The following is a 56998-nucleotide window of genomic DNA, read 5'->3' as shown; positions in this document are numbered from 1 at the left end:
AGTTGCAGAGGATCCCCTTCATAAACAGGGTCAGCGCCGGGGCCTGGGTCTTGGCCAGCGCCACCTTGTGGGCCAGACTGCCTGCGTCCGGCAGCAGGCTGCCGCCGTAGGAGTAGATGAGCGCCACCACGATGGAGCCAATCAGGTTGCCGACCCAGGTCTGCGGCAGGATGCGCAGCAGGTCGGCCATGGTGATCTTGCCCGTCTTCACCCCGAAGGTGAGGAACATGGTGTGGCCGGTAAACAGCTCGGAGCCGGCGATGATCACCAGCGTCAGGGCGATGCCGAAGGTGGCACCCATCACCAGCGGTCGGATGCTCGGATCCACCAGATTGCCGAGGGTGAAGATGAGGATGATGCCGAGGCCCACATAGGCCCCCGCCATGGCGGAGCTGAGCCAGAAGCCGAGCTTGTCGCTGCGCTCGAAGCGGTTGATGCGGGCCGCGTTGGCGGCGCACTTGTTGATGGTTTCCGTGTACATCTTGTGAGTCCTTGAAAGGGCTGCCCTCTGGCAGCCCGAAAGAGAGTGAAATCGGTTTTAGACGGCGACCCAGACCTGCTGGTCGCGCACTTCAACGGGATAGCTTTGAACCGACATCGCAGGGTTGTCGAAACAGTGGCCATCGCTCAGGCGAAAGCGCTGCTTCTTGAGCGGGCTGGCGACCCAGATCTCGCCGTCGTGTTCGCAGATCAGGCCCCGCGACAGCACGTTGGCGGCGAAGAAGGGATCCCGGTTGTCTATGGCGAACACCTCGGCCGCCGCGCTCGGGCGGAACAGGGCGATTTGACGCCCCTCGATCAGAGCGCAGACGCCGGTTCCCGGCAGGATATCGTTGAGTTGGCAGGCGAATTTCATCATTTGGTTTCCACCTCGATCTGGTAGACGGGGATGCGCTCGGCCGGGGTCGCCGGTCGGTGCTGGTCGCGCTCGGCAACGAACTGAACGTCTGGGTCGCGCTTGTCGCTGTTGATGAAGTGGCTGAAGCGCTTGAGCGCCTCCTCTTCATTGAGGGTGCGCGACCATTCGCACTCGTAGCTGTCGATGAGAGTCTGGATATCGCGCTCGAGCGTCTCGGCCAGTCCCAGCTTGTCGTCGACGATCACCTCGCGCAGGTAGTCGACGCCCCCTTCCAGATTGCCGAGCCAGACCGAGGTGCGCTGCAGTTTGTCGGCGCTGGTGACGTAGAACATCATAAAGCGGTCGATCAGCTTGATGAGGGTTTCGCGGTCGAGGTCAGACGCCAGCAGATCGGCATGGCGCGGCTTCATGCCGCCGTTGCCGCCCACATAGAGGTTCCAACCCGCATCGGTGGCGATGATGCCGACATCCTTGCCCTGCGCTTCCGCACATTCGCGGGTACAGCCGGAGACGCCGAACTTCATCTTGTGCGGGGTGCGAATACCCTTGTAGCGGTTCTCGAGGAAGACCCCGAGGCCGACGCTGTCCTGCACGCCGAAGCGGCACCAGGTGCTGCCGACGCAGGTTTTGGCCATGCGCAGTGCCTTGGCGTAGGCCTGACCTGTCTCGAAACCGGCTGCCAGCAGCTTGCGCCAGATGGCGGGCAGATCATCCTTCTGGGCCCCGAACAGGCCGATGCGCTGGGCGCCGGTGATCTTGGTGTAGAGCTTGTAGTCGCGGGCCACTTCGGCCACCGCCAGCAGCCCTGCCGGGGTCACTTCGCCACCGGCCATGCGCGGGATGACGGAGTAGCTGCCGTCCTTCTGCATGTTGCCGAGGAAGATGTCGTTGGTATCCTGCAGCGGGATGTTGCGCGGGCTCAGCACATGCTCGTTCCAGCAGGAGGCGAGAATGGAGCCGACGGTCGGCTTGCACACCTCGCAGCCATAGCCCTGACCGTGCTTGGCCAGCAGCTCGTCGAAGCTCTTGATCCCCTCCACCTTGACCAGATGGAACAGCTCCTGACGGGAGTGGGGGAAGTGGGCGCAGAGGTGGTTGTTGACCTCGATGCCCTGCTTCACCAGCTCGGCGTTGAGCACCTGGCTGATGAGGGGCACACAGCCGCCACAGCCGGTACCGGCCTTGGTGTGCTGCTTGATGGCGGCCAGCGTGATGTGACCCTCGGCCACCGCCTTGGCGATGTCGCCCTTGGAGACGTCGAAGCAGGAGCAGATCTGGGCGCTTTCCGGCAGGGCATCCACCCCCAGCGTCGGCTTGGCACCGGCGTAGGCGGGCAGGATCAGGGTATCCGGGTGGCTCGGTAGCGGCAGGGCGTTGAGCATCATCTGCAGCAGGTTGCCGTAATCCTCCACGTCACCCACCAGCACGGCGCCGAGCAATCGGCTGTTGTCTTCGCTCACCACGATCTTCTTGTAGACGCCGGCCTGATCGTCCTGAAACACATAGCTGTGGCTGCCCGGGGTGCGGCCATGGGCATCACCGATGGAGCCGACGGAGACGCCGAGCAGCTTGAGCTTGGCGCTCATGTCCGCCCCCTCGAAGCGGCTGTCGCCGCCGAGCAGATGGTCGACGGTGATCTGGGCCATCTTGTAGCCCGGCGCTACCAGCCCGAAGAAGCGGCCCTGCCAGGCGGCGCACTCGCCGATGGCGTAGATGTCGGGATCGGAGGTGAGGCAGTGATCGTCGATGACGATGCCGCCGCGCTCGGCGATAGCTAGATCACCGTAACGGCCCAGAGTATCTTGCGGGCGAATGCCGGTGGAGAAGACCACCACATCCACTTCCAGCTGGCTGCCATCGGCAAAGGCGAGGCGGTGTTTCGCCTGCTCGCCGCCATGCATCAGGATCTCGCTGGTGCTCTTGCTGGTGTGTACCTGCACGCCCATGGATTCAATCTTGCGGCGCAGCAGCTGGCCGCCCTGACCGTCGAGCTGCTCGGCCATCAGCACAGGAGCAAACTCCACCACGTGGGTCTCGAGACCCAGCGCCTTGAGGGCACCGGCCGCTTCGAGGCCAAGCAGACCGCCCCCGATCACCACCCCGCTCTTGCCACTCTTGGCGGCGCTGCGAATGGCTTTCAGATCCTCGATGGTGCGATAGACGAAGCACTCGTGGTGCTGACTGCCCGCAATGGGCGGCACCCAGGGGTAGGAGCCGGTGGCCAGCACCAGCTTGTCGTATCCGACCACAGTGCCCTTGTTGGAGTGCACTTCGCGGTTGGCCCTGTCGATTTTTTTCACTGCTTCGCCGAGCAGTAGGCGGATGCCGTGCTTGTCGTAGAAACCGGGTTTGACGAGGGAGAGATCTTCGCTGGTGTGATGGGAGAAGTAGGAGGAGAGATGGACGCGATCGTAGGCGGGACGGGGTTCTGCACCGAAGACGGTGATCTCGTAGCGGCCCGGGTCGGCCCGCTCGATCAACTCTTCGATGAAGCGGTGCCCCACCATGCCGTTGCCCACAACGACCAGTCTGACTTTGCTCATAGTTGCCTCAAGTTTGGAGTAATAAAACATCATTCTGGGACTAGGCTACCCAGTCAGTCGGGGCGGGCAATTGATGCAAATCAAGTGTCTATTTATATATCTCGTCAGGGGTAATTCGATAGAATTCAAAGATATACAAAAATAGGTATACCAGTTGAGTGTTTTGGTGCTGGGTGCGAGTGGGACATAGAGAGAAGGGGGCTGGGGCTTAAAATGCAAAACGCCCCCATTGCTGGAGGCGTTTTTTTACAAACAGAACTGCGCTTACAGAATAAAGCGGCTCAGATCCTCATCCTCGACAAGCGCACCGAGGTGGGCGTCGACGTAGTCGGTGTCGATGACAAAGGTCTCGCCGGACTTCTCGGAGGCGTCGTAGGAGATATCTTCCATCAGGCGCTCCATCACGGTGTGCAGACGACGGGCACCGATGTTCTCGGTACGCTCGTTGACCTGCCAGGCCGCTTCGGCCAGACGGCGGATGCCATCCTTGGTGAACTCAATGTTGACCCCTTCGGTGGCCATCAGCGCCTTGTACTGATCGGTCAGGGAGGCGTTTGGTTCGGTCAGGATACGCTCGAAGTCATCTGTGGTCAGGGCGGTCAGCTCGACCCGGATCGGCAGACGGCCCTGCAGCTCGGGGATGAGGTCGGACGGCTTGGCGATCTGGAAGGCGCCGGAGGCGACAAACAGGATGTGGTCGGTCTTGACCATGCCGTGCTTGGTGTTGACGGTGCAACCTTCAACCAGCGGCAGCAGGTCGCGCTGTACCCCTTCACGGGAGACATCGGGGCCGGAGCTTTCGCCGCGCTTGCAGATCTTGTCGATCTCGTCGAGGAAGACGATGCCGTTGTTCTCGACCGCAGCAATGGCTTTCTGCTTCAGCTCTTCCGGATTGACCAGACGGGCCGCTTCCTCTTCGATCAGCGCCTTCATGGCCTCTTTGACCTTGATCTTGCGCTTCTTCTTCTGGTTCTGACCCAGGTTCTGGAACAGTCCCTGCAGCTGGTTGGCCATCTCTTCCATGCCCGGTGGGGTCATGATTTCGACACCCATCGGGGAGGCGGAGAGCTCCAGCTCGATCTCCTTGTCATCCAGCTGACCTTCCCGCAGTTTCTTGCGGAAGATCTGGCGGGTGTTGGAGTTGTCGGCTTTCTCTTCTTCACCCCAGGTGTTGCGCGGGTTGGGCAGCAGGGCGTCGAGGATGCGCTCTTCGGCGGCTTCCTCGGCGCGGTATTTCATCTTCTCCATCTCGGTCTCGCGCACCAGCTTGATGGCGGCATCGGTCAGATCGCGGATGATGCTGTCCACTTCCTTGCCGACATAGCCCACTTCGGTGAACTTGGTCGCTTCCACCTTGATGAAGGGGGCGTTGGCCAGTTTGGCCAGACGACGGGCGATCTCGGTCTTGCCGACACCGGTCGGGCCGATCATCAGGATGTTTTTCGGGGTCACTTCATGGCGCATCTCTTCGTTGAGTTGCATCCGGCGCCAGCGGTTGCGCAGGGCAACGGCAACGGCGCGCTTGGCATCGGCCTGACCAATGATGTGTCTGTCCAGCTCGTGGACGATTTCTCTCGGGGTCATCTCGGACATGATGGTGTTCCTGTATCCGGGGCGGGTAGTGCCCGCCCCTTGGGAAATTGGGTTTGGCTAGCGGCCTTATTTGGCTGCGTAGTCCAGCACTTCGATGGTGTGGTTGCCGTTGGTGAAGACGCAGATGTCGCCCGCAATCTTGAGGGACTTCTCGACAATGGTCCTGGCATCCAGCTCGGTGTTTTCCAGCAGCGCGATGGCGGCGGACTGGGCAAAGTTGCCGCCGCTGCCGATGGCGATGAGATCGTGCTCCGGCTGCACCACGTCACCGTTGCCGGTGATGATGAAGGATTTGTGTTCGTCGGCCACGGCCAGCAGAGCTTCGAGGCGGCGCAGGGCGCGATCGGTGCGCCAATCTTTGGCCAGCGCCACGGCGGCGCGCTCCAGATTACCCTGATGGGCCTGCAGTTTTGCTTCGAAACGTTCGAGCAGGGTGAAGGCGTCGGCGGTACCGCCAGCGAAACCGGCCAGCACCTTGCCGTTATAGAGACGATGAACCTTGCGGGCGTTTCCCTTCATGACGGTGTTGCCAAGAGAGACCTGGCCATCGCCACCGATGACGACCTGACCGTTGCGGCGAACTGAAACTATGGTAGTCACTTTACTTACCTCGCTTGAGCCGAATGACGGCCTGACTGTGCATGGCAAGAAAGATGGGGATGGCAAACGGGCTTTTCAACCCTGCCTTTGGTCGGGATAAACGGGGTAGCAATCAGGGTGGGGGGCGAGTGACACCAAAAGAACAGGGCCGGGTGTTGCCACCCGGCCCTGCGTCATCGGTAAGCGGATTACCCTTTCTTGGGAATGCAGCCGCTGATGCCGGAGCTCTGCAGCTTGCTGTTGGCCGCGTCGGCGGCCGCCTTGCCGTTGAAGGGGCCGACCATCACCTTGTAGACGGTGCCGTTGGCGCCATTGATCACCTGCAGGCTGGAGGAGAGGCCGGCGGTGAAGGCGATACGCGCCTTGAGCGACTCTGCGGAATCCTGCGAGCGCAGGGCGGCGCACTGCATCATGTAGCGACCGCTGTCGGCGGCTGCGGTCTGGGCTGGCGGGGTCGCCGCTTTGGCTTTGGCCTTGGCCGCTTCGGCCCGCTCCCGTTCCAGCTCGGCACGGATCTCTCGCTCCATCCGTTCCCGTTCTGCCTTGCGGTCGATCACCTGCTCTTGCGCGCTGGCAACCGGTGCACCCGAGGTGGAAGGGGTGGTCGCCGGATTGGGCTGATAGGGCTTGGGCTGGCCGATGGGCGTTCCCGGTTGGGGAATGTCGGTCGGCACCGGCTGTGGCAGTTTTTCCGGTTGCAGGGTCATGGTATCTGCCGGTGGTGGCGGCAGCACACCCGGCTGGGTCGGCGGCTCTATGATATCGACCTGCTTGTTCTCAAGCCGTTCGATGTAGCTCCACTTCTCCTGAGGCAGCCCGTTATTCTGCGCTTTTGGCTTGTTGGCCTTTACCTGCTCCTCAATGGTGGGGGCATCGTTGCCCTTGCCATTGATCATGTAAAGGAAGCCACCAAAGCCTGCCAGCAGTGCCACGACCAGCAGCACTGGAATAACAGGAAAGCGGCGAGGGGCCGCTTTCTTGGTATTGCGGCCACCCGCCCGACGTCGCGGGCGGCTGCCGACATAATCCCGGGTTGCCATCTATTACATGCGCTCCAGGGTATGGATGCCCAGTACGCCGAGGCCCAGTTTCAGTACCTTGGCGGTGGCGGCGCACAGCAGCAGACGGCTCTGACGGGTTGCCTCGTCCACGCCATCCTTGTTGATCGGGCAGGCTTCATAGAAGGTCATGAAGTTGCCGGACAACTCGTACAGGTAGGTACAGAGCAGGTGCGGCATGCCTTTGTCGGCCACGCCGTTGACCGCGTCGGAGAACTGGATCAGCTTCTGGGCCAGCACCTCTTCGGCCTCTTCGTTCAGGGTCACGTTGCCGGTCAGCGTTTCGGCATCGATGTTGGCCTTGCGGAAGATGGACTGGATACGGGTGTAGGCGTACTGCAGGTAAGGGGCAGTGTTGCCTTCAAAGGAGAGCATCAGATCCCAGTCGAAGATGTAGTCGGTAGTACGGTTCTTGGAGAGATCCGCATACTTGACCGCGCCCATGGCGATGGCGTTGACCACATTGGCCTTCTCTTCGGCAGAGAGGTCGCTGTTGCGGCTCTCCAGCAGGGCGGCGGCGCGCTCTTCGGCCTCGTTCAGCAGGTCAACCAGCTTGACGGTGCCACCGGAACGGGTCTTGTAGGGACGACCATCCTTGCCCAGCATCATGCCGAAGGCGTGGTGCTCAAGCGGTACGGATTCCGGCACATAGCCCGCCTTGCGGGTGATGGTCCAGGCCTGCATCAGGTGCTGGTGCTGACGGGAGTCGATGAAGTACATGACACGGTCGGCGCCCAGGGTTTCATAACGGTATTTGGCACAGGCGATGTCGGTGGTGGTGTAGAGGAAACCGCCATCGCTCTTCTGGATGATGACGCCCATGGCCTCGCCATCCTTGTTCTTGAACTCGTCCAGGAAGACAACGGTAGCGCCTTCGCTCTCGACCGCCAGCCCCTTGGCTTTCAGGTCGGCCACGATCTCCGGCAGCATGTCGTTGTACATGGACTCGCCCATGATGTCCTTGTTGGTCAGGGAGACATTCAGGCGGTCATAGTTGATCTGGTTCTGTTCCATGGTCATGTCGACCAGCTTCTTCCACATGGTACGGCAGTACTCGTCGCCGCCCTGCAGCTTGACCACGTAGTTACGGGCACGCTCGGCGAAGGCTTCGTCTTCGTCGTAGCAACGCTTGGCCTGGGTATAGAAGGCTTCCAGATCCTTGAGTGCCATGTCGCTGGCGTGTTCGTTGGACATCTTCTCCAGATAGGCGATCAGCATGCCGAACTGGGTGCCCCAGTCGCCGATGTGGTTGGCGCGGATCACTTTGTGGCCGAGGAACTCCAGCGCGCGTGCAGCCACGTCACCGAGTACGGTGGAGCGGATGTGGTGCACCGCCATCTCTTTGGCCACGTTGGGGGCGGAGTAGTCCACCACCACGGTTTGTGGCGCGGGCAACCGTACGTTGGCGTTGGCAGAGGTCACCATGGCCTCGACCTGACCGGCCAGCCAGCGCTGGTCGAAGAAGAAGTTGATGAAGCCGGGGCCGGCGATCTCGACCTTGGCGATCAGGTCGGAGGCAGGCAGGTGCTCGATGATGGCAGCCGCCAGCTCACGGGGATTCTTGCGGGCTGGTTTGGCCAGCAGCATGGCCAGGTTGGTAGCCAGGTCGCCGTGAGCTTTTTCCTTGCATCGGTCTACTTGCACGCGGGCTTCCAGGTCCGCCGGCAGGACGCCTGCTGACTTGAGATTGGCTACCGTTTGTTCAAGTAGATGATGAATATGCTCTTTCATAACTGACCACCAAGGTTGCGCGTCGAAAAATGACTGATATATAAGGGCGTGAATTTTACCCGCATCGGCCCGAGAAAACTATAGGGATGACCCGCCGCTCGCTGTCGGGCGGATATTTCACTGCGTTTGGCGCCATATTCCAGAATATTGGGCGGAAATTACGGTGCTTATCCATTTCTACTGCATATCGAAGCGGCTTGTCTAGGCTATTTTCCCCTGATTGTTAAGGGTTTTTCCTTTCCGATGACGGGAATGATCTCCTCCCTCTGGCCCGGCGTATCAACAGAGGTTCCCAACCGAGGAGTTTGCGATGCGACTGGCGCTGTTTCCCCTATCTGCCCACCTGCTGCCCGGCGGCGTCATGCCGCTGAGGATCTTCGAACCGAGATACCAGCGGATGATCGCCGAGGCGGGGGAGTCCGGCTTTGCCCTCTGCATGGTGGACCCTCGCCAGCCCGACGCCCTGCGCAACATGCTGCCCATCGCCACCCGGGTCACTATCATCGATTTCGACCGGCTGCCGGACGGAATGCTGGGAATCACGGTGCAGGGGATGGAGCGGGTGCAGATAGAGGATCTGTGGCAGGAGCCCGATGGCCTGCGTATCGGCGAGGTGACGCCGCTGACGGCCTGGCCGCCCCGCCGGCTCCATCCCGATCAGCAACCGCTAGTCGAGGCATTGCGGGAGGTGTTTGCCGACTATCCCGACTATGCCACCCTCTATCCCGCCCCCTGCTGGGACGATGGCAACTGGGTGGCCCAGCGCTGGCTGGAGGTGCTGCCGATCCCCCCTGAACAGAAGCAGCTGCTGCTGGCCGCTGCCGACAATCAGCCCGCCATCGCCCTGCTCAAGGGGGTGCTGGTGGCCAGTCACTGATTTTTTCTGACCCGCTGATCTGCCAGCGCCGCGGGGCCGTACAAGTTATCACCACAGCATGTTCGACAGCACACCAAAGGGATGGCGCAATGGCATATACTGGCCAACCACACTCGACCATACGCAGGACTTCGCCCGTGATGGATAACCCGGATGGCGACCTCAAATCTCTGCTGATCAGGGTGGCAGAGCAGGCCGACAAGGCTGCTTTTGCCCGCCTGTTCCAACACTTTGCGCCGCGTATTCGCAGCTACGGCTTGCGCCACCTCGGCAGCGAGGCCAACGCCATGGAGCTGGTGCAGGAGACCATGCTGCTGGTGTGGCAGAAGGCGCGCCTCTACCACCCCGAGAAGGGGGCGCCGACCACCTGGATCTATACCGTGATGCGCAACCAGTGCTTCGACATGCTGCGCCGTCGTCGCGCCAGCAAGGAGGATCTCTGTGCCGAGGAGCTGTGGCCGGTGCTGGAGTTTCAGGCCGAAGAGGAGCACCTGAGCGGCGGGGAGGATGCGGTGCTGACTCGTCAGATGGCCCACTATCTGGGCACCCTGCCGGAGCCGCAACAGCAGGTGGTGCGCGGCATCTATCTGCAGGAGTTCTCCCAGCAGGAGCTGGCGGAGAGACTCGGCGTGCCGCTCGGTACCATCAAGTCCCGCCTCAGACTGGCGTTACAGAAACTGAAAGAGCAAGTGGAGCAAGGCCATGATTAAAGCCCATCCGACCGACCCTATGCTGCGCGCCTTCGCCGCCGACGAGCTACCTCTGCCGCTGGCGGTGGGACTCTCCGCTCACTGTGAACTCTGCCCCGATTGTGCTGCCCGACTGAAGACATTCGAAGAGGAGCTGGCGCAGCAATATCTTGCCTCGCCAGCAGAGCCCGAGCTGGCCTCCCGTGATGAAGTGGGACTGGACGCCGGATTCGACGCCATGTTGGCGGATATTCTGGCGCAGCCGCTGGCAGAGCCCCCCTCCGAGCCAACACATGACCAGCCCCGAACGCAGCCCGGCGAGCTGGAGGTAGCCGGTCACGCCTACCATTTGCCACGGGTGCTGGCCCGCTACCGTTCGCCCAAGTGGCGGCATATCGGGGCCATTCGTCAGCAGAGTCTGCCGCTGGACGAGATGGGCGCGCGCGCCAGCCTGCTCCATATCGAAGCGGGCGGCCGCATCCCAGAGCACACCCATCAGGGCTATGAGCTGACCTTGCTGCTGGCTGGCAATATTCAGGATGGCGATACCCTTTACAAGGCGGGAGATTTCATCTGGCGCGATGCCAGCCACTCCCACAGTCCGCATACGCCGGACGGTTGCCTCTGCTACACGGTGCAGGATGCGCCGGTGCAGTTCACCAAAGGGCTGTCGCGGCTGCTGAACGGCATCAGCCAGCACCTCTATTGAGCACCATGACGCCATAGAAAAAGGGACCAAGTTGGTCCCTTTTCTCATTTCATTGCAGGCTGCCGGTCAGGCGACAAACACCAGATAGACGGCGAACGCCACGATAAAGCGGTAGATGGCGAACGGGATAAAGTCGATGCGGCGGATCAATGTCAGGAAGGTCTTGATCGCAAACATCGCCACCACGAAGGCGGTGATAAAGCCCACAGCAAACATCGGGAAGTCGGCCATCGAGAGGAAATCGCGGCTCTTGTAGAGATCAAGCCCACTGGCCGCCACCATCATGGGCACCGCCATGATGAAAGAGAACTCGGCGGCGGCGTGACGGCTGATCCCCATCAGCATGCCACCACTGATGGTGGCGCCGGAGCGGGAGAAGCCGGGCCACAGGGCCAGACACTGGAACAGACCGATGCCGAACGCCTGCTTGTAGCTGATGTCATCCAGGGTTTCAGCTGTGACGGCCGGGCGGAACTTCTCGGCGATGATCAGCAGGATGCCCCCCGCGACCAGCGCGTACATCACGGTCTGTGGGCCAAACAGGTTGGCCTTGATCCAGCTGTGGATGGCCAGACCGACCACGATGGCGGGCAGCATGCCGAGGATGACGTGGATCAGCGACAGGGTGGCATGATCCTGAGAGGGCTTCTGGCCAAAGTGGATGCCAATCAGGCCAAACAGGCGGCGCCAGAAGACGGCGACCACGGCGAGGATGGAGCCAAGCTGGATCACCACTTCGAAGGTGGCAGCCTTGGGCCCTTCAAAGCCCAGCAGATGGCCGACGATAATCATGTGGCCGGTGGAGGAGACGGGGAGGAACTCGGTCAGCCCCTCGACGACGCCCAGAATAAAGGCGACCAGCAGGCTATAAGTGTCAGTCATCGAACAAACAATCCTTAACTTCGTTGATGTAAAAACGCCCCGAAAGGGTCTCGGGGCGGCATATCTTGCTCGATTGTGACTGCTGAGGCTATGTAAAAATCATGAATTCTTTAAGTTAGTCGCGGATAAAGCGGTAGCGGGTCTGGTGATGATAACGCTCGCCAGGCAGCAGCCAGGGGTTGCCCAGCTCGGGGCGATTGGGGCTGTCCGGTAGCTGTTGCGCCTCAAGACAGAAGCCGTCGTGATCCCGGTGCGACAGGCCGCTACGGTTCGGGGTATTGGCCAGCCAGTTGCCGGTATAGAACTGTAGCGAGGGTTGGTTGGTATAGACCTCCATCGCCAGCTGTCTGTCACCCGATACCACGTGAGCAGCCCACTCCTGCGCCGGGCCGTTGAGCACAAAGGCGTGATCGTACCCCTTGGCCTGTTGCTGTTGGGGATGGCTCAGCCAATCCAGTCCGACAAGGCGCTCGCGGCGCAGATCGAATGGCCCCTCCACCGGAGTGATGGTGATCGGCAAACCGTTCGGGTCGGTCGGCAGGAAGTGGTCGGCATTGATGCTGATGAGGTGGTCACGGATATCGCCGCCATCGGTTTGCCCATCGAGATTGAAGTAAGCGTGGCTGGTGAGGCTGACCGGAGTTGTGGCATCCGTGCTGGCGATGAAATCCACCACCAGATCGTTCTGCTCCAGCCGGTACTCCAGGGTGACCCGAAGATTGCCGGGAAAGCCCTGATCCCCCGCTCGGGAGAGCAGCGCCAGCTTGACCCGATCTGCTTCCAGTTCCTTGATCTGCCAGCGCTGGCGATGAAAGCCTGCCTGCCCGCCGTGCAGACAGTTGGGGGCCTGATTGGCATTCAGCGGCCAGCGCTGGCCATCACGTACCAGCTCGGCACCGCCGATGCGGTTGGCAAAGCGTCCTGCCACCGCGCCCAGCCACACCTGTTGGGTGGGATAGGCGTTGTCGGCACAACCCAGCAGCACTTCGCGCCGTTTGCCCGCCACCGGCAGGGTGAGGGAGGTGAGGGTTGCGCCGAAGTCGAGGCCGCGCAGCCGCAGCCCCTCTTCATTTTCCAGCTCGAACGGGGTCATGGCGCTGCTCATAGCTTGCCTGCACCGGCGCTGGCAGAGCAGACGTAGCAGTCGGCCTTGAGGCCCGAGATGGCCGGATACTCCGCCTCGACGGCGGCAATCACCTCGGCCACTTTCTCCGGGCGCAGCAGGGCGACCACGCAGCCGCCGAAGCCGCCGCCAGTCATCCGCACGCCGCCATCGGTGCCGATTTTAGCCTTGATGATCTCCACCAGCCCGTCGATGGCGGGCACTGTGATCTCGAAGTCATCGCGCATGGCGGCGTGCGATTCGGCCATCAGCTCGCTGAGGCGGGTCAGGTCGTGGCTCGCCAGCGCATCGGCGGCCGCCAGGGTGCGGGCGTTTTCACCGACGATGTGGCGGGCACGGCGATAGCAGGCCTCATCCAGCCCGGCTTTGCCCGCTTCCAGTCCGGCCAGATCGAGGTCGCGCAGCGCCTTGACCCCGTAGTGATGGGCGGCCGCTTCGCACTGCTGTCGGCGGGTGTTGTATTCGCTGTCCACCAGACCGCGACGCACGTTGGAGTTGACGATCAGCACCGCCAGATCCGCCGGCATGGGTATCAGACGGGTCTCCAGCGAGCGACAGTCGAGCAGCAGGGCGTGGTCTGTTTTGCCGCTGGCGGAGATCATCTGATCCATGATGCCGCAGTTGCAGCCGACGAACTTGTTCTCCGCCTGCTGGCCGTTGAGGGCGATCTCGGCCTGGCTGATGTCGAGCCCCAGCGCCTCTTTGAAGGCCTGACCGATGGCTACTTCCAGCGAGGCAGAGGAGGAGAGCCCCGCCCCCTGCGGCACGTTGCCGGAGACCACCAGATCGAGGCCGCGCAGGGCATAACCGCGCTCCTGCAGATACTTCACCACGCCGCGGATGTAGTCGCTCCAGCGTTGGTTGGAGTGGTGCTCGATGGGCTGGTCGAGGTCGAACTGGTCGCGCTGGTTGTCGTAGTCGGCGGCGATCACCTGCACTTGCCGGTCATCGCGCAGGCCGATTGCAACGCAGGTCTCGTAGTCGATGGCGCAGGGCAGCACGAAGCCGTCGTTGTAGTCGGTATGTTCACCGATGAGGTTGACGCGACCGGGGGCGCGCACCAGCAGATCGGGCGCTTTGGCAAATTGCTCGGCAAAAACGGTGCTGACGCGTTGGCTGGGGGTCATAGGGCCTCCTCATTGGTGTGGCTGGTCTGGTTGTAGTGAACGGGGCTCAGGGCACGCAGCCGCTCGGCAGCCTGCTCGGGGGTAAGGTCACGCTGGGTTTCGGCCAGCATCTCGAAGCCGACCATGAATTTACGCACGGTGGCGGAGCGCAGCAGGGGCGGATAGAAGTGGGCATGCAACTGCCACGCCTCGGGGCAATCCGATTTGGGCGGGGCAAAGTGCCAGCCCATGGAGTAGGGGAAGCTGCACTCGAACAGGTTGTCGTAACGGCTGGTGAGCTCCTTGAGCGCTACCGCCAGATCCTGTTGCTGGGCCTGGGTCATATTGAGCATGGAGGGGACGTGCGCCTTGGGCAGCAGCAGGGTTTCGAACGGCCAGGCGGCCCAGAAGGGGACCACGGCAAGCCAGTGTTCGGTATCTACCACGATGCGCGAGCGATCCGCCAGCTCCCGCTCCACATACTCCAGCAGCATGGGGCGGCCATGCTCGGCCAGCCAGTCACGCTGGTGCTGCTCTTCGCGGGCGATCTCGTTGGGCAGGAAATCGCTGCCCCAGATCTGGCCGTGGGGGTGCGGGTTGGAGCAGCCCATAACGGCCCCTTTGTTTTCAAATACCTGCACCCACTCCCACTGGGCCGACAATTCGGCGACCTGATCCCTCCAGGTGGTGATCACCCCTTCGATGGCGAGCAACGGCAGCTCGGGCAGGGTCTTGCCGTGATCCGGCGAGAAGCAGATGACCCGGCTGGTGCCGCGGGCGGCTTCCAGCTTCAGCAGGGGATCGCTGGCGCTATTGGCGGCCGGGGTATCCTGCATCAGGGCGGCGAAGTCGTTGGTAAAAACGAAGGTGCCCTTGTAGTCGGGGTTGATGTCGCCGGTGACCCGGGTGTTGCCCGCGCAGAGGAAACAGTCGGGATCGTGGGCCTGTTTGGGGGCCTGACTCACCTTCTCCACCTGTCCCTGCCAGGGGCGTTTGGCCCGATGGGGGGAGACCAGCACATACTGGCCGGTCAGCGGGTTGAAGCGGCGATGGGGATGATCGACGGGGTTGAACATCATCTCTCCTGAATAAGGTATTGAAAAATAGGGTCGTCTATTAACAGGGAGCAGGCAGGCCTACTCTTCGTAACCGTTTGGATTGGCGGATTGCCAGCGCCAGCTGTCGGCGCACATTGCGTCGATGTTGCGGGTCGCCCGCCAGCCCAGCTCGCGCTCGGCCTTGGCCGGATCGGCCCAGCAGGCGGCGATGTCGCCCGGGCGGCGCGGTTCGATGCGAAATGGCAGCGGCTTGCAACAGGCGGCGGAGAAGGCGGCGACCAGCTGCAACACGCTTTGGCCCTGACCGGTGCCCAGGTTATAGGTGTGCACGCCACCCTTGCCGGCACAGTGTTGCAGTGCCTTGACGTGCCCCTCGGCGAGATCCATCACGTGGATGTAGTCGCGCACACCGGTGCCGTCCGGGGTGGGGTAATCGTTTCCAAAGACAGACAGGCAGTCGCGACGGCCGATGGCGACCTGGGTGATATAGGGCATCAGATTGTTGGGGATCCCCTGCGGGTCTTCACCCATGGTGCCCGATTCGTGGGCGCCGACCGGATTGAAGTAGCGCAGCAGGGTCATGCTCCAGTGGGGCTCGGCCAGCTGCAGATCTTCGAGGATCTCCTCGATGATCAGCTTGGATCGTCCGTAGGGGTTGGTGGCGCTGCGGGGGAAATCCTCGCGGATCGGCAGATTGGCGGGATCGCCGTAGACGGTCGCCGAGGAGCTGAACACCAGATTGTGCACATTGGCCCGCTTCATCGCCTGCAGCAGGGTGAGGGTGCCGCCGAGGTTGTTCTCGTAGTAATCCAGTGGAATGCGAGTCGACTCACCGACCGCCTTGAGGGCGGCAAAGTGGATCACTGCGTCGATCTGCTGTTCGGCGAAGATCCGGTCCAGCAGGGTGGCATCGCGAATATCTCCTTGATAGAACACTGGTTGCTGGCCGCTGATAGCCGCGACTCGAGTCAATACGCTGCGCTTGCTGTTGCAGAGGTTGTCGACCACCACGGGATTCATACCTGCCGCTTGCAGGGCCAGACAGGTGTGGCTGCCGATATATCCGCAACCGCCGGTGACCAGAACATTCATCTTGCTCTCCACTGAAAAAGTGTCTGGAAGCAGTCTAGCCGAGGGTGTGGCGACCAAACTGTGAGCTTGCTTGCAAAACAGTGTAAACGATTACACTGTTTTTGTGATCATCCTGATGGCAGATATGCGTTTCACCTCTGTTTTCAAAGGGTTTGCTGGGTATGATGGCGCTCTATTGCACAGTGAAAGAAGTGAAAACAGCATGAGCACCATCAAGGATGTCGCCCGTTTGGCCAATGTGTCGGTGGCAACGGTTTCACGGGTGATGAACAACTCCCCCAAGGCCAGTGCCGCGTCTCGCGAAGTGGTGCAGAAGGCCATGGCCGAACTGGGCTACACCCCCAACGCCAACGCGCGGGCACTGGTCAGCCAGACCTGCGACACCATGGGGGTAGTGGTCGGTGACGTGGCGGATCCCTTCTTCGGTGCACTGGTGAAGGGGGTCTCCGGCATCGCCGTCGAGCAGAACCTTCACCTGCTGATGGGTAACGGTTTTCACAAGGCGCGTCAGGAGCGTGAGGCGATCGAGCTGCTGATCGGCAAGCGTTGCGAGGCGCTGGTGGTGCACAGCAAGGCGCTGAGCGACGAGGAACTTTACGATTACGCCATGCGAGTGCCCGGTATGGTGCTGATCAACCGCGATATTCCGGCCCTCAAGGGGCGCTGCATCGCCCTCAACAATCGGCTGGGGGCGGCTACGGCGACTCGCCACCTGATCGAGCTGGGCCACCGCCATATTGCCTTTATCAGCTCGGATCACGCCATCGAGGATGCCACCTTGCGTCTGCAGGGGTATCAGGATGGGCTGATGGAAGCCGGTCTGGCAGCCGATCCCGAGCTTATCGAGAGCGGCACGCCGAACGAGGAGGGGGGCGAGCGCGCCATGCTCAACCTGCTGGCCAAGGGGCTCAAGGTGACCGCCGTGGTGGCCTATAACGATGCCATGGCGGCGGGCGCCATCTCAGTGCTGGCCGACAACGGCCTGCGAGTGCCGGAGGAGGTTTCGGTAGTGGGCTTCGATGACATCATCTATGCCAGATATTTGCGCCCCAAGCTCTCCACCATGCGCTATCCCATTGAGCTGATGGCGGCCCAGGCGGCCAAGCTGGCCATTCAGCTGGCGGCGGGGGAGAGTGACGCGACCCAGAGCCGGATCTATACCCCCACCCTGATCAATCGCCACTCGGTGGCACCGGTTCGGGCCGGATAGCCCCCTTTTGCGGCCCTGTTCGGGGCCGTTTCTTGCACAGTTATTGTTTTACCTGTTTTTAATCATTTTTACTCCGCTTTACTTAACAAAATTAGTGTAATCGTTTACATCTGTGTAAGCGAGATCGCCGTTCCCTGCGTCATACTTCTCTAGACTGAATTCGTTTTTCAATCAGCAGGGAGAGAGTGAATGCTCAGGGAGATAGTGGCGCGTCAGGATTGGCAGACTCAGGCCATTACGTCGGTAAACCGTCTGGCTGCCCATACCCCCATGTTCAGCTGGCGCAGCGAAGCGGATGCCAGGGGTGATCTGGCCTCTTCCTCCCGTCTCTTGCTCGATGGCGAGTGGCGCTTCTCCTTCTTTGCCGCTCCCGAATTGGTGCCCGAGAGCTGGCTGGCGCAGGATCTGGTGGATGTTTGCCCCATTACAGTGCCGGGCAACTGGCAGCTGGATGCCGCCTATCCGGCCGCGCGGCCGCCCACCGATGGCCCCATCTATACCAATATCAAGTACCCCTTTCCTTGCGATCCGCCCCGAGTGCCAGCAGAGAACCCCACCGGTTGCTACTCACGCGAGTTCGAACTTCCTACCGACTGGCTGGCCAGTGGCCAGAGCCGGATCATCTTCGACGGGGTGAGCAGCGCCTTCCACCTCTTCTGCAACGGCCGCTGGGTCGGTTACTCCCAGGACAGCCGCCTGCCCGCCGAATTCGATCTGACTCCTTATCTGCAAGCCGGTCGCAACCGGCTGGCGGTGCTGGTGCTGCGCTGGTCCGATGGCTCCTATCTGGAAGATCAGGATATGTGGTGGCTGTCGGGGATCTTTCGCTCCGTCAGCCTGCTGCACAAACCGTCCCGCCATCTGATGGATATGCGGGTGACGCCTGAGCTGGATGCCTGCTATCGGGATGGCCGTCTCAAGATTGCCCTGCAGGTGGCCAATGCGGCCGCTCTGTCGGTTGAGGCCAATCTCTATGACGGCGGCGAGCGGGTCGCGACCCTGCACCAGCCGATTGGCACCCAAGTCTTTGACGAAAAAGGGGCTTATGACGATCGCGCCGAGCTGTGGCTCGATGTAGCTGCGCCGCACAAGTGGAGCGCCGAGACGCCCCATCTCTATCGCCTTACCCTGACGTTGCTGGACGAGCAGGGCCAGGCCATCGAGAGCGAGGCGTGCGATGTGGGCTTTCGGGTGGTGGAGATCCGTGGCGGTCTGCTGCGGGTCAATGGTCAGCCGCTGCTTGTTCGCGGTGCCAACCGTCATGAACACCATCCCGCCAAGGGTTATGCCATCGATCGTGCCACCATGGAGCAGGATCTGCTGCTGATGAAGCGGTACAACTTCAATGCAGTGCGCTGTTCCCACTATCCCAACCATCCCGATTTTTATCGCCTGTGCGACCGGCTCGGCCTCTATGTGGTGGACGAGGCGAATCTGGAGACCCACGGCATGACTCCGATGGGGCGGCTGGCGCGGGATCCCGCCTGGAGCAACGTCTTTCTGGAGCGGGCGACCCGCATGGTGGCGCGGGATTTCAATCACCCCTCCATCATCATCTGGTCGCTCGGCAACGAGTCGGGTTACGGCCCGGCCCACGATGCCATGTATGGCTGGATCAAGCGCAGCGATCCGAGCCGTCCGGTGCAGTATGAGGGGGGCGGGGCCGATACCCCGGCGACCGACATTATCTGTCCCATGTATGCCAGAACCCATCAGGATCAGCCTTTCCCGGCGGTGCCAAAGTGGGCGCTGGCCAAGTGGATCGGCCTGCCCGGCGAGCACCGGCCGTTGATCCTCTGCGAATATGCCCACGCCATGGGTAACAGTCTGGGGGGCTACGCCCACTACTGGCAGGCGTTTCGCGATCATCCACGCCTGCAAGGCGGGTTTGTCTGGGATTGGGTCGATCAGGGGCTCGACAAATACACCGCCGATGGTCGCCACTACTGGGGCTATGGCGGCGATTTTGGTGATGTGCAAAACGATCGCCAGTTCTGCTGCAACGGTCTGCTGTTCCCGGATCGCACCCCCCATCCCGCGCTGTTTGAGGCAAAGCGCGCCCAGCAGCCGTTCCGCTTCACTCTGCTTGAGCACACCCCGCTGCGGGTGCGGATCGAGAGCGAATATCTGTTTCGGGAAACCGACAACGAGCGGCTTTGCTGGCAGTTGTGCGAGAACGGCCATGTGCAGCAGCAGGGGGAGATCTCCCTTGAGCTGGCGCCACAGGGAGTGGTCGAGTTGACCCTGAGCGGGACGCTGCCTCCCTTTGCGGCAGGCTCACTGGCCTGGCTCGATCTGGCCATCGTTCAGCCCCAGGCCACCCTCTGGTCGCAGGCAGATCACAAGGTCGCCCGCCAGCAGTTCACCCTGCCGAGCCCCCTTGCCCTGCCAGCGCCAGTCGCTGCCGCCACCCTGAGCGAGCAGCCGGATGGCTGGCGGATCACCGCCACAAACAGCCAGTGGCGGCTCGACAAGCTGAGCGGCCGTATCACCAGCTGGCAAAAATCGGGGCAGGAGCAGTTGCTGGCGCCGATCATTGATCACTTCTATCGCGCACCGCTCGACAACGACATCGGCACCAGCGAAGCGGATCACGCCGACCCCAACTCCTGGATTGCCCGCTGGCAGGCGTGTGGTCTCGGTCAGTGGCAGCACCGCTGTCTGGGGATCGCGGTCGTCGGAGGGGATATCCGGGTCAGTCATGGCTACTTCCACCGCGATGAGCTGCTGCTGGTGAGTTACTGGCATCACCGCTTTACCGACGATGGCGCCATGAGCCTGGAGATAGAGACCGAGCTGGCGCAGGCGCTGCCTTCACTGCCGCGGATTGGCCTGTTGCTTCATCTGGCCGAGGTCCCGGCGCGAGCAGAATGGCTGGGGCGTGGCCCTCACGAGAACTATCCGGATCGCCTGCTGGGCGCCGATCTGGGGCGCTGGAGTTTGCCGCTGGAGGCGATGCATACACCTTATATCTTCCCGAGTGACAACGGCTTGCGCTGCGATACCCGCCAGTTGCAGCTGGGCAGCACGACGGTGAGCGGCAGCTTCCATTTCAGTGCCAGCCGCTTCAGTCAGCAGCAGTTGGCTGCCGCCCGTCACCAGAGCGATCTGGTGGCCGAAGAGGGGCTGTGGGTCTGCCTCGATGGCGCCCATATGGGGGTGGGCGGGGATGACTCCTGGAGCCAGAGCGTGCGTCCCGAGTATCAACTGCTCGAGCATCGTTACCGTTGGGGCTGCACTCTCCGTTAATCCAGCTATTGAAGCGACTGTCGAGCCAGTGCGCCATTTTGACAACAGACCAGTAACGACTAGCCTCAATGCTGTGGGAAAGATTGAGTCTCAAATCTGATTTTTATTTATATGTATTTGAAAAATAAATATAAAGTTTCAATGTAACAGAGTGTAAACGTTTTCATTTTGTCGTCATGATCACAGAAGAAATGACAACAAACTGATTACATTGATTGGCGCTTGCTCAATTGCTCGCCACCCTACAACACAGATAGACACATCGGAGCACACATAATGAAAAAACTGACCACAGTTGCCGCCCTGCTGATGGGCATGATGGCTGGAGCCAATGCCCAGGCTGACACCCGTATCGGGGTAACCGTCTACAAGTACGACGACAACTTCATGGCGGTCGTGCGCAAGGCCATCGAGAAGGAGGCGGCAGCCACTCCGGGGGTGGAACTGCTGATGAACGACTCCCAGAACGACCAGTCCAAGCAGAACGACCAGATCGATGTGCTGCTGGCCAAAGGGGTGAAGGCGCTGGCCATCAACCTGGTAGACCCGGCTGCGGCCCCGGTGGTGATTGAGAAAGCCCGTGGCGAAGATATCCCGGTAGTCTTCTACAACAAGGAGCCGAGCGCTACCGATCTGGCCAGCTACGACAAGGCCTACTACGTGGGCACTGACTCCAAGGAGTCAGGGATCATCCAGGGTCAACTGATTGCCAAACACTGGAAAGCCCATCCGGAGTGGGATCTGAACAAGGATGGCGTGATCCAGTTCGTGCTGCTGAAAGGGGAGCCGGGCCACCCGGATGCCGAAGCGCGCACCTCCTACGTGGTCAAGACCCTGAACGATGGTGGCGTCAAGACTGAACAACTGCACATGGATACCGGTATGTGGGATACCGCCATGGCGAAAGACAAGATGGATGCCTGGATCTCCGGCCCCAACGCCAACAAGATCGAAGTGGTCATCGCCAACAACGACGGCATGGCAATGGGTGCGGTCGAGTCACTGAAAGCCCAGGGCAAGACTGCCATTCCGGTATTCGGCGTCGATGCGCTGCCGGAAGCGCTGGCCATGGTCAAGAGCGGCGCCATGGCGGGTACCGTGCTGAACGATGCGGCCAACCAGGCCAAAGCCACCTTCGAGCTGACCAAGAACCTGGCTGAAGGCAAACCGGCCGGTGAAGGCACCAAGTGGAATATCGTCGACAAGGTAGTACGTGTTGCCTACGTCGGTGTGGATAAAGACAACCTGTCCCAATTCGAGTAATTCCCTCCTCCAGGGCAAGGGAGATCCCCTTGCCCTTTTTTCAACCAGATGTGATGGCTGATATGACAACACAGCAACAATCAGAATGGCTGTTGGAGATGATTGACGTCAGTAAGAGCTTTCCCGGCGTCAAGGCACTCGATAATGTCAATTTACGGGTCCGTCCTCATTCTGTGCATGCGTTGATGGGCGAGAACGGAGCGGGAAAATCCACACTGCTCAAGTGCCTGTTCGGCATTTACGAGAAGGATCAGGGCAAGATCTTCTTCAAGGGGCAGGAGATCAACTTCACCTCCTCGAAAGAGGCGCTGGAAAATGGCGTCTCCATGGTGCATCAGGAGCTCAACCTGGTGTTGCAGCGTACCGTGATGGACAACATGTGGCTCGGCCGCTACCCGACCAAGGGGGGGTTCATCGACCACGGCAAGATGTATGACGACACCAAGCGTATTTTCGATGAACTCGATATCGACATCGACCCCAGGGTCAAGGTCGCGACCCTGTCGGTCTCCCAGATGCAGATGATCGAGATCGCCAAGGCGTTCTCCTACGATGCCAAGATCGTCATCATGGACGAACCCACCTCCTCGCTGACCGAGAAAGAGGTGAACCACCTCTTCAAGATCATCAACAAGTTGAAGGAGAAGGGGTGCGGCATCGTCTACATCTCTCACAAGATGGAGGAGATCTTCCAGCTCTGTGACGAGATCACCATATTGCGGGATGGCCAGTGGGTGGCAACCCAGCCGCTCAAGGGGATGACCATGGATCAGATCATCGGCATGATGGTCGGCCGTGAACTGACCCAGCGTTTCCCGGAAAAGACCAACCAGCCGAAAGAGGTGATCCTCGAGATCGAACACCTGACGGCGAAGAACCAGCCCTCCATTCAGGATGTGACCTTCAACCTGCACAAGGGGGAGATCCTCGGCATCGCCGGACTGGTGGGGGCCAAGCGCACCGATATTGTCGAGACCCTGTTCGGTATTCGCGATCGCAGCCAGGGCAGCATCAAGCTGCACGGCAAAGAGGTGGCCAACCACAACGCCCACGAAGCGATCCGCAACGGCTTTGCGCTGGTGACGGAAGAGCGCCGTTCCACCGGTATCTACTCCCGGCTCGATATCGCCTTCAACTCCCTGATCGCCAACATGGACAGCTACAAGGGCTCCATGGGGCTGCTCAGCGACAACAAGATGAAGAGCGATACCCAGTGGGTGATCGACTCCATGCGGGTCAAGACGCCGACCCAGCAGACCCAGATCGGTTCCCTCTCCGGGGGCAACCAGCAGAAGGTGATCATCGGTCGCTGGCTGCTGACCCAGCCGGAGATCCTGATGCTCGACGAGCCAACCCGCGGCATCGACGTGGGGGCCAAGTTCGAGATCTACCAGCTCATCCTGGAGCTGGCGAAGAAGGACAAAGGGATCATCATCATCTCGTCGGAGATGCCGGAGTTGCTGGGGATCACTGACCGCATCATGGTGATGAGCAATGGCCGGGTCGCCGGGATCGTCAATACCAAAGAAACTGACCAGAGCGAGATACTGCGCCTGGCATCTCTGTACCTCTAGAGACAGGAAGACATTTATGGAGTCGGCTAAAAATTTCAATCTGATGCAGGCGCTCAAGGAAAACGCCATCTACTTGGTGCTGCTGGTGCTGCTCATGGTCATCGTGATCCAGGAGCCCTCCTTCCTGAGCCTCACCAACTTCAGCAACATCCTGACCCAGTCCTCGGTGCGGGTCATCATCGCGCTGGGGGTGGCGGGCATCATTATCACTCAGGGGACGGACCTCTCGGCCGGTCGTCAGGTCGGTCTGGCGGCGCTCATCGCGGCGACCATGCTGCAGGCGCTGACCAACGTCAACAAGGTGTTCCCGACGCTGGGGGAGGTGCCCATTCCTGCGGTGATCCTGCTGGTGTGCGTGGTGGGTGCCCTGATAGGTCTGGTCAACGGTCTTATCGTCGCCTATCTGAACGTGACCCCCTTTATCACCACCCTGGGGACCATGATCATCGTCTACGGTATCAACTCCCTCTACTTCGATTCGGTGGGCGCTTCGCCGGTGGCCGGTTTTGACCCCCGATTCTCCAGCTTCGCCCAGGGCTTTATCCGGATCGGCGGCTTCAAACTCTCGTACCTCACCTTCTACGCGGCCATCGCCAGCGTCTTTGTCTGGGTGCTGTGGAACAAGACCCGCTTTGGCAAGAACATCTTCGCCATCGGCGGCAACCCGGAAGCGGCCAAGGTCTCCGGCGTCAACGTGGCGGTCAATCTGGTCATGATCTATGCGCTGGCTGGGGTCTTCTACGCCTTCGGCGGCATGCTGGAAGCGGGCCGGATCGGCAGTGCCACCAACAACCTCGGCTTCATGTACGAGCTCGATGCCATCGCGGCGTGCGTGGTGGGCGGGGTGTCGTTTGCCGGCGGGGTGGGAACTGTCGCAGGTGTGATCACCGGCGTACTTATCTTCACCCTGATCAACTATGGTTTGACCTATATCGGCGTCAGCCCTTATTGGCAGTTCATCATCAAGGGCGGCATCATCATTCTGGCGGTGGCATTGGACTCCATGAAGTACGCCAAGAAGAAATAACGATTGGCAGGGAGGGTTGGCAGTGCCAGCCCTCTCTTCTGGAGGGATCCCATGCCATTCAAGGTCAAGATTTACGTCCTGTTGTTGCTGGCCATTTTGGTCACCATCGGTACCGCCTGGTTCAGCGTCAATCACTTCATCAGCGCCTACATCCGCACCCAGGCGACCAAGAACATCAACGAACAGATCACCCTGGTCAAAGAGAAGCTGGCCAGCGACATCAATCAGAAGATCCTGTTGGCCGCCAACCTCAACTTCGGGGTGACCAACGTCAAGAAGACCCTGCAAGAGACCGGCTTTCACAACATCGTCAAGGTGATCGGCGACATGGCCTTCGATGTGAACGGGGTCATCAATGACAACGCCAAAGTCGATGCCCTGCGCAAGCTGATCCCCGCCGCCAACAACCAGATCACCGTCAGCCCGCTGCAACAGGTGGATGGCAAGCCGGTCATCACCATTCTGGTGCCGCGCGGCGCCGATTCCGCCTATCTCTACTACCTCGACATGAGCGAGTTCAAAAGCCTGCTGGAGAAGATGAGTGGCGATGGCCGTTACTTCTCGCTGGCCGACAGTCAGGGCAACAACCTCTATGACAGCAAGCCGCAGGGGGAGAGTGAAGCACGCCCCAACCAGCTGGATATTCGTGGCAGTAGCTGGACCCTGACCGGCTACATCGATCTTGACTACATCCGGGCCATGACCCGGGCCCTCAACGGCCAGATCATCATGGCGCTGTGCGGCGTGGCGATCGTGGTGATGGTGCTGGCGATGCTGGCACTCAATGTGGCCTATCGCCCCATCCTCTCGCTGCGGGATCTGGTGCTGGAGCTCTCTCGCGGCAGCGGCGATCTCACCCGCCGACTGGCGGTGACCAGCAAGGATGACCTTGGCCAAATCTCGGCTGGCATCAACCGCTTTATCGAGCGACTGCAGGAGATGATGGGGGAGGTGCGACAGGCGAGCGGCCAGCTCAACAGCGGCATCGAGGGGTTGGCCAGCCAGACCGGCGCCGCCCAGTCCCTGCTGGCGGACCATGTACGCGAGACCGAGCAGGTGGTGACCGCCATCAACGAGATGAGCCGCACCGCGGTCTCCGTCTCCGAGAGTGCAGCCAGCACCGCCCAACTTACCGGTCAGAGCCAGCAGCTGGCGAGCCAGTCCCGTCAGGTGGTGGATCAGGCGATGGCCAGCGTGATGGCGCTGGTGGACGAAGTGGAAGCCACTGCCCGCTCCATCGAGGCGATGCAGCAGGATGTGCAGCAGATTGGCTCTGTATTGGGGGTGATCGGCAGCATTGCCGAACAGACCAACCTGCTGGCCCTCAATGCCGCCATCGAGGCGGCCCGCGCCGGTGAACAGGGGCGAGGTTTTGCGGTGGTGGCAGACGAGGTGCGTTCCCTCGCGGCCCGTACTCAGCAGAGCACAGCTGAGATCCAGACCATGCTGGCCAGTCTGCAGCGGGGCACCCGAACTGTGGTGGATGCCATGGGCAACACCAAGCAGAGCTGTCAGGGGGCGGCCGAGAACACTACCAGGGTCAACGAGTCGCTGGATCTGATGGCCGGAGAAGTGGTGGAGATCAACGATCTCATCAGCCATATCGCCACGGCGGCGGAGCAGCAGAGCGCGGTGGCCGAAGAGATCAACCGCAACATGAGCGCCATCGCCGAAGTGATCCGCCAGCTGACCCACAATGGCGAAGCGACGGTCGCCAGCTCCGTGGCGATGCAGCAGACCTACGACCGGCTGCGGGAGATCGTGGGTCACTTCCGGCTGGAGTGAGGCCGATGTTCAGCCAATAACAAAACAGGGCCATCCGGCCCTGTTGTTGTTTTCCTGTCTGCCTGAATCAACCGGCCTTGCGGCGCAGATAGACCCCGGCTTCCATGTGATGAGTCCAGGGGAACTGGTCAAACAGGGCGAAACGGGCGATTTCGTGGGTTTCGCCCAGCACGGCCATGTTGGCCTGCAGGGTATCTGGGTTGCAGGAGATGTAGAGGATGTTGTCGTACTCCTGCACCAGCTTGACGGTGGCATCGTCGAGACCGGCGCGGGGCGGGTCGACGAAGATGGTGTTGCACTGGTAGCTCTTGAGGTCGACCCCCTTGAGGCGGTTGAACTCCCGCTCGCCACGCATCGCCATGGTGAACTCCTCGGCCGACATGCGCAGGATGATCAGGTTGTCGACGCCGTTGGCGGCGATGTTGAACTGGGCGGAGTCGACGCTCGGCTTGGCGATCTCGGTGGCCAGCACCTTGCGGAAGTTCTGCGCCAGCGCGATGGAGAAGTTGCCATTGCCGCAATAGAGCTCCAGCAGGTCCCCTTCGCTCCCCTTGGTCACATCCAGCGCCCAGGCCAGCATCTGCTCGTTGATGGCGGCGTTGGGCTGGGTGAAGCTGTTCTCCACCTGCTTGTAGATGAGCTGGCGACCCGCCACGTTGAGCTGTTCGATGACGAAGTCATCCCCCAGACAGATCTTCTGCTTGTGGGCGCGGCCAATCAGCTGCAGCTCGAACCCCTTGGCGCGCAGATCGGCCTGCAGCACTTCGGCGGCTTGTTGCCATTCGGCCTCCAGCTTGCGGTGATAGAGCAGGCTGACAATGATCTGGCCGGACTGGGTGGAGAGGTAGTCGATCTGGAACAGCTTGCGGCGCAGCACCGGGTGTGGGCGCAGCCCCTCCAGCAGCAGAGGCATCAACTGGTTGATGAGGCGGCTGGCGGTGGGGAAGTGGCCTATCTTGATGATCTCTTTGGTCGCCGGGGCATACATGCAGTGGAAGAGGTCATCCCCTTCGTGCCAGATGCGAAATTCGGCGCGCATCCGGTAGTACTCCGCCGGCGAGCTGTGCACTTCCAGCGCCGGGAGGGTGAAACCGGCAAACAGCTCGGTGAGGCGAGCGCGCTTTTCGTCGAGTTGGGCCTGATAGTCGGCCGCGGTTCTAGGCGCCGGAGCGTTCGCGGAAGGCTGTTGGGACTGGGTCATAAATACCTCACATGCACACCGGCCGGGCCGGGTCGAAATCGGGGGAAGGCAACAGGCCACCCAAAGGGGCCCGATTTTAAAAGCCAGCCGCAGATTGTCCAGCATTTTGTGGTCAAGAAGTGTTCAGTCAGGCCGATAGCTGATCTACAGGCATGGTGGGAGGACACATTATGCAGATCGAAGGCGTGGGCGCAGCCCAACCCAAGGGAGTGGGTGTTTCTCCCAAATCGCCCCAACAGGCGGAGCAGAAACAGGTCAAGAGCGAGGAGGCGGTCTCCTTGCACAAGCCGCCCAAGTGGGCGCAGGTGCTGATCCAGCAGGCATTGCAGTTCTCGCTGGAGATCAACGGCCAGGGCTATCAGGCGCCGAAGGTGAAAGAACCTGAGGAGATCACCCCTGAGACCCTGTTTGACTTCCAGTCGGTGGCGGACAACGTGCTGCAGTTCGTGACCGGGCGGCTTGGTGCCGCGCGGGCCGATGGCAAATCCGACGACGACCTGACCGGGATGATGGAGCAGGCCCGCAAGGGGGTCGACAAGGGCTTTGACGAAGCGAAGAAGCAGCTCGGCAAGTGGGCGACCGACAACGACGATATCAAAACCGGTATCGATCAGAGCTACAAGCTGATCCAGAAAGGGCTCGAGGAGTTCGAGAAGGAGTTCTTCGGCAAGGTTTCTCCGACCGACATGGGACAGGCCGAGATGGCCAGTCGCCAGCAGGGGTATCTGGAGATCCAGACCAAGGATGGCGACAAGGTAGTGCTGCGCTTCAACGACAGCTGGCAGACCAAGTCCCAGAGCAGCGAGAGCGGTAGCCAGTTCAGCCTCAAATCGAGCCAGAGCTTCAGCTTCTCGCTGGAGGGGGATCTCAACAGTGACGAGATGGAGTCCATCGGCAAGCTGGTCAAGGGGATAGACGAGCTGGCGGGGAGCTTCTTCTCTGGCAACTTCGAGGATCTGCTGGACAAGGCGGGCGAACTGAAACTGGATGACAGCCAGCTGGCCTCCTACTCCCTCAAGCTCAAGCAGAGCGTCAAGCTGAGCCAGACCTATCAGGGGGCGCACTCCCTGCAGGATCTGATCAAGCCGTTTGCCGACTACCTGCCGAAGCTGGATCAGGTGCAGAAACAGGCGGATACCCTGCTGCCACCATCCCAGCAACAGGCGCTGACCCCGGCCGTGCTGGCCGCGAGAGGAGAAGAGGAACCGGCGCAGGTCGATCGCTTCACCAGCTTCAACCAGCGGATGCTGGAGGCGCTGCGGATGATCAACCAGTTCCAGCCCTCCACTGAGCCCACCAGTAAGAACGCCTGAGCCACAGCGCGTTACGCAAGTAATAACCTGCCGTTTGCCAGCCCTTCCCGGGGCTGGCAAACTGGCCTTTTCTCCAATCCGGTTGCCCCATGAACCCCAAGAAGCCAAGAGACAAGCGCGAGCTCTGCTACCCCTTTATCTTCGAAACCTCGTTCAAATGTGATTTTGAAATCGCCACAGACGAGCTCTGTTGTCAGGTCGGGGCTGTGCTGTCACACCTTGCGCCGGATGCCGATACCGAGCCCATGCTGGCGGATCTCGCGGCGTTGCAGCGGCTTATCTACAACCTCAACGGCTCGGTGCGCGGCAAGCTGGGGATCTTCGACGCAGATCTTGAGTGGCTCAAGGCCCGTTACGACCACTACAACGAGGCGAGTCGCGGCAGCGTCACCGGTTTTGTGCTGCCACAGGGGCCGCAGCCCATTCCAACCCTCCATCTGTGCCGCTGCGGCAGCAAGAAGGTGGTGCGGCTGCTGGTCCGGCTGGAAGAGAGCGGGGTGGCCTTCGATCCCATTCTCTATCGCTTCGCCAACCTGCTGGCCAACTTCTTCTTCGTGCTCACCGTCTACCTCAAGCAGCGCTGGCAGGTGCCGGAAGTGCCCTACGTCAGCATCAACTACTGATGGCGGCTGGTTAGGGGCCAGACGTCATGGTGGATTGAGCGGAATAAAAAACCGGAGCCTTGGGCTCCGGTTTTGTTTTTCAGCGCGTCAGTTGCCCGCTCAGCTGGAGATCAGCACCCGGGCCGAGTTGGCGGGGATGGTGAGCTGCACCTCGCCCTGCACCACTTCAAACTTCTCGCCGTTGAAGGCGTCGGTGAAGCGGCTGGCAGGGCTGGCGGTCTGCCACAGGGGCAGGCTGATGGTGCGCGGCTCGCTCGGGTGGCGGTTGCAGGCTACTACCACCTGATCGCTTTGCAGGGTACGGGCGAACACATAGCTGTGGGGCCCGGCGTAGAGGGTCTGGATATCGCCACGGCGCAGGGAGGGGCGCTGGCGGCGGATCTGGATCAGCCGACGATAGTGGTCGTGCAGCACATGATCCCAGTCTGTGGTATCCCACGGGAAGCAGCGGCGGCAGTCCGGGTCGTTGCCGCCGGAGAGCCCCACTTCATCGCCGTAGTAGATGGACGGCACACCGATATAGGTGAGCAGCAGGGTGGCGGCCAGCTGCATCCGCTGCTTGTCTTCACCCAGCAGGTGGAGGAAGCGGGCGGTATCGTGGCTGTCCAGCAGGTTGAACTGGGCCAGCTGGTTCTTGAACGGAATGTGGGCCCGCGCCAGTTTGAGCCAGCGATCCAGCTCTTCGGCGCTGATCTTGATGGGGTGGTAGGCGATATCCTGCCCCGCCAGGAAGGCGCGGATCGGATGGGCGAAGCCGTAGTAGTTCATGGCGCCATCCTCCTGATCCCCTTGCAGCCACTGGCTCGCCTCGAAGAAGTGCTCACCCAGCACATAGGCGTCCGGGTTCTCCTGCTTCACCGCCCCGCGAATGGCGCGCACATGGCTGCGGTTGCCCTCGGCGGTGCCGCGCTCGCCCAGCATGTGGATGACGTCAAAGCGCCAGCCATCGATCTGGTAGGGGGCGCGCATCCAGTAACGGAGTATGGCGTCGTCAGCCCGATAGACGGCGTCCTGAACCTTCTCGCAGGAGAAGTCGAGTTTGGGCAGGCTGCGAATGCCCTTCCAGCTGACGTAATCCCCTTCTTTGTCAAAGGTGTAGAAGCTGCGCCACGGGGAGTCCGGGTTGCTCTGGGCCCCCAGTGGCGGGCAGAACCAGGGGTGCTCGGTAGAGGTGTGGTTGACCACCGCATCGAGGATGATCTTCATGCCGCGCTGGTGCAGGTTGCGGGTTAGCTCGGCGAACTGTTCGTTGCTGCCGAGGTGGGCATCGACCTTGAAGTAGTCCTGGGTGTCGTACTTGTGGTTGCTCGGGGAATCGAAGATGGGGTTGAGGTAGAGCGCCGTCACCCCGAGAGATTGCAGATAGTGCAGCTTGGCATCGATGCCCGCCAGATCGCCGCCATAGAATTCGCAGGCGCCGTGGCCCTCTTCGTGGCGACTGACCGGCTCGCCCCACGCCTTGCTGATCACCGCCTTGCCACGGTACTCGTACTCGTGATGCTTGACGCTCAGCGACGGATCGCCGTTGCAGAAGCGGTCGGGGAAGATCTGATAGAACACCTGATCCTGCACCCAGGCCGGTGGCTGGTGCAGGCTGTTGAAGCGAAAATGTTGCTCCCGTGGCGGCATGGACGCGCTGACGCCCGCCCCATGCAGCCACCACTGCTCCTCGTCGGTGAGGCACTTGAAGCTGTAGAGGTGGATATCCTGTCCCTTGATGAGCGGCAGGGTCGCCTGCCACACCTGCAGCCGATCGCGGGTGGAGACTGCCGTCATCGGGATCAGGTACTCCTCGTTATCCGGCTCGTGGCGCAGCCACACCTCGCGGATCGGCGTATCCAGCTCGCTAAAAAGGGTCAATTGCAGTGCGTCGGCGCTCTCTTTGAACCAGGGCGCCACCTGGGGATGAAACAGAAACGGATGGGTCATGATGCTTATTGAGTCAGAAGATCGGCGAGGGCATTACCCTGTTCATGCAGTGTTTCGAGCTGGCCTGCCAGCGACTTGGGATCCAGTCCCAACTGGTCGGCGAGCGGTTTAGGGAAGCGGGCGATGATGGCCTGGGCAGGCACGCCCGCGTTCCAGGCGAAGGAGATAAACACGGCGAGGCGGATCAGCACCGCCTCCTTGCTGACCGGATCGTGGGAGAGCGGGTCAAGCTGCTGGGAGATGGCATCGACGAAGGCCTCGGAGAGGTTCCAGCGCCGCGCCAGCTCGGCACCAAGCTGGGCATAGTCGTAGCCCAGCATCTCCCGCTGGGCCTCGACCCGGCTGCTGCCGTTCTGGATCGCCATGTTGATGAGCTCGGCCTCTTCCGGCAAGGTGCTCTGGATAAGCAGTTCGCCGATGTTGTGGATCAGAGCGCAGGTGAAGGCGGTCTCGGGATCCATCACCTTGGCCTCCTGGGCCAGGGTTTTGGCGATGGTGGCGACCTGGAAGGTCTCGGTCCAGAACTTGTTCTTGTCGAAGCTGGGCGGGGCCTTGAAGGTACCGATGATGCCGGAGGCGACCACCACGGAGCGCAGCCGGTTGAAGCCAAGCCGGATCACCGCCTGCTCAATGGAGGTCACTTCGTTGCCCCGGCGCAGGGCGGCCGAGTTGGCCATCCGCAGCACCTTGACGCTGATCACCTGATCCATGGCGATCTTGGCCGCAATCTCGTCGATGCGGGCATTCTCGTCGTTGAAGCTCTGCATCAACTCGTGCAGCAGCTTGGGAATAGTGGGGAGTTGTTTGATCTTGTCAAACAGGCGATCCATCGACATGGCTGAGGCAGCCTCCGTTGCGAACTCTGCCTCATATTGTGCCACAGCCGGACAACATGTTCCTGTTTGTGATGCGGCTTTGTGAGCGCTAGAACACCCAGTCGCGCAAGGTGTATTCCAAACGGTGCTGTTTGCCCTGCAGGATCAGGTTCTGACTGGTGCCGCTCAGGGTCGCCCCCTCGGTAAGGGTGGTCAGCACGGCCTGCTCTATGGTGTCCAGCGGCGGCATGCAGGCCATTTCGGTGCTGCCCAGACTGGTGACCCACAGTTTGTCATCTTCCAGATGGCCCTGACCGAAGTAGCGGTTGCAACCGGCGATGCCGTTGACGGTGAAGTGCTCGCCGATCTCGAAATCGGGGGGATTGTCGCGGGGGGTCTTGATCGGTTCGCCATCCAGTTTGCTCAGTACCCAGTGGTGGTGTTGCAGATCTTGCTGAACAAAGGCGGTCGAGCTGCAGCCAGCGAGCAGTAACAGGGGGATCAGCAAAAAGGGCAATCTGGGCATGAGGGGGCTCCGGTTGGGGGAGCGTCAAGAATACCCTTTTTGGGCAGTCGGGAGCAGGGTGGGAGAGGGGACGACCGACCGCTTCTGTCGCCCCTTGTCCCGCATGACTGTCGCTTAATGGCAACACCCGGGTGATGTTGCCATCGATTTACGCTATCTCAGGGCTCAGTTGGCGAACAGCCGCTCGGCATAACGGGCAAGACCGGCAGCCACCGAGCCGAAGTCATCGCCACCCTCAAGCGGGATGGACGGGAGCTTCTGGCGGATAAAGCTGGCGATCAGCGGCGAGCGGGCGCTACCGCCGGTGACGAAGATGCGATCCGGCTGCACACCGGCGGCGGCAATTGCTTCGTCCATCAGCTCGCCAATCTTCTCCAGCAGCAGGGCCGAGGCGTTGGCCAGCTGTTCGCGGGTCAGTTCCGCTTCCAGCCCTTTTTCCAGCTCGGCCAGCGACTGGCGATTGAGTTCCTGCTCCGAGAGGGCGATCTTGCCCTGCTCGGCACGCCACACCAGCTGGTGGCTCAGCTTGTGGGCCCGCAGGCTGGCCAGACGCCCCAGCTTGCTGCCGGGCTGGCTGTCGAGCTGCAGATCCTGCAGCTGGCGGGCGGTGTCGAGGCTGTAGAAGCGGCTCTGGGCGCTGACGTCGTTGATGGCGGCCGCATCCCAGAACAGCGGGTGGGGCAGCGGCTTGCCGGTCTTGAGGGTCTCGTGCATGCCGAGCAGCGGCATCATCCCCTCCACCGTCAGGCGGATATCGAAGTCGTTGCCGCCGATCCGCTGGCCGCTGTGGCCGAGCAGATCGCCGCTGCGATCCAGCTGATCGCGGTAGCTCGGGCCCATCCGCAGCATGGAGCAGTCGGTGGTACCGCCGCCGATATCCACCACCAGCACCACGGCGTCTTCGGTGAGGCGCGCCTCGAATTCAAACCCGGCGGCCACCGGCTCGTAGAGGAACTCCACCTGCTCGAAACCGGCCAGACGGGCCGCCTCGGTCAGGATGGCGATAGCTTGCTGGTTGCTCTCTTCCCCCGCCAGCCCCTGGAAGTTGACCGGTCGGCCGATCACCGCCTGGCGGATCGGGGCGTCGAGTTGCTGCTCCGCCTGCTGGCGGACATGGAGCATCATGGCGCAGACGATATCTTCAAACAGGGCGATCTGGGGGGCCTTGAGGCCATAAGCGCCGAGAAAGGATTTCGGTGACTTGATGTAGTAGCCGTCGTCCGGTTCTTCCAGATAGCGCTCCAGCGCGGCACCGCCAAAGCTCAGCTCGTCGATCAGTCCCTCTTCGCGCATCTGGCGGCGAACCATCTGGGCGCGGGTGACCACGGGGCCACGCAGTTTGAGGTACTCCGCCTGCTGGGCGGGGGCCAGCCCTTCGGCCAGCAGACCGGCGATAGCATCCCGGTGGGGGGCATGCAGGGTGGAGGGGAGATAGCGGGATGCGCCGAGATTGAGCAGCCTGGGGCTACCTTGTTCCATCACGGCCACGGCACAGTTGGAGGTGCCGTAATCAAATCCGATAAACATGGGCGCCAGACTCCTGAATAAAAAAGGGGGGCTAGCCTACCCGAAGGCGCCGGGTCTCACAACCCGGCGCGTGACGAAGAGAGGGCGAGCCCTTATTCCACTTCGTTGTCGCAGCGGCCCTGGCTCTCGATGGCGCGGATATTGCCGAGGGTGGTATCGGCGATGGCGTGCAGCGCCTCGCGGGTCAGGAATGCCTGATGGCCGGTGAACAGCACGTTGTGACAGGCGGACAGACGGCGGAACACGTCATCGGTGATCACCTCGTTGGACTTGTCGGAGAAGAAGAGATCCTCTTCCTCTTCGTAGACGTCCAGCCCCAGCGCGCCAATGCGGGAAGTCTTGAGCGCCTCGATGGCGGCGTTGGAGTCGAGCAGGCCGCCCCGGCTGGTGTTGATGATCATCACCCCGTCCTTCATCTTGGCGAATGCCTCCTTGTTCAACAGGTGGTAGTTCTCTTTGAACAGCGGGCAGTGCAGGCTGATGATGTCGGATTGGCGGAACAGAGTATCGAGATCCACGTACTCGGCACCCAGCTCGATGGCTGCCGGATTCTGGTAAGGATCGTTGACCAGCAGGCGAACCCCGAACCCCTTGAGGATGCGCAGGGCGGCCAGACCGATCTTGCCGGTGCCGATGACGCCAACGGTCTTGCCATGCATGTTGAAGCCGACCAGCCCTTCCAGCGAGAAGTTGGCGTCGCGGGTGCGCTGATAAGCCTTATGGATGCGGCGGTTGAGGCACATCATCATGCCGACGGCGTGTTCTGCGGTCGCCTCGGGGGAGTAGGCGGGCACCCGCACCACTTTCAGCCCCAGCTCTTTGGCGGCGGCCAGATCCACGTTGTTGTAACCGGCGCAGCGCAGGGCAATCACCTGGGTGCCGTTGGCAGCCAGTTCGGTCAATACCTCGCGGTCGGCATCGTCATTGACGAACAGACACACCACCGGGAAGCCGTGAGCCAGTCGGGCCGTTTTGGCCTCCAGCCGTACATCGAAAAACTCCAGGTCGAAGCCGTACTGGCTGTTGGCCTGGTTGAAATGCTCTTTGTCATAGCTCTTGGTACTGAATACGGCGACTTTCATGGTATGTGCTCCGCAGCGTGTGTGTCGTCAAATTACAACAAAATGGGTCAGCTATCACCGGACAAACCGGCTGGTTATTGTCCCCATGGCATGATGGGAACGGCGCTGACTGCACTCTTGTACGAACCATCCACCAGTTTGGTGCTGTAGGTCAGGTAAACCAGTGCATTGCGTTTCTTGTCGTAAAAACGCACCACTTTCTGCTCCTTGAACACCAGCGAGGTGCTGACATCGAACACCTCTTCCCCCGCCTTCAGCTTTTCGGGCAGGGTGATGGGGCCGATCTGGTGGCACGACAGGGAGGCGTGGGAGGGATCTTCCGCCAGGCCCAGCCCGCCTTTTACACCACCGGTCTTGGGGCGCGCCAGATAGCAGGCGACGCCGTCGATGCGCGGGTCGTCGAACGCCTCCACCAGGATCTTGTGGTTGGGGCCGAAGAGCTTGAAGGCGGTGCTCACTTCACCGACCGGGTCGGCCTTGTCGGCCAGCGCCGGGCCGGCAAACAGGGCCCCCAGCAGCAGGGGCAGGGCGCGGCGAAGGGCGTTATGTCGCGTGTGGTTATGTGTCATGGTCTCTCCTGTTGGCCCGGCATTCCTCAATAGGGGATGCCCAGACGACGATAGAGGCTGGCAAGCACCCAGGCGGGGCCTATCAGCAGAAATTGCAGGTCGGCGAGGAAGGAGGGGCGCTTGCCCTCGATCTTGTGGCCGACAAACTGGGCTATCCAGAGCAGCACGAACGCTGCCACGGCGGGCCACAACAGCGCCCCCTGCCATTGGTGGCAAATCCACAGTCCCAGTGCGGTCAGCCCGGCCATCCCCGCGAACAGCGAAAACGACAGCTGCAAATAGAACAGCAGCACCGGAATGGCTGCCACTGCCGCCCAGTTGAGGGGCTCTGGCAAGGGCCCGTGTGGCAGACACCAGAGCAGCGCCAGCGAGCAGAGATAGATGCCCGGCACCGCCAGCTTGTGGATGGCGACGTTGGCCGGATGGCGATGGCTCTGGCCGTACTGCGCAAACCACTCCTGGATTCCCTTCATGGCACCTCCCTGGCGCACTGTGTTCTCGCTGCCCGACCCTCATGGTCAGGCGCTCGGGATGATTATCCCTGCGGTGGATACTCCCAATATTGGGCCGGAATGGATTTTAGCAACGGGGTCATATCCGGATTGGGCAGGGCGATGGTGACCCGCTGATCGAGGTTGGCGCTGGCGAGCGCTTCGCGGATCTTGGGGTTGTCATTGAAGAACTTCATAAAGCTGCCATCGGCATAGGCCCGCTCCAGCCCGGTCTGAATCGCCTTGGCCAGCTTGGGGTATTCGGGGCTGACGAAGAAGAACTGGGCGAAGGGGTAGCGGATCAGCAGGTGCTGCTCGATGGCGAGGTTGGGATACTGCGCCACCAGCTCGCTGCGCTCGGCGAAGATCTCCACCAGGGCGCGCGGGAAGAAGTCGATCTTGTCGCCGTCGTTGATAAGGCGAAACAGGCTGCTGTATCGGCCGGAGAAGGTCGGGATGCCCGCATTTTCCAGAATTTTGTTATCGGCCCAACCGACCCCTTGCGCCGCCTTCAGCTGTTTGAGGTCGGCCAGGGTATTGATCTGGTTGAACTTCTCTTGGGCATCCGCGTGGATGAATGACAGCCGCAATCCTTCCAGCCCGCGAAAAAGCGGAATGGGGACGGCAATCAGGGAGGATTCGAGCTCGCTGGAGGTGCCCATCCAGAAGACGTTGATGGTCTTGCCCTTGCTCAGCTGCTGCTGGAGGGTGAACTGGTTGAGGTCGAGTTCGACAGGCTGGATGCGAAAGGGTTGCCCGGAGCGGGTCAGGGCCAGTTCCAGCAGCTTGTACTGGTACTCCTGGTCAAGATTGTTGACGGGACGGCTGGGGACCTTGACCGTCAGAACCTGTGCTTGTGCCAGCAGTGGCAGGCACAAACACAGCTTGATGAGCCATTTCACTCTCTGTTCTCCTGTAGATTCCGGAAGGTGTCCGGAGTCTAACAGAAGTTGTCACCATCTTGCTGCGAGGCGTTGTGCAAGGTTTGAGCGCGGGGCCCTGCCTTGCTGGCGTCTGTTGCACCAGAATGGTGACGGTTCTTCGAAGAATCAGGCGACGCGACGGAACACGTGGGTATCGTTAAATTCCTTGGTGCTCTGGCACTCGACGCAGAAACGGGATTCCGGACGGGCATGCAGCCGCTTGAGGGAGATCTCGTCACCGCAAGATTCGCAGTAACCAAAATCCCCTTCGCTGATGCGCTTCAATGCGCCCCGCAGCTTGCGCAGGTGCAGCTTGTCGTGCTCGATGCGGTTCAGCTCCAGACGGCGGGCTTCCTCGATACTGGCACGGTCAATTTCATCAGCCATCTCGTTGGTGTCGGTGGCGATGGCCTGGCTGGCCTGGGAGTTCAGGCGCTCTTCGAGCTCGACGATCTGTCGCTCGATCTGCCCCTTGTAAAAGGCCAGTTGGTCTTCAGTCATGAAATCACACATACGATTAACTACCAGTCAGTTTACTAACCCAATTATCCCTGTTTATGGGGGCTGTCTGCCTACAGACCAAGCCCTTGTATCCCGATTTGCACCTGTTTCATGCAAGAGAGTGCAAATCAGGGCGGGCCTTGTACCAAAAAAATGCAGCCAAGCAAAGCAAATAGGATAAGGATTGTGCGCCCTTGCAAAAAAATGGTCCGTTCCTGCGGGGGATTGGTCGGGATCTGGCGCCAGCTTCACCCTCTCTTGGCATCGCCTTTGCAACGATGAGAAGGGTGGGCTTCGTACGGATTTGAGTGTTTAGTATTTGGTGCCGCCTTGGTCATTATATGCGCCGTTATTTATAGTTTTTTAAACACGCCCGCTTGACATTGCCCTTGATGGCGGGCTTTTATGGTGATGTTGATTACAATTTTATAACAAGGGTGTTCCATATATTAGACACCCTTGCCAATGGCAACCGTAAAGTCGGGGTTTAACATGGACAGTATCAAAGGCTGGATGGAGAGCAATCGCATCACGGAAGTGGAGTGCCTGTTCCCGGATTTCACCGGCAATGCCCGGGGCAAGATCATCCCAGCCAACAAGTTTTTGCGCGAAGGGGGCATGCGTCTGCCCGAGGTGATTTTCACCCAGACGGTGACAGGTGAGTATCCGGATGACGACAGCATGATAGACCCGCTGGAGCGGGACATGCAGCTCTATCCCGACCCCAACACCATCCGTTTTGTCCCCTGGGCGCTGGAGCCCACTGCACAGGTGATCCACGACTGTTTCGACGTCAACGGCAAGCTGATCGATATCGCGCCGCGCTCCGTGCTGCGTCGGGTTCTGTCATTTTACGAGAAGCAGGGCTGGAAGCCGGTGGTGGCGCCCGAGCTGGAATTCTATCTGGTCACCCGCAACGAGGACCCCGACTATCCTCTGGTGCCGCCGGTCGGTCGCAACGGCCGCCCTGAAACCGCCCGCCAGTCGTTCAGTATCGATGCGGTCAACGAGTTCGACCCCATCTTTGAAGACATGTATGACTACTGCGAGGCGCAGGAGCTGGAGGTGGACACCCTGATCCACGAGTCGGGCGCCGCCCAGATGGAGATCAACTTCCTGCATGGTGATGCCATCGATCTGGCGGATCAGGTGTTCCTGTTCAAGCGCACCATGCGTGAGGCCGCTCACCGCCACGGCATCTATGCCACCTTCATGGCCAAGCCGATGAGCGACGAACCGGGGTCGGCCATGCACATCCACCAAAGTCTGGAAGATGTTAACGGCCACAACCTGTTCGGTACCCCGAGCGGCGGCAATAGCGAACAGTTCATGCACTTTATCGCCGGTCTGCAGAAATACACCCCGGCGGTGACCGCCCTGCTGGCCCCCAACGTCAACTCCTACCGCCGCCTCACCTTTGGCGAGAGCGCGCCGCGCAACGTCCAGTGGGGTGTCGAGAACCGCACCTGCGGCCTGCGGGTGCCCTTCTCCGACCCGAGCGCACGGCGGGTGGAGAACCGCTTCGCTGGTGCCGATGCCAACCCCTATCTGGCGCTGGCCGCCACTCTGGCCTGTGGCTATCTCGGCATGATGGAGAAGCTGGAGCCGCTGCCGGAGATGAAGTCGAGCGCCTATGACCTGCCCTACAGCCTGCCCCGCTCGCTGGAGGAGGCACTCAGCCATCTCGAACAGTGCGAGCCCATCAAGGAGATGCTGGGTGAGCGCTTCACCCGCGCCTTTGTCGCGGTCAAACGCAAAGAGTACGAGACCTACTTCGGGGTGATCAGTCGCTGGGAGCGGGAGTTCCTGCTGCTGAACGTTTGATCCCCCTGTAACGGGGAGGCCGGAGTCGGCCTCCCCGGCCCCTGTATCGAAGAGACCTGAACGCAAGTCAGGTGGCGGCATGCCACCTGTGAGTGGTTGTGGCTGCGAGCATGCAAGCCCGCCTGACTACCCACCTGACTGTTTGACGACTGAATCTTGCTAAATCGAAGGAACCGAGGAGCAACAAATGCAGCAGACAACCCGTGAGTGGCAACAGCTGGATGCCAGCCACCACCTGCACCCCTTTACCGACTTTCAGGCCCTGAACAAGAAGGGCTCGCGCATCATTACCAAAGCCAGCGGTGTCTATCTGGAAGATTCCGAGGGCAAACGCATTCTCGACGGCATGGCGGGCCTGTGGTGCGTCAATATGGGCTATGGCCGCCAGGAGCTGGTGGATGCCGCTACCCGCCAGATGCAGCAGTTGCCCTACTACAACCTCTTCTTCCAGACCGCTCACCCGCCGGTGATCGAGCTGGCGACCCTGCTGGCCGAGGTGACGCCATCCCATCTCAACCATGTCTTCTTTACCGGCTCCGGCTCCGAGTGCAACGACACCGTGCTGCGGATGGTGCGCCACTACTGGGCCAGCAAGGGGCAACCGGAAAAACAGGTGATCATCAGCCGCCACAACGCCTATCACGGCTCCACAGTGGCGGGGGCGAGTCTGGGTGGCATGAAAGGGATGCATGCCCAGGGTGGTCTGCCCATTCCCGGCATAGTGCACATCGACCAGCCCTACCACTTCGGTGAGGGGCGGGGGATGAGTGCCCACGAGTTCGGGCTGGAGCGGGCCCGTCAGCTGGAGCAAAAGATTCTGGAGCTGGGGGTGGACAAGGTGGCTGCCTTTATCGGCGAGCCGATCCAGGGGGCGGGCGGCGTCATCATTCCGCCTGACAGCTACTGGCCGGAGATCCAGCGTATCTGCGATCACTACGGCATTCTGCTGATTGCTGACGAGGTGATCTGCGGCTTTGGCCGCACCGGCCACTGGTTTGCCAGCGAAGGGTTTGGCATCAAGCCAGACCTGATGTGTCTGGCCAAGGGGATCACCTCCGGTTATCTGCCGCTCGGCGCAGTGATGGTGAGCGACCGGGTTGCCAAGGGGCTGGTGGAGGAGGGGGGCGAGTTCAACCACGGCTTCACCTACTCGGGTCATCCGGTCTCTTGCGCCGTGGCGGTGGCCAATATCCAGCTTATGCAGAAAGAGAGCATAGTTAAGCGAGTGCATGATACTATCGGCCCCTATTTGCAGCGCCGCTGGGCGGAGCTGGCCGATCATCCGCTGGTGGGAGAAACCCGAGGCAAAGGATTGGTCGCCGCGCTGGAAATCGTTGAGGACAAGCAGACCAACCGGCGTTTTCCGGCTCAGGCAAATGCGGGGATGACTTGCCGGGAGTTCTGCTTTAACAATGGCTTGGTGATGAGGGCGGTAGGCGATACCATGATCATATCGCCCCCCTTGGTCATCACCGAGGAACAGGTTGATGAATTGGTCGATCTGGCCAGGCGCAGTCTGGATCTGACAGCCGCAAAGCTGAAAGGTTGAGGTGGGTCGGGCAGGTTGGCATGCGCATACAATTTGCTTAGGAGACAAGGATGATGTCTTTCAAAACAGGAGTGATCGCTGCCTCTGTGGCTCTGGTCATGGCAAGTGCCGGAGCAATGGCTGAAGAGAAGGTGCTGCACGTCTACAACTGGAGCGACTACATAGCGCCGGATACCCTGGATAACTTCCAGAAGGAGACGGGGATCAAGGTGGTCTATGACGTGTTCGACAGTAACGAGGTACTGGAAGCCAAGTTGCTGGCGGGTAGTTCTGGCTACGACATCGTGGTGCCATCCAACCCCTTCCTGGCCAAGCAGATCAAGGCGGGCGTGTTCCAGAAACTGGACAAGTCCAAGCTCTCCAACTGGCAAAACATGGATGTCGACCTGCTCAAGGCGCTCGAGCCGAGCGATCCGGGCAACCAGTACTCCATCCCCTATCTCTGGGGCACCATCGGCTATGCCTACAACGCCGAGAAGGTGAAAGCCGTGCTGGGGGCCGATGCCCCGGTCAACTCCTGGGATCTGGTGTTCAAGCCGGAGAACATGGCCAAGTTGAAAGAGTGTGGCGTCTCCTTCCTCGATTCACCGACCGAAATGCTGCCGGCTGCCCTGCAATATCTGGGCTTCAAACCGGATAGCCAGAAACCGGCCGAGCTGAAGAAGGCTGAGGAGCTGTTCCTCTCCATCCGTCCCTATACCGCCTATTTCCACTCCTCCAAGTACATCTCGGATCTGGCCAACGGCAACCTCTGCGTCGCAGTCGGTTACTCCGGTGACTTGCAGCAGTCCAAGGCGCGGGCAGCAGAGGCCAAGAATGGCGTCGCGCTCACCTACACCATTCCGAAAGAGGGGGCAGGCAGCTTCTTTGACATGATCGCCATTCCGGCGGATGCCAAGAACGTCGAGGCGGCCCACACCTTCATCAACTACCTGATGAAGCCTGAGGTGATCGCCAATATCACCAACGTGGTGCAGTTCCCGAACGGCAACAAGGCGGCGACCCCGCTGGTGGATGAGGCGATCCGCACCGATCCGGGTATCTACCCCGATGCGGCGACCCTGCAGAAGATCTACACCTTCCCGGATCTGCCGGCCAAGGTGCAGCGTCTGATGACCCGCAGCTGGACCAAGATCAAGTCCGGCAAGTAAGTAACGAATGCCCCTCCCGGTCCGCAGTTCGGCCGGGAGGGTAGTGATGCCATCCATCCGGATGGGCCGCGCGAATGGATGCGCAGGCGGTCAACCACTGAACAGGAGAACTGACACCGTGAATACAACCAGATTGCTAACCATAGCGCTGACCATGGGATTGGCGAATGTGGCCCAGGCTGCCCCTGTGCTGCACTTCTACAACTGGTCTGACTATATCGGTGAGACCACCCTCAGCGATTTCCAGCAGGCGACCGGGATCAAGACCGTCTATGACGTGTTTGACTCCAACGAGACCCTGGAAGGCAAGTTGCTGACGGGGCGGACCGGTTACGATTTGGTGGTGCCCTCCAATAATTTCCTGGCCAAGCAGATCAAGGCGGGAGCCTTCCAGAAACTGGATAAATCCCTGCTGCCCAATCTGGCCAACCTGGATCCCGTGCTGCTCAAGCAGCTCGACAAGGTGGATCCGGGTCATCAGTACGCGGTGCCCTATCTGTGGGGGACCAACGGCATCGGCTACAACGTCGACAAAATCAAGGCGGTGCTGGGGGTCGACAAGATTGACTCCTGGGCCACCATCTTCGAACCGGAAAGCATGGCGAAACTCTCTCGCTGCGGCGTCGCCTTTCTCGACTCTGCCGACGAGATGATCCCTGCCGCCCTCAACTACCTCGGACTCGATCCCAACAGTCATGCGACGGGGGATATCAAGCAGGCCGAGGCGTTGCTGCTCAAGGTGCGGCCCTATGTGGCCTACTTCCACTCCTCCAAATACATCGGCGATCTCGCCAATGGCGACATCTGCGTGGCGGCCGGTTTTTCCGGCGACATCCTGCAAGCCGCTGCCCGCGCCGATGAAGCTGGCAAGGGGGTGAAAATTGCCTACAGCATTCCGAAAGAGGGGGGCAATCTCTGGTTCGACATGATGGCGATCCCGTCCGATGCCACCAATGTCAAAGAGGCGCACGCTCTCATCAACTACGTCCTGCAGCCCGAAGTGATCGCCAAGGTCAGCGACTATGTGGGATATGCGAATCCCAACTCAAGGGCGGGCGAGTTTATGGATGAGGCGGTGCGCAACAATGAGGAGGTATATCCCCCTCAGGCCGTGCTGGAGCGACTCTATGTGCAGGAAGCACATCCCCGCTCGGTACAGCGTCTAATCACCCGGAGTTGGACCAAGATCAAGTCCGGTACCTAACCTTGGTGCCCGTTCGGGGGCGCCAAATCGCTTTTATGGATCGGCCGCAAGGCCGGTATCACGTTGGGGAGTTTGGTAATGGCGATAGCCTCCAGTGCCTACAAGAAAGCCCTCGAGGGCAGTCAGCAGCGCAAAGAAGTGCTGGTGAAAATTGATCGGGTAAGCAAGCAGTTCGACGAAACGCTGGCGGTCGATAACGTATCTCTCAATATTCACAAGGGGGAGATTTTCGCCCTGCTCGGCGGGTCCGGTTCCGGCAAATCGACCCTGCTGCGGATGCTGGCCGGTTTCGAGCGCCCGACCGAGGGGCGGCTGTTCCTCGACGGGGTCGACATCACCGACATGCCCCCCTATGAACGCCCCATCAACATGATGTTCCAGTCCTACGCCCTGTTCCCCCATATGACGGTGGCCCAGAACATCGCCTTTGGCCTCAAGCAGGATGGCCTGCCCAAGGCCGAGATCGATGCCCGGGTAGAAGAGATGCTCAAGCTGGTACAGATGACCCAGTATGCCCGTCGCAAGCCGCATCAGCTCTCCGGTGGCCAGCGCCAGCGGGTGGCGTTGGCTCGTTCGCTGGCCAAGCGTCCCAAGTTGCTGCTGCTGGATGAACCCATGGGGGCGCTCGACAAGAAGCTGCGTTCCAAGATGCAGCTGGAGCTGGTTGAGATCATCGAGCGGGTCGGGGTGACCTGCGTCATGGTGACCCACGATCAGGAAGAGGCCATGACCATGGCGGAGCGGATCGCCATCATGCACCTCGGCTGCATCGAGCAGATCGGCAGCCCGATGGATATCTACGAGACTCCGGCCAGTCGGCTGGTGTGCGAGTTCATCGGCAACGTCAACCTGTTTGACGGCCTGCTGGTGGAGGATGAGCAGGATCACGCCACCATCGCCTGCGCCGATCTGGAGCAGCCCATCTATGTGGGCCACGGCATCAGCTCCCGCGCCGAGAACAAGAAGGTGACCTATGCCCTGCGGCCGGAAAAACTGCTGATGAGTCTGCAAAAGCCGGAGGAGATCGAGCACCCGGACTTCAACTGGACCAAGGGTGAGGTCTATGACATCGCCTATCTGGGCGGTCACTCGGTTTATCACATCCAGCTGCCCTCGGGCAAAATCGTTCAGGCTTTCATCGCCAATGCCGAACGCCACGGCAAGCGGCCAACCTGGGATGACCAGGTGTTCCTCTACTGGGAAGATGACAGCGGCGTGGTGCTGCAATCATGAAGTTCTTGCAACGACTGAAGCGGGTCGGGGGGCGCCGACTGGTGATTGGCATCCCCTTCTTCTGGCTGTTCCTCTTCTTCCTGCTGCCCTTCGTCATCGTGGTGAAGATCAGTTTTGCGGAAGCGGATGTGGCGATCCCGCCCTACACCGACGTGGTGAGCTGGGCCGACAATCAGCTCACCATCCTGCTCAACATGGGCAACTACCTGCTGTTGCAGGAGGATGAGCTCTATATCGCGGCCTATCTGGGCTCCCTCAAGATGGCCTTCGTCAGCACTTTGCTCTGCCTGCTGATTGGCTATCCGATGGCCTACTCCATCGCTCGGGCCAACAAGGAGACCCAGACCGTTCTGCTGCTGCTGATCATGATGCCGACCTGGACCGCCATTCTGATCCGGGTCTACGCATGGATGGGGATCCTCAGTAACAATGGTCTGCTCAACAGCGTTTTGCTGGGGATCGGGGTGATCGACGAGCCGCTGCAGATCCTCAACACCAACCTGGCGGTCTATATCGGCATCGTTTACTCCTACCTGCCCTTCATGGTGCTGCCGCTCTACGCCAATCTGGTCAAACACGATCAGAGCCTGCTGGAGGCTGCTTCCGATCTGGGGGCCCGCAACCTGACTCGTTTCTGGCAGATCACGGTGCCGCTCTCCAAAAACGGCATTATCGCCGGCTGCATGCTGGTGTTCATTCCGGTGGTGGGGGAGTTCGTTATTCCGGAAATGCTGGGCGGCCCGGAGACCCTGATGATCGGCAAGGTGCTGTGGCAGGAGTTCTTCAACAACCGCGACTGGCCGGTAGCCTCTGCACTGGCGGTGGTGATGCTGGCGGTGCTGATCATTCCGATCATCCTCTTCAACCGTAACCAGGCCAAAGAGCTGGAGGGCAAGGCATGATGAGACGTTTCGGTTTTGCCAAGCTGATGCTCTGGCTGGGGCTGCTGTTTATCTACCTGCCCATGATCATCATGGTGATCTACTCCTTCAACGCCTCCAAGCTGGTGACGGTGTGGGGTGGCTGGTCGCTCAAGTGGTACTTCGGCCTGCTCGACAACAAGCAGCTGATTGGATCCGTGTTCCGCTCGCTGGAGATCGCCTTCTACACCGCGATCGCTGCAGTGGCGCTGGGGACGGTGGCGGCCTTCGTGCTGACCCGAATTCCCCACTTCCGTGGTCGCACCCTGTTCGGCGGCATGGTGACGGCGCCGCTGGTGATGCCCGAGGTGATCACCGGTCTGTCGCTGCTGCTGCTGTTCGTGGCGATGGCCCAGCTGGTGGGCTGGCCCGCCGAGCGGGGCATGCTGACCATCTGGATCGCGCATACCACCTTCTGTACCGCCTATGTGGCGATTGTGGTGTCGGCGCGCTTGCGGGAGCTGGATCTCTCCATCGAGGAGGCGGCAATGGATCTCGGCGCCAAGCCGTGGAAGGTGTTCTTCCTGATCACCATCCCGATGATCGCCCCCTCGCTGGCGGCAGGCGGCATGATGTCGTTCGCTCTGTCGCTCGATGATCTGGTGCTGGCGAGCTTCGTCTCCGGCCCGGGCTCCACCACCCTGCCGATGGAGGTCTTCTCGGCGGTGCGACTCGGCGTGAAACCCGAGATCAACGCGGTGGCCAGCCTGATCCTGCTGTCGGTATCGCTTTTTACCTTCGGCAGCTGGTATCTGATGGCCCGGGCGGAGAAGCGCCGTCGCGCCGAGATCGCCATGACCACCCAGATGCAGGCCGTCGTCTGAGGCCATGATAAGATCCGCCTACTCTCGTCAACCTGGAGGATGAGTATGCGGATCTCCCTTTTTAGCGGTCGTGGCACCGAGCTGGTGCCCGGCCTCACCAGCGCCATTCACAAGCAACCGATCTCTGCACCAGTTCGCTGTACCTTTGCCGGTCTGGAAGGGGATGAACAGTGTGACCAGCGCCACCACGGTGGCCCGGATCGGGCGCTCCACTACTATCCGGCCGATCACTATCTCTGGTGGCAGACCTGGCAAACCGCACTGGGCTTGCCTGCGCCACGTACACCCTGGCAACCTGCCGCCTTTGGCGAGAACCTCTCCGGTATCGGGCTGACCGAGGTGCAAGCCTGCATTGGCGATGTCTATCGGCTCGGCGAGGCGCTGATCCAGATCAGCCAGCCAAGATCCCCCTGTTTCAAGCTCAACCAGCGCTTTGGCTATGGCCAGATGTCGCAGGTGATGCAACTGAATGGCCGTTGTGGCTGGCTGCTGCGGGTGCTGGAGGAGGGGATGGTGTCGCCGGAGTCGGCCATGGAGCTGGTAGACAGACCCTATCCCGAACTGGCGGTGAAGCGCACGGCGGACATTCTGTTCAATCAGGTGCGCAACGAGACTGACCTGCTGATGTTGCTAGAGAATCCTGCTCTCTCCCCCAACTGGCGCCAGCATGCAGCCGACTGGCTGGAGCATGGCACTGTGGCTGACTGGCAGCGCCGTCTGCTGGGACCGACATCCCTGCGCCTGGCCTGACAGCCGGTTACCGGAATGTCACCAGCTGGCTGCAGTCCGGTAAACGGGTGAAAAGAGTGCTGAATAGTTGAGCGAACGGCACTTTTTTTCCCTTTAAATGCAAAAAAGGCTTGTGTCAGGTCGGGGCTTTCGGTAAATTCCCGTCCCGCAGACATCGGTGTGTAGCGCAGCTTGGTAGCGCACTTCGTTCGGGACGAAGGGGTCGGAGGTTCGAATCCTCTCACACCGACCAAATTTGAAAAGGCCGCTCAATTGAGCGGCCTTTTTGCATTTTCTTTCCAGTTACTCGGTTTTTCATTAGCTGCTGACCTGTTACCTGGCCAAGTGATCTGACTTGATGTATGCAGGGTCGAAGCAAGCCCACAGACATTAAAAGGGCCACCGCTCGGTGGCCCATCGGTGGAGTCTGATCCTGACTCCGGCACTCTAGATTGTGGCAATCTCGCTATGGGTCTTGTCTATGGTGCCCTCCTTGCGCGCCAGGCGCTTACTCAGATATGCCAGTGCTGATGCCGCAAAGCCTTGAAACTGTGTTGAGGCAGCAAGGCCGCGTGCTTGGGGTACTCACTAATGAAATGTTCTATTCCCTCCATCAGTTGTGCACGTAATGAAATAACGGGCTCATGCCAGGCTTGCAGGCATAGATGGCCGGGGATCAACTGCTCCTGATAATCTTCCAGCAGCTGTTCTGGCCAGGGTTCAATACCGGAATTGCGTTGCAGCAAATAGTGGGCGGCGGGTTCACGGGCATAAATGAACTGAATTTGGGCCAGATCGCGTTGGCATAGCGTTTGACTGTTGATATGACAGGTCAAATATTTTCCCGTTTTCAGATCCAGAAAGTGACCGCGTTGCCGACAGGGAACGATGCGATACCAAGGCAGGGGTGAGGAGAGAGAATACCCCTCAAGCTCCTGTTCCAACCAGTGGCGACACTCGGGTGTCTGCACCTCGTCGAGCATGGACTCGAGCTGTGTCAACAAGGCTCTGGATGGTTTGATGGCCAGTTTCGCACTCATCGCCTGCAATCCTCCCTCTGCACACAATCCCGACTATCAGTATGGACCTTGTTCGGCCCGAGGGGGTAAGGAATCTAATGATTAAAAGTGGATTAGCCGCGTGGTTTTTATGCACTAACTTGGTTCAACCTACCAGATAGGTACCAGTGCCGAAGGCGATGTGGGTGCCCTCTTCGTTGTGCAGCTCCATCCGGGCGACGGCCACCTTGCTGCCAGCCCGGATGATGTGGGCGGTGGCGATAAACTCGTTGCCGCGCCCCGGCCGCAGGTAATCCACCCGCAGATCTATGGTACCGAGGCGGGCGAAGCGCTCCTTGAGATAACTGGGGGAGAACTCCTCCAGCTCGTCGATGCAGGAAGCGGCGACGAGCATGCCACCCGCCACATCCAGCAGCGTGGCGGTGACGCCGCCATGCAGGATGTTGTGGAAGGGGTTGCCGATCAGCTTGTCGTCCATCTTGATGCGCAGTTCCACCTTGTCGAAGTCGTAGTGGGTCACCTGCATGCCGATCAGCTTGTTGAACGGCATCTTCTCGGCAAACAGGTTGGCAATGCCACTGAGTGCCATCTTCTTGAGCATCTGTTTCATTCTCTGATCCCAATCCTTGTCATCAAAGCCGAGTAAAAACTCCAACCAGTCTGCAACAGTTCCTTAACAGTCGCAATGGCAGGTTTATTGTGGGCGGCGGCTGCTTTAGAATGGCGACCCCAAAGGAGAGCCCATGACCGCGATTGCCGAAACCCTGCCAGATCCTCAGCCTGAGAGTCCGCTTGCCCTGCTGCAGGCGGTCTTCGGCTATCAGCAGTTTCGGCCGGGTCAGCTCGAAATCATCGAGCAGATCGTCGCGGGGCGCGATGCGCTGGTGCTCAAGCCCACTGGCGGCGGCAAGTCGCTCTGCTACCAGATCCCGGCACTGCTGCGGCCCGGGCTCGGGGTGGTGGTCTCTCCCCTGATTTCGCTGATGAAGGATCAGGTCGACAGCCTGCGCGCCAACGGCGTAGCGGCGGTCTACATCAACTCGGCCCTCAGTCGGGAGGAGATGATCCAGAACTTCGCCGCCATGCGCCGCGGCGAGATCAAGCTGGTCTATGTCTCCCCCGAGCGACTGTTGCAGCACGAGTTTATGGATCGGCTGGCCGAGCTGCCGCTCGGGCTGTTTGCCATCGACGAGGCGCACTGCGTCTCCCAGTGGGGCCACGATTTCCGGCCTGAGTATGCGGCGCTGGGGCGCCTCAAGCAGTGGTTCCCGCAGGTGCCGGTGGTAGCGCTTACCGCCACCGCCGACGAGGCGACCCGCAGCGACATGCTGCACCGCCTAGAGCTGAACGATCCCTTCATCCACACCGCCAGCTTCGATCGTCCCAATATCCGCTACAGCCTGGTGGAGAAGTTCAAGGCGGCTGAGCAGCTGCTGCGCTACGTGCAGAGCCAGAAGGGCAACTGCGGCATCGTCTACTGCTCCAGCCGCAACCGGGTGGAGGAGGTGGCCGAGCGGCTATCCCGCCACGGCTGCAAGGCCGCGCCCTATCATGCGGGGCTGCCGCTCGAACAGCGCCAGCAGACCCAGGATGCCTTCCTCAAGGATGACATCGAGATAGTGGTGGCGACGGTGGCGTTCGGTATGGGCATCGACAAGCCCAATGTGCGCTTCGTAGTGCACTACGACATTCCGAAGAACATCGAATCCTACTATCAGGAGACCGGTCGCGCCGGGCGCGATGGTACCCCCGCAGAGGCGCTGCTGCTCTACGATCCTGCCGACATCGGTCGGGTGCGCCGCCTGCTCGACAACATCGAGAATCCCCAGCAGTTGCAGGTGGAGCAGTACAAGCTCAACGTGATGGCGGCCTTTGCCGAGGCGCAGACCTGCCGCCGTCAGGTGCTGCTCAACTACTTCGGCGAGTACAACGACAAGCCGTGCGGCAACTGCGATATCTGCCTCGATCCGCCCCAAAGTTATGACGGCACCGAAGATGCCCAGAAGGCGCTCTCCTGCGTCTGGCGGGTGGGGCAGAATTTCGGGGTGGGTTATGTAGTGGAAGTGCTGCGCGGGTCGCTGAACCAGCGCATCAAGGATCACGGCCACGACAAGCTCTCGACCTACGGCATCGGCAAGGATCAGAGCCACGAATACTGGATGAGCGTGATCCGCCAGCTGATCCACAAGGGACTGCTGACCCAGAACATCACCCGCAATCTGGTGCTGCAGCTGACCGAAGCGGCCCGCCCCGTGCTGCGTGGCGAGGTGAAGCTGGAGTTGGCGGTGCCCCGCTTGCAGCCTATCTCCAGCCGCAAGGAGAAGCGCAATGGCCTGCTCGACAACGCCAACTACGACAAACGGTTGTTCAAGGAGCTGCGTGGCCTGCGCAAGCAGATTGCCGAGGACGAAGAGGTGCCGCCCTACGTGGTGTTCAACGATGCGACCCTGGTGGAGATGGCTCAGCTGATGCCGATGACCGAAGACGAGATGCTGGCTATCAACGGTGTCGGGCACCGCAAGCTGGAGCGCTTTGGCGAAGCTTTTATGGATCTGATCATCGACTACTGCCGGCGGTAGGGTCGATTAGGCAGCCTAATCGACCACGGTAAGCGCGGCTCGGAAGAACCAAGGGTTAGACGCGAGGTTATTTCAGGCTGGCGTAGAAGGCGGCCAGATTGTCGATATCCGCATCGGTCAGCGGCGCCATGAAGGGGTCCATCAAGGGCTCTTTGCGAGTGCCATCCTTGAACGCTTTCAACTGTTTCACCAGATAGGCGGCATTCTGACCCGCCAGATGGGGATAGTTGGGGATCATCGCCTTGCCTTCCACGCCGTGACAGGCGGCACAGACCGCCGCTTTGGCTTTGCCGGCTTCAATATCGGCAGCCTTGGCCTGATGACCCCACGCCAGTGCCAGCAAGGGCAGGGCATATACCCATTTTTGCATCTTCTTCTCCTTGAATTGAAAAATGATGGTTGCCAGTGAGCACAAGCATGGCTGACGGCAGTATAAAGAGTGACACGAGCATACGCAGGGACGAATGGCACAACCATGAAGTTGATCAACACTTTTGCGACCGAGTTGCCCTGGGCCTGTGAACCCGTGGTCCCCCAGCCGCTGCAGCAGCCCCGGTTGCTTCATCTCAACCGGGCTTTGCTGGATGAGTTGGGGCTGGGAGGCGTCAGCAAGGCTGACTGGATCGCCTGTTGTGGCGAGGGAAAAGTGCTGCCAGGCATGCAGCCGGTAGCGCAGGTCTATGCGGGCCATCAGTTCGGGGGTTATAGCCCCCGGCTTGGAGATGGTCGCGCGCTGCTGCTGGGTGAGCAGCTGGCGCCGGATGGGCAGCGCTGGGATCTGCACCTGAAGGGGGCAGGAAAGACGCCGTTTTCCCGTTTTGGTGACGGCCGCGCCGTGCTGCGCTCCAGCATCCGCGAATATCTCGCCTCCGAAGCGCTCCATGCTCTCGGCATCCCGACCACCCGGGCGCTGGTATTGGTGGGGAGTCAGGAGCCCGTTTATCGCGAGCAGGTTGAGACAGGGGCGACTGTGCTGCGCACCGCCCCCAGCCATCTGCGCTTCGGTCATATCGAGTATTTCGCCTGGAGCGGGCAGGGGGAGAAGATCCCGCCGCTCATCGACTATCTGCTGCGCCACCACTTCCCAGAACTGGAGAGTGGTGCCGAACTGTTTGCCGAGGTAGTGCGCCGCACCGCGCGGTTGATTGCCAAATGGCAGGCGGCGGGCTTCTGTCACGGGGTGATGAACACCGACAACATGTCGCTGCTCGGCCTGACGCTGGATTACGGCCCCTACGGCTTTATCGATGCCTATGTGCCCGATTTTGTCTGCAACCACTCGGACCCTGCGGGCCGCTACGCGCTGGATCAGCAGCCCGCGGTCGGTTACTGGAATCTGCAAAAGCTGGCGCAGGCGCTGGCTGGCCATATAGACGGTGATGCGCTGGCTGCTGCGTTGGCCCAGTACGAGCAGCAGCTGATGCTGCACTACTCCGAGCTGATGCGGGCCAAGCTCGGACTGGCAGTGTGGGAGGAGGATGACCCGGCGCTGTTCCGCGAGTTGTTCCGATTGCTGGCGGCCCACAAGGTGGATTACCACCTGTTCCTGCGCCGTCTCGGTGAGGTGACGCAAGAGGGGGCGTGGCCTGCGTCTCTGCTGGCCCTGTTGTCTGGACCAGGTGTTTGGCAGGCGTGGCTGGAGCGCTATCGGGCGCGGCTAATGCGCGAAGGCAGCGAGGATGCCGTGCGCAAGGTGCAGATGGATGCCATCAATCCCAAGTATGTGCTGCGCAATGCGCTGGCCCAGCAGGTGATCGACGCCGCCGACGCAGGGGATATGCGGCCGTTCGAGCGGCTGTTCGCCGCCTTGCAGCACCCCTATGATGAACAACCCGAATATGAGGATCTCGCCACCCCGACTCCGGCATGGTATTGCGGTGGTGAGCTCTCCTGCAGTAGCTGAGAGACAGGGAATGAGTTGGCAAATCAAACAGGCAGATAGCGAAGCTGGCGTGGTGACGCTGGATTGTCCGGCACTCGACTGGGACACGTTCCCGCTGTTGGCGCAGGCCTTACTGCGAGAGTGGGAGCTACGGCCGCTCGAGCAGGATGCGGGGGCCGACCGCCATAGCTGGTTGCTGGAGTTTGAAGAAAGTCAGTTTCGGCTGGAATATGAACACTACAGCGGCTGCTGGCTGGAGGCGGTGCGCCCGGCGGATCGGGAGGCGCTGCTCTGGCTCGCCAGACAGCACAAGGCGTGACTATCGCCCACAAGGCCAGCTCTGCCGCTGGCCAACCTGGATGAGCCTAATCGCATAAAGATTGAACTATCGGTTTGGGGGCGTATAATCTCGCCCCTCGATTATCGTCAATGGTGGCGATATGGGTTCCCTAACCCCATTAACCAAAAAGGTCACAAGATGAATCTGACCCCTGCGCAGTACCAAACGGCGCTCGTTCGCCTGTCGTTGTTCCACATCCTGATCATTGCCAGCAGCAACTATCTGGTGCAGCTGCCGATCACCGTGTTTGGCTTCCATACTACCTGGGGTGCGTTCAGCTTCCCGTTTATCTTCCTCGCCACTGACCTGACGGTGCGGATATTCGGTGCCGGTCTGGCACGCAAGATTATCCAGACCGTGATGCTACCAGCGCTGGCGGTCTCCTATGCGCTCTCCGTGCTCTTCTTCGAAGGGAGCTTTCAGGGCGTTGGTCATCTGGCTGAATTCAACCTGTTCGTGGCACGTATCGCGCTGGCCAGTTTTATGGCCTATCTGGTAGGGCAGTTCATGGATGTGGTGGTGTTCAACCGACTGCGTCTGCTAAAGCAGTGGTGGATTGCACCTGCGGCCTCCACCCTGTTCGGTAATCTGGTTGATACCATCGCTTTCTTCAGTGTGGCCTTCTGGCGCACCACAGATCCTTTCATGGCAGAGCACTGGGTCGAGATCGCAACCGTCGATTACGTATTCAAGTTGCTGATAAGCCTTGGTTTGTTCGTGCCGCTCTACGGTGTCTTGCTGCGCTACCTCAGCCGCAAGCTGGTGGGCGAGGCCGGATTATCCAGCCTGCAAACGGCCACCCGGCAAGCCTGACCAGATTGACCACCCTTCGCGGTGGTCAATTTTTTGCACTTTCTGCAAATAGCGCTTGCCTAGTTAAATGAGAATGATTATTGTTAACTTGTTTTCCGGGAAAGACTTCATTCGTTCCAACGTGATGGACTTCTTGTGAAGGCACGACATTGCTCACATTGCTTCCAGTTAAGGGCCAGTTTATCTGGCCCTCTTTTTTTGTCATTTTTCAGCAAGTTGCAGGCATAAAAAACGGGAGCCAAGGCTCCCGTCGTCACGCTGTCTGTGGTTTACTCGATATCGAGTGCCTCGGGGGAGAGGATCACCCCTGTGGTATCGGCGTAGAGGTGGTCGTCAGGCAGGAAGGTCACGCCACCGAAGTTGACCGGCAGATCGGTCTCCCCTACATCCTTGCTGTCGGCACCGACCGGAATGGCTGCCAGTGCCTGAATGCCGATATCCAGATCTTCCAGAATATCGACTTCGCGGACGCAGCCGTAGCAGACAATCCCTTCCCAATCGTTCTCTGCTGCTGTTGTGGCGATGTCGCTGTCGATCAGAGCTCGGCGCATGGAGCCACCGCCATCGATCAGCAAGACGCGTCCCAGTCCGTTCTCTTTGACGAGTTCACGGATAAGACCATTCGATTCGAAGCATTTGACAGTGGTGATGACGCCGCCGAAAGAGGCGCGGCCGCCGAAGGAGCAGAGCATGGGTTCAAGCACATCCACCATGTCCTGATAGATGTCGCACAGTTCAGAAGTATTGTATTCCATAGTGTCAAATCCACGGCTGGAAACAGGTGCAACCAGTATAAGGAGTGGGTGTGGCATTTCAATGAATATTCCTTGCACAGATCACCTGTCGCCGCTTTTCTGCATAAGCTCAATGCAGTTCACTGCCAGTTTGCGAGAGGTCCATCGTGCTTATCCGTCATAAGTTGATCCTGAATACCGTGCTGGTTGCCGTTGCCATGCTGGTACTGAGCGGCCTGTTTATCTACTCCAGCCAGGTGCACCGTCACCTGACCGAAGCCCAGCGCAATATCGACCAGCTGGAGATCGCCATGCTCAACCTGCGGCGGGCCGAGAAGGATTTTCTGATCCGCAAGGATATGACCTTCGTCGAGCGCTTCAATCAGGGGCTGTCTGACTTTCACCAGCACAATCGGGAGCTGGTGACCGATGACAATCTGGCGGCTGTCGAGGGGGAGCTGACCAGACTGGATCAGCAGATCAGCGGCTATGGCAAAGCCTTCAACGATCTGGTGGCCCAGCAGCAGAAGATTGGTCTGGGACCGGAGGAGGGGCTCTATGGCAAGCTGCGGGCGGCGGTGCATGAGGTGGAGAATGGGCTCAAGCAGCTGGATCAGCAGGGGTTGCTCATCACCATGTTGCAGCTGAGACGGGCGGAGAAAGACTTCATGCTGCGCTCCGATATCCAGTATCTGGAGCGTTTCGAGACCTTGCACAAGAGTTTTCAGGATAGTCTTGCCACTTTGCCGGAGGCGGATCGCGGCAAGTTGGAGCAGGCCAGCAAGCAGTACCGGCAGGACTTTGTGGCGCTGGTGCAGGGGATGCAGGTACTGGGGCTGAAAGAGGATGAGGGGCTGCGCAACCAGATGCGGGATCTGGTGCATCAGACCGAACAGGGATTTGCTGCTGTAGATCAGCACATTGTCGCTGAACTGGAGCGGCAGAGCGCTCGCCTCAACAGCCTGATGCTGGTCTGTGGCGGGGTGATTGTGGTGCTGATCGGCATCATGAGCGTGTTGCTGGGGCGCAGCATCGACCGTCCCATTACTCAGGTGAATGATACCGTCAACCGCATTCGTAAGGATAATGACCTGCGCCTGAAGATAGATCTGCGCGGGGCAGATGAAATGGCCCAGCTGGCAGGCAATCTCGACGTGATGCTGGGCGGGTTTCGCGATCTGATCGGCGATGTGAAGCAGAGCGTGCACACCCTGACTGAAGCGGCGGATCACCTCTCGGCCAACGTCAAACGCACCAGTGAAGGGGCGGCGCGCCAGCTGCAGGAGACCGACATGGTGGCGACCGCGTCCACCGAGATGGGCTCCACCATCGAAGAGATCGCCCGCAACACCGAGCAGGCGGCCAACAATGCGCAGGCGACCAACAACAAGGCGATGGAGGGGCGGACTGCGGTCGAGAACACTGTCGAGCAGATCCGCTCGCTGGCGGGCAATCTGGAGAGCTCATCTCGCGAGGTGAGCCAGCTGCAAAAAGAGAGTGAGACCATCGGCTCCGTGCTTGACGTGATCCGTGGCATTGCCGAGCAGACCAACCTGCTGGCCCTCAACGCGGCTATAGAAGCAGCCAGGGCAGGGGATCAGGGGCGCGGCTTTGCGGTGGTGGCCGATGAGGTGCGTAATCTGGCCATCCGTACCCAGAAATCGACCCAGGAGATTGCCGGCATCATCAGCTCGCTGCAGAAACAGACCGGCAGCATCGTCGAGGTGATGGCAACCTGCCGCGAGCAGGGCAACCGCAGCTCGGATCAGGCCAGCACTGCAGGGGAGTTGCTGGGGCAGATCACTCAGGATGTTACCCACATCATGGACATGAGCACCCAGATTGCCGCCGCCATCGAACAGCAGAGTCTGGTGGCCAACGAGGTGAACCGCAACGTCAACAACATCCGCGACATCGCCCAGGAGTCGAGCATCATGGCGGAGGAAAATGCGAGATCCAGCGAGGGCCTCAACGAGCAGGCCCAGCTGCTCAACAAGGCGGTGGCAAAATATCGGGTTTAGTGAGCGGACTGGCATCCTTGTGAGGTTTTTGCACCAGAGTGGCAATGATTTGATCGTAATGGCTGTTATTGGGGAAATTCGCTCATATAATCGCCGCCACTATGATGATTCGGAAGGATTCGATGGCAAAGTTGCTGGTGGCCGTATTCGGGCTGCTCTGTTCCTGTCTGGTGTTGGCAGGGCCGGCGCCCCAGGCTACCCCACTCAAGCCCGGTATGGAGCCGCTACTCAGCTGGTTCAACGGGGCCTTTACGAGCCGGGAGCAGGCCAGTTACGACAGCCGCTTTACCAGTGCCGAGCTGCGCCTGATGGAGATCTGGCCCGGCTATCAGGGCTATCGCTGGGTCTATGCCGAGCAGTATCTGAGCATGCGCTCCGTCCGTCCTTTCCGCCAGCGCATCTATCGCTTCTCACCTGCCCCTGACGGGCGGATCCTGATGGCAGAGCTGACTATGCCCCGTGCCACCGATTTTGCCGGTGCCTGGCATGATCCCGCCCTGCTCGACAGTCTGACCCCGCAGCAGCTCTCCTTGCGCCACGGTTGCGAGATCTGGCTGACCCGTACCCCCTCCGGCGAATATGCCGGTCATACCCGGGTGGGCCATTGCTCCACCGATTTTGGTGGTGCCACGACGCTGGTGCAGCATA

51 protein-coding genes and 1 tRNA gene (2 of these 52 running past the window's edge) are annotated in these 56998 nt (G+C 60.5%); 26 read left to right on the top strand and 26 right to left on the bottom strand.

Annotated elements, in window-relative coordinates; translation table 11 throughout:
- From nirC to argS, 7 genes are all read right to left on the bottom strand, one after another.
- Positions 1–481, bottom strand: the 5' portion of a protein-coding gene (gene nirC, locus AB5Y90_RS06055) for a nitrite transporter NirC (RefSeq protein ID WP_368166665.1). The gene continues 332 nt to the left of window position 1, outside the view; 481 of the gene's 813 nt are visible here — the first part of the coding sequence; it begins with the start codon at positions 479–481; the stop codon falls past the left edge of the window.
- A gap of 57 nt (positions 482–538) precedes the next feature.
- A complete protein-coding gene (nirD, locus tag AB5Y90_RS06050) occupies positions 539–856 on the bottom strand; it encodes a nitrite reductase small subunit NirD (RefSeq protein WP_368166693.1) in 318 nt (105 codons plus the stop codon).
- Positions 856–3402 carry a nitrite reductase large subunit NirB gene (gene nirB, locus AB5Y90_RS06045; RefSeq protein WP_368166664.1) on the bottom strand — a complete coding sequence of 849 codons (2547 nt, stop codon included), beginning with the start codon at positions 3400–3402 and terminating at the stop codon, positions 856–858. The genes nirD and nirB overlap by 1 nt, the downstream gene beginning before the upstream one ends.
- Positions 3403–3666: 264 nt before the next feature.
- A complete protein-coding gene (gene hslU / locus AB5Y90_RS06040) occupies positions 3667–4995 on the bottom strand; it encodes an HslU--HslV peptidase ATPase subunit (protein ID WP_368166663.1) in 1329 nt (442 codons plus the stop codon).
- Positions 4996–5061: 66 nt separating this feature from the next.
- Positions 5062–5595: an ATP-dependent protease subunit HslV gene (gene hslV, locus AB5Y90_RS06035; RefSeq protein ID WP_005342555.1), complete on the bottom strand. Its 534-nt coding sequence runs from the start codon at positions 5593–5595 to the stop codon at positions 5062–5064.
- A gap of 188 nt (positions 5596–5783) precedes the next feature.
- Positions 5784–6635 (bottom strand): SPOR domain-containing protein, encoded by an 852-nt coding sequence (locus tag AB5Y90_RS06030; RefSeq protein WP_139430100.1) that lies wholly within the window; start codon positions 6633–6635, stop codon positions 5784–5786.
- A 3-nt stretch (positions 6636–6638) separates the two neighbouring features.
- Positions 6639–8384, bottom strand: coding sequence for an arginine--tRNA ligase (argS, locus tag AB5Y90_RS06025; RefSeq protein WP_005355547.1), 1746 nt, complete (start codon positions 8382–8384; stop codon positions 6639–6641).
- A 310-nt stretch (positions 8385–8694) separates the two neighbouring features.
- Between argS and AB5Y90_RS06020 the strand changes: the two genes are divergently transcribed.
- The 3 genes from AB5Y90_RS06020 to AB5Y90_RS06010 all read left to right on the top strand — a co-directional run bounded on the left by AB5Y90_RS06020 (position 8695) and on the right by AB5Y90_RS06010 (position 10659).
- The gene (locus AB5Y90_RS06020) at positions 8695–9261 is read left to right on the top strand and encodes an LON peptidase substrate-binding domain-containing protein (RefSeq protein WP_368166662.1); all 567 of its coding nucleotides are present in this window, start codon (positions 8695–8697) and stop codon (positions 9259–9261) included.
- A 140-nt stretch (positions 9262–9401) separates the two neighbouring features.
- Positions 9402–9971 (top strand): sigma-70 family RNA polymerase sigma factor, encoded by a 570-nt coding sequence (locus AB5Y90_RS06015; RefSeq protein WP_005355542.1) that lies wholly within the window; start codon positions 9402–9404, stop codon positions 9969–9971.
- Positions 9964–10659 carry a ChrR family anti-sigma-E factor gene (locus tag AB5Y90_RS06010; RefSeq protein WP_307895962.1) on the top strand — a complete coding sequence of 232 codons (696 nt, stop codon included), beginning with the start codon at positions 9964–9966 and terminating at the stop codon, positions 10657–10659. Before AB5Y90_RS06015 ends, AB5Y90_RS06010 begins: the two co-directional genes overlap by 8 nt.
- A gap of 66 nt (positions 10660–10725) precedes the next feature.
- Here the strand turns inward: AB5Y90_RS06010 and bacA are convergent, their stop codons facing one another.
- The 5 genes from bacA to galE all read right to left on the bottom strand — a co-directional run bounded on the left by bacA (position 10726) and on the right by galE (position 15920).
- Entirely contained in the window at positions 10726–11541 is an 816-nt protein-coding gene (bacA, locus tag AB5Y90_RS06005) for an undecaprenyl-diphosphate phosphatase (RefSeq protein WP_167571508.1), read from the bottom strand.
- Between the two features lie 115 nt (positions 11542–11656).
- The gene (gene galM, locus AB5Y90_RS06000) at positions 11657–12646 is read right to left on the bottom strand and encodes a galactose-1-epimerase (RefSeq protein ID WP_368166661.1); all 990 of its coding nucleotides are present in this window, start codon (positions 12644–12646) and stop codon (positions 11657–11659) included.
- Positions 12643–13791, bottom strand: coding sequence for a galactokinase (gene galK, locus AB5Y90_RS05995; RefSeq protein WP_368166660.1), 1149 nt, complete (start codon positions 13789–13791; stop codon positions 12643–12645). Before galK ends, galM begins: the two co-directional genes overlap by 4 nt.
- The gene (locus AB5Y90_RS05990; RefSeq protein ID WP_227274329.1) at positions 13788–14846 is read right to left on the bottom strand and encodes a UDP-glucose--hexose-1-phosphate uridylyltransferase; all 1059 of its coding nucleotides are present in this window, start codon (positions 14844–14846) and stop codon (positions 13788–13790) included. The genes galK and AB5Y90_RS05990 overlap by 4 nt, the downstream gene beginning before the upstream one ends.
- Before the next feature lie 60 nt (positions 14847–14906).
- Positions 14907–15920: a UDP-glucose 4-epimerase GalE gene (gene galE / locus AB5Y90_RS05985; RefSeq protein WP_368166659.1), complete on the bottom strand. Its 1014-nt coding sequence runs from the start codon at positions 15918–15920 to the stop codon at positions 14907–14909.
- 202 nt (positions 15921–16122) lie between these two features.
- On the opposite strand from galE, the gene AB5Y90_RS05980 reads away from it, so the two are divergent.
- The 6 genes from AB5Y90_RS05980 (at position 16123) to AB5Y90_RS05955 (ending at position 26028) form a co-directional block, all read left to right on the top strand.
- Positions 16123–17130 (top strand): substrate-binding domain-containing protein, encoded by a 1008-nt coding sequence (locus tag AB5Y90_RS05980; protein ID WP_041915397.1) that lies wholly within the window; start codon positions 16123–16125, stop codon positions 17128–17130.
- A 189-nt stretch (positions 17131–17319) separates the two neighbouring features.
- The gene (locus AB5Y90_RS05975) at positions 17320–20379 is read left to right on the top strand and encodes a beta-galactosidase (protein WP_368166658.1); all 3060 of its coding nucleotides are present in this window, start codon (positions 17320–17322) and stop codon (positions 20377–20379) included.
- Positions 20380–20655: 276 nt separating this feature from the next.
- The gene (mglB, locus tag AB5Y90_RS05970; RefSeq protein WP_005340747.1) at positions 20656–21642 is read left to right on the top strand and encodes a galactose/glucose ABC transporter substrate-binding protein MglB; all 987 of its coding nucleotides are present in this window, start codon (positions 20656–20658) and stop codon (positions 21640–21642) included.
- 53 nt (positions 21643–21695) lie between these two features.
- Positions 21696–23216, top strand: a complete 1521-nt coding sequence (mglA, locus tag AB5Y90_RS05965) for a galactose/methyl galactoside ABC transporter ATP-binding protein MglA (RefSeq protein ID WP_368166657.1) — start codon at positions 21696–21698, stop codon at positions 23214–23216.
- Positions 23217–23232: 16 nt separating this feature from the next.
- Positions 23233–24243: a galactose/methyl galactoside ABC transporter permease MglC gene (mglC, locus tag AB5Y90_RS05960; RefSeq protein WP_005342585.1), complete on the top strand. Its 1011-nt coding sequence runs from the start codon at positions 23233–23235 to the stop codon at positions 24241–24243.
- A 51-nt stretch (positions 24244–24294) separates the two neighbouring features.
- On the top strand, positions 24295–26028 hold the full coding sequence (locus tag AB5Y90_RS05955; RefSeq protein ID WP_224969252.1) for a methyl-accepting chemotaxis protein: 1734 nt from the start codon (positions 24295–24297) through the stop codon (positions 26026–26028).
- A 67-nt stretch (positions 26029–26095) separates the two neighbouring features.
- Here the strand turns inward: AB5Y90_RS05955 and trmA are convergent, their stop codons facing one another.
- Positions 26096–27229 (bottom strand): tRNA (uridine(54)-C5)-methyltransferase TrmA, encoded by a 1134-nt coding sequence (gene trmA, locus AB5Y90_RS05950; protein ID WP_368166656.1) that lies wholly within the window; start codon positions 27227–27229, stop codon positions 26096–26098.
- A gap of 170 nt (positions 27230–27399) precedes the next feature.
- On the opposite strand from trmA, the gene AB5Y90_RS05945 reads away from it, so the two are divergent.
- On the top strand, positions 27400–28542 hold the full coding sequence (locus tag AB5Y90_RS05945) for a DUF5610 domain-containing protein (RefSeq protein ID WP_307895974.1): 1143 nt from the start codon (positions 27400–27402) through the stop codon (positions 28540–28542).
- Between the two features lie 89 nt (positions 28543–28631).
- Positions 28632–29165 (top strand): ATP--cob(I)alamin adenosyltransferase, encoded by a 534-nt coding sequence (locus AB5Y90_RS05940; RefSeq protein ID WP_101530434.1) that lies wholly within the window; start codon positions 28632–28634, stop codon positions 29163–29165.
- A gap of 99 nt (positions 29166–29264) precedes the next feature.
- Here the strand turns inward: AB5Y90_RS05940 and malZ are convergent, their stop codons facing one another.
- The 9 genes from malZ to AB5Y90_RS05895 all read right to left on the bottom strand — a co-directional run bounded on the left by malZ (position 29265) and on the right by AB5Y90_RS05895 (position 37540).
- The gene (gene malZ, locus AB5Y90_RS05935; RefSeq protein ID WP_307895976.1) at positions 29265–31094 is read right to left on the bottom strand and encodes a maltodextrin glucosidase; all 1830 of its coding nucleotides are present in this window, start codon (positions 31092–31094) and stop codon (positions 29265–29267) included.
- A 5-nt stretch (positions 31095–31099) separates the two neighbouring features.
- Entirely contained in the window at positions 31100–31930 is an 831-nt protein-coding gene (locus AB5Y90_RS05930) for an HDOD domain-containing protein (protein WP_005355498.1), read from the bottom strand.
- An 88-nt stretch (positions 31931–32018) separates the two neighbouring features.
- Positions 32019–32435, bottom strand: a complete 417-nt coding sequence (locus tag AB5Y90_RS05925; RefSeq protein ID WP_368166655.1) for an META domain-containing protein — start codon at positions 32433–32435, stop codon at positions 32019–32021.
- A gap of 165 nt (positions 32436–32600) precedes the next feature.
- Positions 32601–33962, bottom strand: coding sequence for a molecular chaperone (gene yegD, locus AB5Y90_RS05920; protein ID WP_368166654.1), 1362 nt, complete (start codon positions 33960–33962; stop codon positions 32601–32603).
- A gap of 92 nt (positions 33963–34054) precedes the next feature.
- Positions 34055–35044 (bottom strand): 2-hydroxyacid dehydrogenase, encoded by a 990-nt coding sequence (locus tag AB5Y90_RS05915; protein WP_005340720.1) that lies wholly within the window; start codon positions 35042–35044, stop codon positions 34055–34057.
- A gap of 74 nt (positions 35045–35118) precedes the next feature.
- Positions 35119–35613: a CreA family protein gene (locus AB5Y90_RS05910; RefSeq protein ID WP_005355485.1), complete on the bottom strand. Its 495-nt coding sequence runs from the start codon at positions 35611–35613 to the stop codon at positions 35119–35121.
- Between the two features lie 26 nt (positions 35614–35639).
- Positions 35640–36086 (bottom strand): DUF962 domain-containing protein, encoded by a 447-nt coding sequence (locus AB5Y90_RS05905; RefSeq protein ID WP_257124138.1) that lies wholly within the window; start codon positions 36084–36086, stop codon positions 35640–35642.
- A 62-nt stretch (positions 36087–36148) separates the two neighbouring features.
- Entirely contained in the window at positions 36149–37006 is an 858-nt protein-coding gene (locus tag AB5Y90_RS05900; protein ID WP_069555513.1) for a hypothetical protein, read from the bottom strand.
- Between the two features lie 147 nt (positions 37007–37153).
- Entirely contained in the window at positions 37154–37540 is a 387-nt protein-coding gene (locus AB5Y90_RS05895; RefSeq protein WP_005356952.1) for a TraR/DksA C4-type zinc finger protein, read from the bottom strand.
- Between the two features lie 480 nt (positions 37541–38020).
- On the opposite strand from AB5Y90_RS05895, the gene AB5Y90_RS05890 reads away from it, so the two are divergent.
- The 9 genes from AB5Y90_RS05890 (at position 38021) to AB5Y90_RS05850 (ending at position 47215) form a co-directional block, all read left to right on the top strand.
- The gene (locus AB5Y90_RS05890; protein ID WP_088868211.1) at positions 38021–39352 is read left to right on the top strand and encodes a glutamine synthetase family protein; all 1332 of its coding nucleotides are present in this window, start codon (positions 38021–38023) and stop codon (positions 39350–39352) included.
- Between the two features lie 187 nt (positions 39353–39539).
- Positions 39540–40901, top strand: a complete 1362-nt coding sequence (locus AB5Y90_RS05885) for an aspartate aminotransferase family protein (protein ID WP_368166653.1) — start codon at positions 39540–39542, stop codon at positions 40899–40901.
- Between the two features lie 53 nt (positions 40902–40954).
- Positions 40955–42052 (top strand): extracellular solute-binding protein, encoded by a 1098-nt coding sequence (locus tag AB5Y90_RS05880; protein WP_005340709.1) that lies wholly within the window; start codon positions 40955–40957, stop codon positions 42050–42052.
- 118 nt (positions 42053–42170) lie between these two features.
- Positions 42171–43256: a polyamine ABC transporter substrate-binding protein gene (locus AB5Y90_RS05875; RefSeq protein WP_139463422.1), complete on the top strand. Its 1086-nt coding sequence runs from the start codon at positions 42171–42173 to the stop codon at positions 43254–43256.
- Positions 43257–43334: 78 nt separating this feature from the next.
- Positions 43335–44489, top strand: coding sequence for a polyamine ABC transporter ATP-binding protein (potA, locus tag AB5Y90_RS05870; protein ID WP_005340704.1), 1155 nt, complete (start codon positions 43335–43337; stop codon positions 44487–44489).
- The gene (locus AB5Y90_RS05865) at positions 44486–45391 is read left to right on the top strand and encodes an ABC transporter permease subunit (protein ID WP_005340703.1); all 906 of its coding nucleotides are present in this window, start codon (positions 44486–44488) and stop codon (positions 45389–45391) included. Before potA ends, AB5Y90_RS05865 begins: the two co-directional genes overlap by 4 nt.
- Positions 45391–46233: an ABC transporter permease subunit gene (locus AB5Y90_RS05860; RefSeq protein WP_031227712.1), complete on the top strand. Its 843-nt coding sequence runs from the start codon at positions 45391–45393 to the stop codon at positions 46231–46233. Before AB5Y90_RS05865 ends, AB5Y90_RS05860 begins: the two co-directional genes overlap by 1 nt.
- 45 nt (positions 46234–46278) lie before the next feature.
- Complete coding sequence (locus AB5Y90_RS05855; RefSeq protein ID WP_368166652.1) at positions 46279–46983, top strand: MOSC domain-containing protein; 705 nt, start codon at positions 46279–46281, stop codon at positions 46981–46983.
- Between the two features lie 155 nt (positions 46984–47138).
- Positions 47139–47215: transfer RNA gene (locus tag AB5Y90_RS05850), tRNA-Pro, on the top strand.
- Positions 47216–47474: 259 nt separating this feature from the next.
- Here AB5Y90_RS05850 and AB5Y90_RS05845 read toward each other — a convergent pair.
- Together AB5Y90_RS05845 and AB5Y90_RS05840 are read right to left on the bottom strand one after the other, a co-directional pair.
- Entirely contained in the window at positions 47475–48002 is a 528-nt protein-coding gene (locus tag AB5Y90_RS05845) for a hypothetical protein (protein ID WP_005356927.1), read from the bottom strand.
- A 124-nt stretch (positions 48003–48126) separates the two neighbouring features.
- On the bottom strand, positions 48127–48591 hold the full coding sequence (locus AB5Y90_RS05840; RefSeq protein WP_368166651.1) for a thioesterase family protein: 465 nt from the start codon (positions 48589–48591) through the stop codon (positions 48127–48129).
- Between the two features lie 133 nt (positions 48592–48724).
- Between AB5Y90_RS05840 and recQ the strand changes: the two genes are divergently transcribed.
- Positions 48725–50560 carry an ATP-dependent DNA helicase RecQ gene (recQ, locus tag AB5Y90_RS05835; RefSeq protein ID WP_203119865.1) on the top strand — a complete coding sequence of 612 codons (1836 nt, stop codon included), beginning with the start codon at positions 48725–48727 and terminating at the stop codon, positions 50558–50560.
- 67 nt (positions 50561–50627) lie between these two features.
- Here recQ and AB5Y90_RS05830 read toward each other — a convergent pair whose 3' ends face one another.
- Positions 50628–50930: a cytochrome c gene (locus tag AB5Y90_RS05830; protein ID WP_005340687.1), complete on the bottom strand. Its 303-nt coding sequence runs from the start codon at positions 50928–50930 to the stop codon at positions 50628–50630.
- Between the two features lie 105 nt (positions 50931–51035).
- On the opposite strand from AB5Y90_RS05830, the gene AB5Y90_RS05825 reads away from it, so the two are divergent.
- From AB5Y90_RS05825 to AB5Y90_RS05815, 3 genes are all read left to right on the top strand, one after another.
- On the top strand, positions 51036–52463 hold the full coding sequence (locus tag AB5Y90_RS05825; RefSeq protein ID WP_307895988.1) for a YdiU family protein: 1428 nt from the start codon (positions 51036–51038) through the stop codon (positions 52461–52463).
- A gap of 10 nt (positions 52464–52473) precedes the next feature.
- Entirely contained in the window at positions 52474–52761 is a 288-nt protein-coding gene (locus tag AB5Y90_RS05820; protein ID WP_307895990.1) for a DUF3630 family protein, read from the top strand.
- 159 nt (positions 52762–52920) lie between these two features.
- Positions 52921–53595, top strand: coding sequence for a 7-cyano-7-deazaguanine/7-aminomethyl-7-deazaguanine transporter (locus AB5Y90_RS05815; RefSeq protein WP_005340680.1), 675 nt, complete (start codon positions 52921–52923; stop codon positions 53593–53595).
- A 269-nt stretch (positions 53596–53864) separates the two neighbouring features.
- Here AB5Y90_RS05815 and rraA read toward each other — a convergent pair whose 3' ends face one another.
- Positions 53865–54350: a ribonuclease E activity regulator RraA gene (gene rraA / locus AB5Y90_RS05810; RefSeq protein ID WP_005340678.1), complete on the bottom strand. Its 486-nt coding sequence runs from the start codon at positions 54348–54350 to the stop codon at positions 53865–53867.
- Positions 54351–54496: 146 nt separating this feature from the next.
- On the opposite strand from rraA, the gene AB5Y90_RS05805 reads away from it, so the two are divergent.
- Together AB5Y90_RS05805 and AB5Y90_RS05800 are read left to right on the top strand one after the other, a co-directional pair.
- Positions 54497–56350, top strand: coding sequence for a methyl-accepting chemotaxis protein (locus AB5Y90_RS05805; protein WP_368166650.1), 1854 nt, complete (start codon positions 54497–54499; stop codon positions 56348–56350).
- A 122-nt stretch (positions 56351–56472) separates the two neighbouring features.
- Positions 56473–56998, top strand: partial view of a chromophore lyase CpcT/CpeT gene (locus tag AB5Y90_RS05800; RefSeq protein ID WP_368166649.1) — the 5' portion only. 113 nt of this gene lie beyond the right edge of the window; the window shows 526 of its 639 coding nt (coding positions 1–526); the start codon lies at positions 56473–56475; its stop codon lies off the right edge, out of view.

The sequence above is a fragment of the Aeromonas sp. R4-1 genome (assembly GCF_040908325.1).
GTDB classification, from domain to species: domain Bacteria; phylum Pseudomonadota; class Gammaproteobacteria; order Enterobacterales; family Aeromonadaceae; genus Aeromonas; species Aeromonas veronii.
The sequence above is the reverse complement of the archived record's forward strand: the minus strand, read 5'-3'. Positions and strand labels throughout refer to the sequence as shown.

Excerpts from the sequence above, each read along its gene's own strand:
- nirD (WP_368166693.1), bottom strand. The coding sequence starts at position 856 with ATGAAATTCGCCTGCCAACTCAACGATATCCTGCCGGGAACCGGCGTC.
- nirB (WP_368166664.1), bottom strand. The coding sequence starts at position 3,402 with ATGAGCAAAGTCAGACTGGTCGTTGTGGGCAACGGCATGGTGGGGCAC.
- hslU (WP_368166663.1), bottom strand. The coding sequence starts at position 4,995 with ATGTCCGAGATGACCCCGAGAGAAATCGTCCACGAGCTGGACAGACAC.
- AB5Y90_RS06030 (WP_139430100.1), bottom strand. The coding sequence starts at position 6,635 with ATGGCAACCCGGGATTATGTCGGCAGCCGCCCGCGACGTCGGGCGGGT.
- argS (WP_005355547.1), bottom strand. The coding sequence starts at position 8,384 with ATGAAAGAGCATATTCATCATCTACTTGAACAAACGGTAGCCAATCTC.
- AB5Y90_RS06020 (WP_368166662.1), top strand. The coding sequence starts at position 8,695 with ATGCGACTGGCGCTGTTTCCCCTATCTGCCCACCTGCTGCCCGGCGGC.
- AB5Y90_RS06015 (WP_005355542.1), top strand. The coding sequence starts at position 9,402 with ATGGATAACCCGGATGGCGACCTCAAATCTCTGCTGATCAGGGTGGCA.
- AB5Y90_RS06010 (WP_307895962.1), top strand. The coding sequence starts at position 9,964 with ATGATTAAAGCCCATCCGACCGACCCTATGCTGCGCGCCTTCGCCGCC.
- bacA (WP_167571508.1), bottom strand. The coding sequence starts at position 11,541 with ATGACTGACACTTATAGCCTGCTGGTCGCCTTTATTCTGGGCGTCGTC.
- galM (WP_368166661.1), bottom strand. The coding sequence starts at position 12,646 with ATGAGCAGCGCCATGACCCCGTTCGAGCTGGAAAATGAAGAGGGGCTG.
- galK (WP_368166660.1), bottom strand. The coding sequence starts at position 13,791 with ATGACCCCCAGCCAACGCGTCAGCACCGTTTTTGCCGAGCAATTTGCC.
- AB5Y90_RS05990 (WP_227274329.1), bottom strand. The coding sequence starts at position 14,846 with ATGTTCAACCCCGTCGATCATCCCCATCGCCGCTTCAACCCGCTGACC.
- galE (WP_368166659.1), bottom strand. The coding sequence starts at position 15,920 with ATGAATGTTCTGGTCACCGGCGGTTGCGGATATATCGGCAGCCACACC.
- AB5Y90_RS05980 (WP_041915397.1), top strand. The coding sequence starts at position 16,123 with ATGAGCACCATCAAGGATGTCGCCCGTTTGGCCAATGTGTCGGTGGCA.
- AB5Y90_RS05975 (WP_368166658.1), top strand. The coding sequence starts at position 17,320 with ATGCTCAGGGAGATAGTGGCGCGTCAGGATTGGCAGACTCAGGCCATT.
- mglB (WP_005340747.1), top strand. The coding sequence starts at position 20,656 with ATGAAAAAACTGACCACAGTTGCCGCCCTGCTGATGGGCATGATGGCT.
- mglA (WP_368166657.1), top strand. The coding sequence starts at position 21,696 with ATGGCTGATATGACAACACAGCAACAATCAGAATGGCTGTTGGAGATG.
- mglC (WP_005342585.1), top strand. The coding sequence starts at position 23,233 with ATGGAGTCGGCTAAAAATTTCAATCTGATGCAGGCGCTCAAGGAAAAC.
- AB5Y90_RS05955 (WP_224969252.1), top strand. The coding sequence starts at position 24,295 with ATGCCATTCAAGGTCAAGATTTACGTCCTGTTGTTGCTGGCCATTTTG.
- trmA (WP_368166656.1), bottom strand. The coding sequence starts at position 27,229 with ATGACCCAGTCCCAACAGCCTTCCGCGAACGCTCCGGCGCCTAGAACC.
- AB5Y90_RS05945 (WP_307895974.1), top strand. The coding sequence starts at position 27,400 with ATGCAGATCGAAGGCGTGGGCGCAGCCCAACCCAAGGGAGTGGGTGTT.
- AB5Y90_RS05940 (WP_101530434.1), top strand. The coding sequence starts at position 28,632 with ATGAACCCCAAGAAGCCAAGAGACAAGCGCGAGCTCTGCTACCCCTTT.
- malZ (WP_307895976.1), bottom strand. The coding sequence starts at position 31,094 with ATGACCCATCCGTTTCTGTTTCATCCCCAGGTGGCGCCCTGGTTCAAA.
- AB5Y90_RS05930 (WP_005355498.1), bottom strand. The coding sequence starts at position 31,930 with ATGTCGATGGATCGCCTGTTTGACAAGATCAAACAACTCCCCACTATT.
- AB5Y90_RS05925 (WP_368166655.1), bottom strand. The coding sequence starts at position 32,435 with ATGCCCAGATTGCCCTTTTTGCTGATCCCCCTGTTACTGCTCGCTGGC.
- yegD (WP_368166654.1), bottom strand. The coding sequence starts at position 33,962 with ATGTTTATCGGATTTGATTACGGCACCTCCAACTGTGCCGTGGCCGTG.
- AB5Y90_RS05915 (WP_005340720.1), bottom strand. The coding sequence starts at position 35,044 with ATGAAAGTCGCCGTATTCAGTACCAAGAGCTATGACAAAGAGCATTTC.
- AB5Y90_RS05910 (WP_005355485.1), bottom strand. The coding sequence starts at position 35,613 with ATGACACATAACCACACGCGACATAACGCCCTTCGCCGCGCCCTGCCC.
- AB5Y90_RS05905 (WP_257124138.1), bottom strand. The coding sequence starts at position 36,086 with ATGAAGGGAATCCAGGAGTGGTTTGCGCAGTACGGCCAGAGCCATCGC.
- AB5Y90_RS05895 (WP_005356952.1), bottom strand. The coding sequence starts at position 37,540 with ATGTGTGATTTCATGACTGAAGACCAACTGGCCTTTTACAAGGGGCAG.
- AB5Y90_RS05890 (WP_088868211.1), top strand. The coding sequence starts at position 38,021 with ATGGACAGTATCAAAGGCTGGATGGAGAGCAATCGCATCACGGAAGTG.
- AB5Y90_RS05885 (WP_368166653.1), top strand. The coding sequence starts at position 39,540 with ATGCAGCAGACAACCCGTGAGTGGCAACAGCTGGATGCCAGCCACCAC.
- AB5Y90_RS05880 (WP_005340709.1), top strand. The coding sequence starts at position 40,955 with ATGTCTTTCAAAACAGGAGTGATCGCTGCCTCTGTGGCTCTGGTCATG.
- potA (WP_005340704.1), top strand. The coding sequence starts at position 43,335 with ATGGCGATAGCCTCCAGTGCCTACAAGAAAGCCCTCGAGGGCAGTCAG.
- AB5Y90_RS05865 (WP_005340703.1), top strand. The coding sequence starts at position 44,486 with ATGAAGTTCTTGCAACGACTGAAGCGGGTCGGGGGGCGCCGACTGGTG.
- AB5Y90_RS05860 (WP_031227712.1), top strand. The coding sequence starts at position 45,391 with ATGAGACGTTTCGGTTTTGCCAAGCTGATGCTCTGGCTGGGGCTGCTG.
- AB5Y90_RS05855 (WP_368166652.1), top strand. The coding sequence starts at position 46,279 with ATGCGGATCTCCCTTTTTAGCGGTCGTGGCACCGAGCTGGTGCCCGGC.
- AB5Y90_RS05845 (WP_005356927.1), bottom strand. The coding sequence starts at position 48,002 with ATGAGTGCGAAACTGGCCATCAAACCATCCAGAGCCTTGTTGACACAG.
- AB5Y90_RS05840 (WP_368166651.1), bottom strand. The coding sequence starts at position 48,591 with ATGAAACAGATGCTCAAGAAGATGGCACTCAGTGGCATTGCCAACCTG.
- recQ (WP_203119865.1), top strand. The coding sequence starts at position 48,725 with ATGACCGCGATTGCCGAAACCCTGCCAGATCCTCAGCCTGAGAGTCCG.
- AB5Y90_RS05830 (WP_005340687.1), bottom strand. The coding sequence starts at position 50,930 with ATGCAAAAATGGGTATATGCCCTGCCCTTGCTGGCACTGGCGTGGGGT.
- AB5Y90_RS05825 (WP_307895988.1), top strand. The coding sequence starts at position 51,036 with ATGAAGTTGATCAACACTTTTGCGACCGAGTTGCCCTGGGCCTGTGAA.
- AB5Y90_RS05820 (WP_307895990.1), top strand. The coding sequence starts at position 52,474 with ATGAGTTGGCAAATCAAACAGGCAGATAGCGAAGCTGGCGTGGTGACG.
- AB5Y90_RS05815 (WP_005340680.1), top strand. The coding sequence starts at position 52,921 with ATGAATCTGACCCCTGCGCAGTACCAAACGGCGCTCGTTCGCCTGTCG.
- rraA (WP_005340678.1), bottom strand. The coding sequence starts at position 54,350 with ATGGAATACAATACTTCTGAACTGTGCGACATCTATCAGGACATGGTG.